Source organism: Pseudomonas reidholzensis (genome assembly GCF_900536025.1).
Taxonomy (GTDB): Bacteria; Pseudomonadota; Gammaproteobacteria; order Pseudomonadales; family Pseudomonadaceae; genus Aquipseudomonas; species Aquipseudomonas reidholzensis.
Window position 1 is genome coordinate 1 of record NZ_UNOZ01000035.1, and the last position, 54,788, is coordinate 54,788.

A 54,788-nucleotide genomic window follows, 5' to 3' on the forward strand; every position below is an offset into this window, starting at 1 on the left:
GAATCGGCTGTGGCGGGGTGAGCACAAAAAAGTTCTTCACTGATTATTGGGATAGTTGCCGGTGGGGGCGGTGTCGATTGTTGAGCTGATCCGGTTGATGTGGTGGCACTTATGGCCCCTTCCGCCCTTACGGCGGGTCACTTTTTTTCTTGGAAAAAAGTAACCAAAAACCGCTGGCTCCCACATCCGGCCCTCCGCTGCGCTGCGGGTTCCCTCACTCCGGCCTTGCTCCCGCGTGGACCGGGCTGTAGGGGCCTTCCTGGCCCCCAGCCCTTGCCGGCCTTCCTGGCCGTCACCCCGCTCCGCAAGACCTCCGTTCGGCCTCCTGAGGTCGCCAAGTTACGGGTGGCGCCTGGGCTGGCGTTATCTTCGATAGTGGCAATGGTGGTGGATAGTTTGGCCTCTTCGCGGGCAAGCCCGCTCCCACAGGTACCGCGTCGCTCTGAAGGTGTGCGGAGATCCTGTGGGAGCGGGCTTGCCCCGCGAAGAGGCCGGAACTGCCAATGCAAGTTCTGGCGCTGACGCGCTATACCGCCCTTATAAACAAGCGAGAGCGAAGCGATTCGCCAGCCGTTGCCCTGGCCCTTGATCTTGCTGTTGATCTGGCTCGTGATCTTGATCTACTGCGACTTCAGGAGGCCGAGCGGAGGTCTTGCGAAGCGAGGTGACGGCCAGGAAGGCCGGCAAGGGCTGCGGGCCAGGAAGGCCCGTACAGCCCGGTCCTCGCGGGAGCAAGACCGGAGTGAGGGAACCCGTAGCGCAGCGAAGGGCCGGATGTAGGAGCAAAGAATTTTTGGTTACTTTTTTTTCGACTGAAAAAAGTGACCCGCCGTAAGGGCGGAAGGGGCCAGTGGCCGCGCCACAACGAATGGATATGCTCGCCAATCCCAACACACCAGCACCAGTCACCCAACACCCAACACCTCATGAAAAACAAAAAACCGGCACAAGGCCGGTTTTTTGTCATACCTGGCAGTTCACCTGCCCACCACTAACCTCAGAACGAGGCGTTAGCCAGGCCGTCCAGGTAGCGCTCGACATCCAGTGCAGCCATGCAACCCGCACCGGCCGAGGTGATCGCCTGGCGATAAACGTGGTCTGCCACGTCACCCGCGGCAAACACGCCCTCGACGTTGGTCGCGGTAGCGTTGCCTTCACGGCCGCCATGAACCACCAGGTAGCCGTCTTTCAACGTCAGCTGGCCTTCGAACAGCGAGGTGTTCGGGGTGTGGCCGATCGCGATGAACACACCATCAACGGTGATCTCGTCGCTGCTGCCGTCGTTGTTTTTCAGGCGCGCACCGGTAACACCCATCTTGTCACCCAGCACTTCGTCCAGGGTGGCGTTGAGCTTGAGCTCGATCTTGCCTTCGGCCACGCGGGCGTTGAGCTTGTCGACCAGGATCTTCTCGGCGCGGAAGGTCTCGCGACGGTGCACCAGGGTCACCTTGCTGGCGATGTTAGCCAGGTACAGCGCCTCTTCGACGGCCGTGTTGCCACCACCGACCACGGCCACCGGCTTGTTGCGATAGAAGAAACCATCGCAGGTCGCGCAGGCGGAAACGCCCTTGCCCATGAATGCCTCTTCCGACGGCAGGCCCAGGTAACGGGCGCTGGCACCGGTGGCGACGATCAGCGCGTCACAGGTGTAAGTGCCGCTGTCGCCCTGCAGGCTGAACGGCTTGTTGGCCAGGTCGACGGCGTTGATGTGGTCGAAGACGATCTCGGTCTCGAAACGCTCGGCGTGTTCCTGCATGCGCTGCATCAGGGCCGGGCCGGTCAGGCCATGCGGGTCGCCCGGCCAGTTGTCGACTTCGGTGGTGGTGGTCAACTGGCCGCCAGCCTGCATGCCGGTGATCAGCAGAGGCTTGAGGTTGGCGCGGGCGGCATACACCGCAGCGCTGTAACCGGCAGGGCCGGAACCGAGAATGATCACCCGCGAATGACGTACTTCAGACATGTCGAACTCCTGTCGAGCGCACCGCACGGGGGTCGGCTGTGGATAGCCGGCGGCGGCGGCAGCTGGAAAAAAGGGACCCACGCAGCACTTGGGGAAGGCTAAAACGCACGGATCCGGAAACCTTTGAATGAGCGAACTGTAACGAGGTCGCAGAGATTAAGGAAATATCCTCCGACAATCCACCTTATAGACAGGCTCTATGCATGTTGAAAACCGATAGAAATTGCCCACAGGCTTTTGTTACAGCCCGTTTCCCAGCGACCGCCCGCCTTTCGTCGAAAGGCCAAACTCGGTAAGGTCAGCGCGTTTTCCTTATTCGGAGCATGTCGATGCAAGCCCCCGTTCTTTCTGGCCCGCAGTACCTGCGTGAAGGGCTGAAGCTGATCCTGAGCCCGAACCTGCGGCTGTTCGTCCTGCTGCCGCTGGCGATCAACCTGCTGCTGTTCGGCGGCCTGGTGTATGTCGCCGGCCATCAGTTCAGCCTGTGGGTCGATGCGTTGATGCCGACCTTGCCCGACTGGCTGAGCTTTCTCACCTACCTGATCTGGCCGCTGTTCGTCGCACTGGTGATCCTGATGGTGTTTTTCACCTTTACCCTGGTGGCGAACATCATCGCGGCGCCGTTCAACGGCTTCCTGGCGGAGAAGGTCGAGGTGGTGCTGCGCGGTGAAGACACCTTCCCGGCGTTCAGCTGGGGCGAGCTGGTGGCGATGGTGCCGCGCACCTTTGGGCGCGAGATGCGCAAGCTGGGCTACTTCCTGCCGCGGGCGATCGGCCTGTTCATCCTGTCGTTCATCCCGGTGGTGAACGTGATCGCCGCACCGCTGTGGCTGATCTTCGGCGTGTGGATGATGGCCATCCAGTACATCGACTACCCGGCGGACAACAACAAGATGAGCTGGCAGGACATGCTCGCCTGGCTGCGCCAGAAGCGCTGGCAGAGCATGGGCTTTGGCGGCATCACCTACCTGGCGTTGCTGATTCCGTTCGTCAACATCGTCATGATGCCGGCGGCGGTGGCGGGTGCGACGCTGTTCTGGGTGCGCGAGCGTAACTGAACGCGACGGGGCCGCTGAGCGGCCCCTGCATGTTCGAATCAGACGCTCAACTGGTTGGAAAACTGCCCGACCACTTCCACCACCCGCTTCGCCCCGTCCTGAATCTCGACGATCACGTTGCCGGTCTCGCCGGCCAGGCTCAGGCCCTGCTCGGCCTGGCGCTTGCTGGTGTCGATGATGTCTACCGCGGCCTGGGCTAATTGCTCGTTCTGCTGCACCACCCGGGCAATCTCCTCGGTCGCGGTACTGGTGCGCGAGGCCAACTGGCGCACCTCGTCGGCCACCACCGCAAAGCCACGCCCCTGCTCACCGGCGCGCGCTGCCTCGATGGCCGCGTTGAGCGCCAGCAGGTTGGTCTGCCCGGCGATGTCACTGATGGTCTTGATGATCGAGCCGATCACCCGCGACTGGGTGTCGAGCGCCTGGATACCGTCGGCCGCCTGCTGCATGGACGCCTCCAGGCCGCGCATCACACTGACCGTCTGGGTGACCACCTCAGTCGCTTTGCGGGCACTGGTGTCGGTGCCCAGCGAGGTGGTGTAAGCGACGTCGGCAGCGTGCGCCACGGCCTGTTCCTGGTTGACCTGGTCAGTGATGACGGTGGCGAACTTGACCACTTTGTACAGCACGTCGTGGGCATCGATGATCGGGTTGTAGGACGCCTCGAGCCAGACCACGCGACCATGGGCGTCGATACGCTTGAAGCGTTCGGCGATGTACTCGCCGCGACGCAGCTTGTCCCAGAACGCCTGATAACCCGCCGAGGCGGCCTCTTCCGGTTCGCAGAACATACGATGGTGCTTGCCGCGGACTTGCTCGAGGCGATAGCCCATGGTGTCGAGGAAGCGCGGGTTGGCCGTCAGCACCGTGCCGTCGAGGCTGAACTCGATGACCGCGGTGGAGCGCATCAGCGCGTTGATCAGGCTTTCGTGCTCGCGCGAAGCTTCGATGGTGCGGGTCAGGTCACTGGAGTGCAGGGTGAAATACTTGATCCGCCCATCACTGCCCTTGACCGGCTGCAGGATCGAACGCAGCCACGCCTCTTCGCCATTGCCGCGCAGCAGGCGGAACGCGCCGTTGAGATGCTCGCCGCGGGTGATGGCGCTTTTCATGCGCTGGTAGAAGTCGAGCTTCTTCACATGCGCCGGGACGATCTCTTCGATGTTGCGGCCGATCAGTTGCTCGGCCCGGTAGGCCATTTCGTTCTCGAAGTTGCGGTTGACCGTTTCGATGCGCCCCTGCGGGTCGAGCTGAAGCACCAGCATCTCGCTGTCGAGGCTGCTGTTGACCTGCTCCATCGACATCAGGTCTTCACGCAACTGCTGGATTTCTTTCTTGAGCTTGCTGTTGAACATTACCGCACTCCTGGAGCGCACCGGCCATCCGAATGCATCTGCATCGGCTGCCCCCTCCCCCTTCTTGAGTGAGCTGCAATGAAATATTCACATCGCCGAACCCCGTTCGGCCGCGTGTCATGCGCCGGTCACCAGGCGGTCACATAACGGCAACCGCCCAGGCGGACACTTTTTCTCATGAATACACCCTGCCTGCGCATCACCCTGGTCAGCGAAACCTTCCCACCCGAGATCAACGGCGTGGCCAATACCCTTGGCCGGCTCAGCGACGGCTTGCGTCAGCGCGGGCATCAGGTGGAGATCGTCCGCCCTCGCCAAGCCGGTGATACCGCCGAGCTCGAAAGCGACCAGCTGATGCTCTGCAAGGGCTGGGCGCTGCCCGGCTACCCTGGCTTGCAGTGGGGTGGGGTGTCAGTGCACAGGTTGTGCCGGCGCTGGCGCCGGCAACGGCCCGATGTGCTGTACATCGCCACCGAAGGGCCGTTGGGGCTGAGCGCGCTACGCGCCGCACGCCGGCTGAAGATCGCCGTGGTCAGCGGTTTTCATACCAACTTTGCCCAATACTCCGGGGAGTACGGCCTGGGCTTGCTGGCGCGCCTGCTGACCCACTACCTGCGCGCGTTCCACCGGCGTACCGCGATCACCCTGGTGCCCAGCGCCAGCCAGCGCCTGGCGCTGGAGCGGCGCGGCTTCGAACGGCTCGCGTTGATGGCGCGCGGGGTCGATGCCTGCCTGTTCAACCCCGCCCGCCGCAGCCAGGCGCTGCGCGAGCAGTGGGGGCTGGCGGCGGACGATATCGCGGTGCTGCACGTCGGCCGGCTGGCCGCAGAAAAGAACCTCGGCCTGCTGCGGCCCTGCCTGCAAGCGCTGCAACAGGCTTATCCACAGCGGCGCCTGCGCCTGATCGTGGTCGGCGACGGCCCGCAGCGGGCCCACCTCGAGCAACAAGTGCCAGACGCAGTGTTCTGCGGGGCGCAGCGCGGCGAGGCACTCGCCGAGCACTACGCCAGTGGCGACCTGTTCCTGTTTCCGAGCCTGACCGAGACCTTCGGCAACGTGGTGCTCGAAGCCATGGCCTCGGGGCTCGCGGTGGTCGCTTATGACGAGGCGGCGGCCGCCCAGCACATCCGCCACGGTCATAACGGTGCCCTGGCCATGCCCGGCGATCAGCCGGCGTTCATCGATGCGGCCTGCTGGCTGCTGGAAGAATGCGAAACCCTGCGCCGGGTGCGCCTGAATGCGCGCCAGCATGCCAGCCGCCAGGGCTGGCCGGCGATCGTCGAGCAGTTCGAAGGCTACCTCTACGCCGCCAGCCGTCAGGCCAGCACGCAGGGCAGCCCAGCCCCTGCTGCGAGCCTGACCATCAAACCAGGGTCGCCAGCGCCTCGCGGCTGAACGGCAGTACATCCTGCTCGCGCCCATCGCGGACCTTTTCAGCCCACTGCGGATCCACCAGCAGGGCTCGGCCCACCGCGACCAGGTCGAACTCCTCGGCTTCGAGCCGGCTCAGCAAGCCTTCCAGGCTGGCCGGCTTGGCCACCTTGTCGGTGTCGACCATGAACTGCAAGAACTCGCCATCCAGGCCGACGCTACCCACGGTAATCGTCGGCTTGCCGGTGAGCTGGCGCGTCCAGCCGGCCAGGTTCAGTTCGGACCCTGGGAACTCGGGCTCCCAGAAGCGCCGGGTCGAGCAATGGAAGATGTCCACACCAGCCTCGGCCAGCGGCTTGAGGAAGGCCGCCAGTGCCTCGGGCGTTTCAACCAGGCGCGCGCTGTAGTCCTGCTGCTTCCATTGCGAGAAGCGCAGGATGATCGGAAAGTCCGGGCCCACGGCCGCGCGCACCGCTTCGATCAGCTCGATGGCGAACCGCGAGCGCGCCGCCAGGTCACCGCCGTATTGGTCCTCACGCTGGTTGCTGGCAGCCCAGAAAAACTGGTCGATCAGGTAGCCGTGGGCAGCGTGGATCTCCACGCCGTCCATGCCGATGGCCTGGGCATCCCGGGCGGCACTGGCGAAAGCGTCTATCACCTCACGGATGTCAGCCTGGCTCATCTCGTGCACCAGCACCTTGCCGTCCTTGCCCTTGCCGCTCGGGCCATAGGCCGGCACCGTGCCATCCGGCTCGGTGCCCAGGCGCCGCACGCTGCCCACGTGCCACAGCTGCGGCACGATGCGCCCGCCCTCGGCGTGCACCGCATCGACTACGCGCTTCCAGCCGGCCAAGGCATCTTCCCCGTGAAACCGGGGCACATTGGCGTAGCCGTTGGCGGCCTTGTGATCGACCGTGGTGCCTTCGGTGATGATCAGGCCGACGCCTGCGGCTGCGCGGCGGCGGTAGTATTCGACCACGCCATCGTTAGGCACGCCGCCCGGGCTGAAGGTGCGGGTCATGGGCGCCATGACCACACGCGTCGGCAAGCTGAGGGTGCCCAAGGTGAAGGGTTGGAACAGCGGATGGGTGGACATGGGGCGCTCCCTGGTGAGTGAGGAATGCGCCTGAGCTTAGGGGCTGATCGACGGAGGGCACAGCATCATTGATTCAAATGATCGGCAGGTATCCAAGGGTTTGAGACTGGGGCAGCTTGGCGGGCGCTGACACGACACAGGCCTCACTGCCCAGGCAATCTAGCCCAGTGCCTTCTCGATCGCTTGCAGCACGGTCGGATCATCCGGCGCCGTACGCGGGGCGAAACGGGCCAGGACGCGGCCATCCTTGCCGACCAGGAACTTCTCGAAGTTCCAGCTGATATCCCCAGGGTACTCGGCGCCCTCACCCGCCAGCAGACGGTACAACGGATGGCGCTGCGGCCCGTTCACTTCGAGCTTGCCGCTCAACGGAAAGCTCACGCCATAGTTGAGGCTGCAGAAATCCTGGATGTCTTTCTCGCTGCCGGGCTCCTGCCCAGCGAACTGGTTGCAGGGCAGGCCAAGCACACTGAAGCCCTTGCCCTTGTACTGCTGGTACAACGATTCAAGCGGTGCATACTGCGGCGTCAGGCCACACTTGGAGGCGACATTGACCACCAGCACCACCTGGCCCTTGAACGGAGCAAGGGGCAGGTCCTTGCCGTCCAACGCCTTCAACGTCAGGTCGTGAAATGCACTCATGATGACTTCCCCTCTCAGGTTCCCGGTTGTCGCTGGGGCGAAAACCGCCCACTAAAAAGGCGCGCGGTCAAACCGTCAACCCTCCCATGGAGGGCAAGTACGGCTTGCCCGAGCGCCTGGCGACTCTCTGAGCTTAGCGCAGAAAATCAGTGCTGATGACCACCTTCGCCATGGACGTGGCGGTGCGCGATTTCTTCTTCGCTGGCATCACGTACGTCGACAACCTTGACCTGGAAGGTCAGGCGCTGGCCGGCCAGCGGGTGGTTGCCGTCGACGGTCACGTCGTCGCCGTCGAGGTCACGGATGGTGACGATCTGCATTTGGCCGTCCGGCGCGGAAGCGTGGAACTGCATGCCCACTTCCAGCTCGTCGACGCCTTCGAACATGCTGCGGTTGAGGGTGCTGACCAGCTCGGCCAGGTACTCGCCGTAGGCGTCTTCAGGTTCGATGGTGACGTTCAGCTCGTCGCCAGCCTGTTTGCCTTCGAGGGCTTTTTCCAGGCCTGGGATGATGTTGCCAGCACCGTGCAGGTAAACCAGCGGCGCGCCGCCGGCGGAGCTGTCAATGACCTCCCCGGCGTCGTTGGTCAGGGTATAGTCGATGGAGACAGCCTTGTTGGCGGCGATCGGCATGGGGGCGAGACCTTTTGCAAAAGAATGTAGAGCGGACAAGTGTAACCAAGGCATCGCCCGATTGCGAACACCCGGCCAATGTTGGCCGGCCCGTCAGTCGGGTCAGCGGCTTTCACCAGGACGCTGACGGCCACTGGGTGGTCGACCTGTCCTGCGGGCACACCCAGCACCTGCGCCACCAGCCGCCCTGGCAGGCGCGGCCGTGGGTGCTCGATGCCGCGCAGCGCGAACAGCGGATCGGGCAGATTTTCGCCTGTGGATGGTGCGCACGCGCGGTCGATTAGCGATACCCTTGGCGATTGTTCCTTGCACCGCTTTATTCCGAGAAGCACGCATGCAGACTTTTTTCATTGCACCGACAGATTTTGGCGTCGGCCTGACGTCGATCAGCCTGGGCCTGGTACGCGCACTCGAGCGCGGTGGGTTGAAGGTCGGCTTCTTCAAGCCGATCGCCCAGCCGCACCCCGGTGACACCGGCCCGGAGCGCTCCACCGAACTGATCGCCCGCACCCACGGCCTCAAGCCACCCACGCCGCTGAGCCTGGCCCAGGTCGAGCGGATGCTCGGCGATGGCCAGCTGGACGAGCTGCTCGAAGCGATCATCCGCCTTTATCAGCAGGCCTGTGTCGGCAACGACGTGGTGGTGGTTGAAGGCATGGTGCCGACCCGGCACGCCAGCTATGCGGCGCGGGTCAACCTGCACCTGGCGAAAAGCCTGGATGCCGAAGTGATCCTGGTGTCGGCGCCGGAAAACGAAGTGCTCAGCGAGCTGTCCGGTCGCGTCGAGTTGCAGGCCCAGCTGTTTGGCGGCCCGCGCGACCCGAAGGTGCTTGGGGTGATCCTCAACAAGGTCCGCACCGACGAAAGCATGGCCGCCTTCGCCACCCGCCTGCGCGAGCATTCGCCGCTGCTGCGCGGCGACGACTTCCGCCTGCTCGGCTGCATCCCCTACCAGCCCGAGCTGAATGCCCCGCGCACCCGCGACGTGGCCGAGCTGCTCGGTGCCCAGGTGCTCAACGCCGGTGACTACGAACAGCGGCGGATGAACGCCATCATCATCTGCGCACGCACCGTGGCCAACACCGTGCCACTGCTCAAGCCGGGCACCCTGGTGGTGACCCCGGGCGACCGCGACGACATCATCCTCGCCGTCAGCCTGGCGGCAATCAACGGCGTGCCGCTGGCCGGGCTGTTGCTGACCAGCGACAGCAAGCCCGACCCGCGCATCCTCGAGCTGTGCCGCGGGGCCTTGCAGGCCGGCTTGCCGATCCTCTCGGTGAGCACCGGCTCGTATGACACCGCCAACCAGCTCAACTCGCTCAACCGCGAGATCCCGGTGGACGACCGCGAGCGTGCCGAGTTCATCACCGACTTCGTCGCCAGCCAGCTCGATGCCGCCTGGCTGCACCAGCGCTGCGGCACGCCGCGGGAGATGCGCCTGTCGCCGGCGGTGTTCCGCTATCAGTTGATCCAGCGTGCCCAGCAGGCCAACAAGCGTATCGTCCTGCCCGAGGGCGCCGAGCCGCTGCTGGTGCAGGCGGCGGCGATCTGCCAGGCCCGCGGCATCGCCCGTTGCGTGCTGCTGGCCAAGCCCGAGGACGTGCAGGCGGTGGCACGCGCCCAGGGCATCACCCTGCCGCCTGACCTGGAAATCCTCGACCCGGAGCTGATCCGTGGGCGCTACGTCGAACCGATGGTCGACCTGCGCAAGAGCAAGAACCTCAACGCGCCGATGGCCGAGCAGCAGCTCGAAGACCCGGTGGTGATCGGCACCATGATGCTCGCCCTGGACGAAGTCGACGGGCTGGTTTCGGGCCTGGTCCACTCCACCGCCAACACCATTCGCCCGGCCTTGCAGCTGATCAAGACCGCGCCGGGCAGCAGCCTGGTGTCGTCGGTGTTCTTCATGCTGTTCCCCGAGCAGGTGCTGGTGTACGGCGACTGCGTGATGAACCCGCACCCGAGCGCCGCCGAGCTGGCCGAGATCGCCCGGCAGAGCGCCGAGTCGGCCGAGGCCTTCGGCATTGCGCCGCGGGTGGCGATGATCAGCTACTCGAGCGATTCGGCGAGTGACGAGGAAGTCGACAAGGTGCGCGAAGCCACGCGCCTGGCGCAACACGCCGCACATGACCTGGTGATCGACGGGCCGCTGCAGTACGACGCCGCCGCCAACCCCGAGATCGCTCGCCAGCTGGCGCCGCAGAGCCCGGTCGCCGGGCGTGCCACGGTGTTCGTGTTCCCCGACCTGAACACTGGCAACACCACCCACAAGGCGGTCCAGCGCAGCACCGACGGGGTCAGCCTGGGGCCGATGCTGCAGGGGCTGCGCAAGCCGGTCAACGACCTGCCGCGCGGGGCGCAGGTGGACGATATCGTGCATACCATCGCACTGACTGCCATCCAGGCCAGCAGAAACCTCTAACGAAAAAGGGCAAGCCATTCAGGCTTGCCCTTTTCTCACAGCATTCAGCGTGACGCTTACGGGTACTGCTGTACCTGACCCTGCTGCTGATACTGCTGGCCAGGGATCGGCTTCAGGTTCACCTCGACGCGGCGGTTCTGCGCCCGGCCATTGGCATCGGCGTTGCTGGCGATCGGCTGATCCGGGCCCAGGCCACGCACCGACACCCGCGACGGGTCGACACCCTGCGAGGTCAGGTAGGTGCTGACCGCCTGCGCACGGCGCTGGGACAGGTCCATGTTGTGCTGGCGGCTGCCGGTGCTGTCGGTAAAGCCGATCACTTCGATGGTGTTCTGGTTGAACTGCTTGAACGAACCGGCGAGGTTGTTCAGCGGCGAGTAGAAGCTTGGCGAAATGTTCGCCGAGTCGGTGGCGAAGGTGATGTTGCCCGGCATGATCAGCTTGATCTGGTCGCCATCGCGCTGCACTTCGACACCGGTGTTGGCCATGCTTTCGCGCAGGGCTTTTTCCTGGCGGTCGGCATAGTAGCCATAACCCGCGGCGGCGGCGCCCACGGCAGCCGCACCGATCAGCGCGCCCTTGCCACGGTTGTTGTGGTCGATGGCGGCACCGGCGACAGCGCCGGCCAGTGCGCCCAGGCCGCCGTACTTGGCGGTCTTGCTCATGCCCGTGGAGCCCTGCGCCTGACCCTGGTTGTCGTAAGGGTTCTGGCTGGCGCAACCCGACATCAGGGCAGCGGCGGTAGCGACAATAATCAGACGACGCATGGTGAACATGGAAAGCTCCTACTGAAATTCAAGTGTGCAGTGATCATGCTTGGATCTATGCCAGCCTTGGATCTCGGCGAAGCGGAAAAATTCCATTGGGCTTAAGGCATGCCCGCCAGAATCATGATCATGTGCCGCGCGCGTTACTCGTCGCTCCCCGCGATACGCCCGGCAGGCTCCAATGCTGCACCTTTATCCTTGGCGGCCTGGAGGAAGCGCAACTGATTGACCGAAATATGCCCGGCCAGAAGACGGGCCTCGGCTTCGAATTTCAACACAGCCAGCGGCTTGACCTGATGCTTCGCGAGTTTCATGTGGCATCCTCCAAGGGTTTACCACACTTCATGCCCCACAGGCACCATCAACTCCCAGTCTTGCAACTCAGGTGGCGCAGGCACATGCAGGTCACATTGGCTGATCAGATCATGCAGATCATATCGACGTTTTGGATTTGCGCAGTTGTCCCGCTGCGCAATGAGTACGGCAGCACAGATTCGGAAGCTCTGCTGGGCTTTGACTCTGTTTGATTGCTTGCGACGGCGGTTCATAGGCTTGATCTTGGTAGTTGGCACAGAGTGAACTACTACCAAGATAAGACGCCCAGTTAAAGGCCTCGACAGACCGCTAGATCGTACTCAGCTGAGCCTTACGACAATCACGGAAAGGCCCGACAATCGCGTCGCCCTTTATGTTTCGTTTCATTAATACCAGTAAGGGGAAGTTTCTGCGGCTTCAAGGCAGATAAAGCCTGAACAACCCTCCGCCCAAGGCTCCACCGTTGGCAATCTCGATCCGCCCACTTACGCCGTCTCGTTCATGCAACGCCGCGATCCGCGCGGCGAAGTACAGGCCAAGGCCGGTGCTGCCGGTGCGCGCGTCGATGCCCTGGACGTAGTCCTGCTGGCGTTCGAGCATGCGCTCGGGGTAACCCGGGCCATCGTCGTTGACGCTGATGACCAACTGCTCGCCCTCTTCCTCGATGCCGATCAGCAAGGCATGGCCGGCATAGCGGATGGCATTGGTGAGCACGTTGGAAATCACCGAGGCGACCAGCTCGCGGTCGAAGAAGCCCAGCGGGTTGTCGATCTCGATGCGCCAGGTGGCGAGGATGTCGCGGTGCTTGAGCACCTCCTGGTGAGCGGCCAGCTGGGCCTCGATGAAGTCTTCCAGTTCGTGGTAGTCCGGACAGATCGGCAGCTGGTTGACGCCCAGCTTGTACAGGCCGAGCATCTGCACCAGCATGCCGTTGAGGTGGCGGAACTCATGCTCCATCACGCCCTGTTCGCTGCCCTCGCACTGCGCTTGCGGCAAGCGCGCCAGCCATTGGCTGTGGGCTTGCATCAGCGCCGCAAGGGAGTTTTTCATGTCGTGCACGGTGGAGGCGATCACCGTGGAAAAATCCAGCCCCTGATTGTCCTGATTCATGCGCCGAAGACTCGGATATGCAGTTTGCGGTAACGGTCATAGCGGCTGTCGCTGGCAGGGATACCGGCAACGCTCTGCAGGCAGGCGCGGCACTCCTGCATGTACTCGGGCGAAGGGCTCTCGCCAGCGATGCGCAACAGCGCCTGGGCGGTATTGAGGGCGATGCTGATGTTCTTCGGCTGCAACGACAGGGCCCGCCGGAACATCTCCAGCGCCTCGTTGAGCTGGCCGGTCTGGTAGCTGCGCACGCCCTGGCGGTTGAGGTCGACCGCTTCGGTGACGGCACCGAGCACCGTCGGGTCGTCGGTCAGCTTGGCCACGCTCTGCATGACCTTCGGGTCGTCGCCGTAGGTTTCCACGCAGCCCTTGAGAATGCCGGTACCGGCCGACTCCTGGCCGAGCTGTTGCAGCTGCTTGGCGACCGTGAGGGCGGCTTCCACCGAGAAGAACTGGTCCATCTTGTCCAGCCGCTCCATGGCCTGTTCGGTCAGCTTGGCGGCGGTGTCCGGGTCACCGGCCTGCTGCAGGCTGGCGGCCTTCATCAGCCGTGCGCGCACCTGCAGCCCTTGGTCTTCGCCGTTTTCCTTGGCCACTTCGCTGAGCACCGTGTTGATCTCGACCCGGGTCCGCGCATCGAGGCCGAAGCCGGCGTTCTTGCTCATCAAGGCCTGGGCCAGGCCCAGGTTGGTCTCGGCGTCCTTGTAACGCGAACTCTGGCCTTGGCTGACCGCATGCCGGTACGCCTTGGAGGCGCTCTCGAAGTCTTCGTTGCCCAGCGCCAGCTTGCCCAGCGCCGCCTGCCGGCGCACGGCCAGCGGCGACAGGCGCACGGCTTCTTCAAGCATGTTCTGCGCGCGCTTGGTCTCGCCCTGGGCGACCAGCACATCGGCCATGCCGTCGTACAAGGCGGGCATGATCGGGAAGGCCTTCAATGCCTGCTCGTAGACGCCCTGGGCCTGGGCATTCTGGCCACGCTTGTGCAGCACCGTGCCAAGCATCGAATACACCCACGGCTGCGGGCGGCTGGCGAGGATCGACGTGAGAAACTTCTCCAGCTCCTCGTGCCGACCGAGATCGCGCAAGGCATCGGCGCGGTAGCGCAGGCACAGCGGCGCAAAGCGCGGGTCCTGCTTGCACAGCTCGGCACAAGCGGCCAGCACCTCGGCCGGACGACCGCGATCAAGGGCCTGCAAGATGGGCTTGAGCAGGGTCTTGCGCTGCACCAGCTTGTCCAGCCGCTGGGCCAGGCCGACGCGGTTGAACGGCTTGGTCAGGTACGAATCCGGCTCGTGCTCGAGGGCGCTGAGGACGATCGCCTGGCTGCTCTCGGCGGTGACCATGATGAACCCGCATTCATGGCTGATCAGTTTGTCGAGGATCAGGTCCTCGAGCACTTGCTGACCGTTCTTCTTGCCGTCCCCCAGGTGAAAGTCCTGCAGCACGAAGTCGTAGCGTTTTTGCCCGCACATGCGCAGGGCCTGTTCGCCGCTGTCGGCGGTGTCAACGTCACGCACGCCCAGCTCACGCAGCATGGAGCGGGTCGAGGTGCGAAAGTCGGTGAAGTCGTCGACGATCAGAAAGCTTTTTTGCGCGTACTGCTGCATCTACACGACCTGTAGTGGGAATGGTTGGAAAATGGCGTGCGGCGATGCATGCCGCCGATGTTGTATCGGCAGTGACGCGGGAAAGATGAGTCCGGCTGGGGCCTTGCACAACAATGGCTATAGGCCACTATTTTAGCATGAGCCCTCGAGGTTTAAACCAGCAGCCCGAGTGATTGAGCCTTGGCTACCGCTTGTGTGCGGCGCTCGACGCCAAGCTTGCTGTTGATATGGCTGGCGTGGGTCTTGACCGTATGCAGGGAGATGAACAGGCGCTCGCTGATCTGCTGGTTCGAGCAGCCCAGTGCGATCAGCTCGAGCACCGCCAGTTCACGGCCACTCAGTGCCTCGCCGCTGCCACTGCTGAGGGGCTGAGGCTGTGGCAGGCGCGCCAGCAGTTCAACCTGGACACTGCAGTTGGCCCGCGACGAAAGTTGCTCACGCAGCCACAGCGGTTGCTCCTCGAGCAGCTTCTGGAACGGCTGCAGCGCGCCGCCCTGGGCGGCATCGAGGGCCTTGGGCAGCAGGCTCGCGGCTTGCTGCTCGCGACCTTCGCCGAGCAGCAGGGCAATCCACTGGCAGGCGGCGCTGACCACCAGCATCTGCCCGCCACTGGCCTGGCCGCGCTCGACCAGCCCACGCAGCCGCTCAGCTGCCTGCGCGGCGCGGCCCAGCACCTGCTCGAGCAATGCCTGCTGCAGTTCGATGTGCAGCGCCAGCAGGGGGTGGAACTCCGGCGCCGCCGCAGGCTGATCGCCGCCGTAGGTCTGGCCCAGACGCAGCAGCCACGACTCGGCAAGGTCGGTGCGCCCCTGGGCCAGCCACAGCTCGCACTTCACCAAGGTGATCATGGCCAGGTAGAAGATCGGCGGCACGTCCCAGATGTGCATCAGCCGCTCGGCTTCGGCAAGCTCGGCGAAGGCTTCGGCGAAGCGGCCCTCGCGGCCGTCGAGGGCAGCGATCACGCAGTGGCCGATCAGCACGCTGATATCGCGGCAGGCGCGGGCCTCACTCAGGCCTGCGCGCAAGCGGGCGCGACCCTGGACAGGCTGCAGTTGCGCCACCAGCAGGTAGCCTTCGTACAGGCTCAGCCGCGCGCGCACGGCATACAGGCGCTGCGCCGAAAGCCCCTGCAGGCGTTGCAGGCCTTGGCGCACTTCGTCCAGCGCCCGCTGGATTTCGCCCCGGGCATGCAGCACGCGGGCGCGGTCGTAGTGGGCCAAGGCTTCGAACAGCGGATTGCCGACCCGTTGGGCCAGCTCCAGGGCCTCGCGGTTCCAGCCGCGGGCGCGCCAGAAGTCACCGTCGGCAATCGCCAGGTTGGACAAGGTCGAGAGGCACACCAGACGCTGGCCATAGCGTTTGCAGGGCAGGCTGTGCAGGGCCTCGGTGCAGTAGGCGAGGGTCTTCTCACGGTCACCGCGACCACGCGCGATCACCCCGCTCAGGGCCAGCCACTGGGCCAGCATGGACTTTTGCGCGGTGGCTGACGGCGCCGGCAGGAAGCGGCTGAGGTGCGCCGCCAGTTCCTCGGCCGCGTCCAGCTGGCAGGCCAGGCCCAGGGCCCAGCTGTACAGCACGATCAGCCGCGGGGTGCTGATCAGCAGGCTGTCGGGCAGGTCCATCTTCCAGCGCAGCAACATGCCGACGTTCTGCTCGGCGAGCAGTTGCTCCTCCGAGAGGCTCTGCACCAGGTCGGCCGCCACGTCCAGATGGCCGGCACGCAGGGCCTGTTCGACCGCTTCGTCGAGCAGGCCCTGGCGCTCGAACCAGCGACAGGCGCGCAAGTGCAGGCCCGCGAGCGGCTCGCTGGCCTGGCGGCTGCGCAGCAGGTCGGAGAACAGATGGTGATAGCGGTACCAGTGGCCGTGTTCGTCCAGCGGCACCAGAAACACCTGATGCGCCTGCAGGTAACGCAGGATCGCGGCGCTGTCGTGGCGCGCGCGCAGGGCGTCGCACAACTCGGCACAGAAGCGCTCCTGGCAGGCGGTCTCGAACAGAAACGCCTGAACGTCCTCCGGCAAGATGTCGATGACCTCCTCGAGCAGGTAGTCGCGGATCAACCCTTCGCCGCCGTGCAGCGCCTGCGGCAGGGCCTGGTCGTCACCCGACTCGCTGGCCGCCAGCTGCCAGAAGCGCAGGCCGGCGACCCAGCCATCGCTGCGCTGGATCAGGTTGTCCAGTGCCTGACCGCGCAGGCCGGTGGGCTGGTGACCGATCACCGCCAGCGCTTCGTCGGCAGTCAGGCGCAGGTCCTGCTCGTTGATCTCGCTGAGCTGGCGCGACAGGCGCAGACGGGCCAGGTGCCAGTCGGGCCGCTGACGGCTGGTGATCATCAGGACGATGCCGGGCGGCAAGTGATTGAGGAAAAACTGCAGGCAACGGTCGAGCACCGCGCCCTGGGCCAGGTGGTAGTCGTCGAGCACCAGCAACAGCGGGCTGTCGGCGTGCAGGTAGAGGGCGAGTTCGTCGAGCAGGCCGTCGAGCCATTCTTCGAAGGCGAACGGCTGATGCCGCTGGCGCATCTTCAACAGCCCCATGGCCTGGCCGCCCAATGCCGGGCAGTACTGCTGAAGGCCTTCGAGCAAACGCTCGAGGAAGCGCCCGGGGTCGGCGTCGCGTTGGCTCAGGCCGAGCCAGAGGCTGCGCCAGTGCTCGGGCAGCGACTCACAGAACTCGATGGCCAGGGAGCTCTTGCCAAAGCCTGCCGGGGCATTGACCAGCAACAGACGACCGCCCAGGCCCGCCTGCAGGCGCTGGCACAGGCGCGCACGCGCGACGTAACCGTCCGGCAGTGGCGGCCGGAAGAAACGCCCGTCCAGCAGGCCGAGGGCCTCACTGGCGAATCCATGCATACGGGACAAATCTGTCATGGCCGGCTCGTTCTGATGGGAAGACTTCGGCGGTACGGATGCTTGCGAGACTAGCGGGTATGGCGGCGCATTTGAAGATGATGGGGGCGTTAATCATGAAAAAGACTACGACAAAAAGAAACAGCAGTGATTGTCAGGGCCACGGCAGGCGTGCCGGCGGCAGGATTTGCGACAACAACGAAAACGCCCCGGTAAACCGGGGCGTCTCGGGAGTCACAAGGTGTTCAGCTCGCTAAGGTCAGCGTACGCCTGACTGGCGCAGGGCTGCAGGCTGGAAGTCGGCCTTGCTGGCACTGAAGCCGAAGTCGTAAGCCTTCTTCTCTTCGTTCTTCATGCCCAGCGCCAGGTACCGACCCGATTGCAGGTCGTAGATGGCCTCCAGGGTGTACCACGGCACCTGCTTGTTGTAGTAGTCCTGGGCATGCGCTTCGGAGACGCGCCACAACTGGTTACGGCCGTCGTACTGGTCGATCACCGATGCCTGCCAGGTGTCCTCGTCGATGTAGAAGTCACGCTTGGCGTAGATGTGCCGCTGGCCTGGCTTGAGGGTCGCGACCACATGCCACACTCGGCGCAGCTCGTAGCGTGCGAGGTCCTGGTTGATGTGCCCCGCCTTGAGGATGTCGGCGTACTTCAGCGAAGGCGAATCGAGCTTGTAGCTGTTGGAGGCAATGTACATTTCCTTCTTGCCTTCCAGCTTCCAGTCGTAGCGGTCTGGCGCGCCGTTGTACATGTCCAGGTTGTCCGAGGTGCGCAGCCCGTCGGCGGCTGTACCCGGGCCATCGTAGGACACCTGTGGCGCCTGGCGCACGCGGCGCTGGCCGGCGTTGTAGATCCACGCCTTGCGCGGTTCCTTGACCTGGTCGAGGGTCTCGTGAACCAGCAGCACGGTACCGGCCAGGCGCGCCGGAGCGGTCACCTCCTGCTTGAAGTAGAACAGCACGTTGCCCGGATTGGCCTTGTCGAAGTCCTTCATCTTGTCGCGGAAGACGAACTGGTCCTGGAAGTACACCAGGCTGTACGAGCCGTTCTGCTGCGGGGTGGCCTGGGTCACCTGGCGTGCCACGCTGCCGCCGCGGTAGCGGGTGATGTGGTTCCAGATCACCTCGACGCCGCTCTTGGGAATCGGGAACGGGATCGCGGTCTCGAAGTTTTCCAGGCCGTTGCCGCCGGCGACCAGCGTGGTCTTGGTGGCGTTGTTCTTGATGGCGGCGAGCACATCGTCAGGCACCGTCGAGCCACGGTGGGTCGGGTACACCGGGATCTTGTAGGTCTCGGGGTAGCGTTTGAACATCGCCAGCTGGCCAGGCGAGAGCTTGTCCTTGTACTGCTCGACGTTTTGCGCGGTGATGGTGAACTTGGGCTTCTCGCTGCCATACGGATCGGACAGGAAACCCTTGGCATCGGCAGTGCCGGCCGTGGCCGACAGCGGCTGCCAGGCGGTGATCGAGCCATCGGCGTTACCGGCTTTTTCGGCGCCCATCGGCGTCAGGGTACTGCCCAGCTTGGCCGCCTCGTCAGCGGAAACCGCAGCCATGACGCTGGTCGCCAGCAGGGACATGCCCAGTACACCGGCCTTCAGCAGACTTCTGGTCTTGTTCATTGGTTGTCGTCCTGGATCAATGTTCTTAGAAGTTCACACCGAAGCTGAGCGCTACGAAGTCGCGGTCATCCACGGTGGTGTACTTGCCGTCGAAGAAGTTGGTGTACGACAGGCTCGCCGTGTAGGTGTTCTGGTACTCGGCGTCGAGGCCCAGGCTGACCGCCTTGCGACCTTCCTCGAAGTTGGCACCCGGGCCTGGCGAGTAGCCGGACACGTCGTGCGACCAGGCTACGCTCGGCTTGAGGTTGACCCCGGCGAAGACGTCGGGATAGTCCCAGATGGCGCGTGCGCGGTAGCCCCAGGAGGTGCTGGTGGTGAAGCCGTCGTTTTCACAATTGCGGCTCAGGTTGGCGCTCGAGGTGGGTTGGCCAGTGCCGCCCAAGGTGAGGCCGTTGAGGATCTCGCAGGTGCCGCCTGGCAGCGGGCCCGGCCCGTACACAGGGTCACGACCGTAGCGGGCCTTGTCGGTGCTTTCGAGGCCACCGACGTGCGTGACACCGACCTCACCGACCAGGGTGAGCCGGCTGGCGCCCATGACCTGGTCGAAGAAGTGGGTCAGCGTGGTCTGGAACTGGGTGACCTCTTTACGCCGGTAGCCATGCAGATCCTCGCCCGGCGAGCCGCGCAGGACAGAGGCGTTGCTGAACGGCGGCACGCCGATCGGACCAACCCCGGCGAACAGGATATCGGTGGAGTTGAGCTGCACCGGGGCGTTCGGACGGTAGCTCAGTTCGCCGCTCCAGGCGGTGCCGGTAGGCAGGACGGTGGAGAAGCTCACGCCGTACAGGCGGATGTCTTCTGGGTACTCGGCGAAATATGACGAGTTGCCGGCGACGATGATCGGCGCCAAGGCGCGCGTGGCCGGGTTGGCCAGCAGCGCTTGCGCAGTATTGAAGGCCGATTGCGGCGCGCCGGTGGCACTGAAGATCGGCGCACGGCTGTGGTAGTTCATGAAGTAGAAGCCGAACTCGGTCGCCAGCGGGTCGAACATGTAGCGCAGGGCCAGGCCGAACTGGCCGCTGTCACGCGCATCACGGTCGGCGGTACGGCGCACCAGGACCCCTTCCTCGTTGATGTTCACGCCCTGGGAGGCAAGCAATGGCCCGGCAGCGGCGGGGATCGCGCGGCTGCTGGCGAGTACCCGCAGGTTGTCGCTGCAGCCGTCGGCAATGATGTCCGGCTGGGAGAAGAACGTGCCGCAGTTGTCGACGACAGTCTGGTCCCATTCGATCTGGTAGAAGGCCTCAGCCGAGAGGTTGTCGGTCAGGCTCTGTGACACGTAGAACATGTTGACCGGGATCAGGCCTTCCTTGACCTCGGCGCCAGGCCTGCGGAAGGCGGACACGTCGATCGGGTTGACCGAGTTGATGCCGCCACCGATGAAGGTACTTTCGCCCCAGCTGACAACCTGCTTGCCGAGGCGCACCGAGCCTGGCTGATCGGCAATCGCGTAGTTGTGGTAGACAAAGGCGTCGAGCAGCTCGGCACCCGAAGACTTCGCGCCTTCCTTGCGGTTGGAGTCGCTGATGTCCTTGAACTGGCGATGTTCATCCTTGAGCTCGAAGTCGTACCAGTACTTGCCACGGACAAAGATCCCGGTGTCGCCGTACTTGAGCTCGAGGTCGTGAATACCCTTGAAGATCTTCGAGAAGGTTTCGCCCTTCTTGAAGTTCAAGTGACCGTCATCGGAGGTTTGCGACAACCCCTTGCCGCCGTTGTTGGCGCCGATCAGGTTCTGGTTGGGGTTGGCCGTCGACCAGCTGGCGCCGACGGAAAGCGACGAATCGAACTGGCCTTCGATTTCCCCGATATTGAAGCTGACGGCAAACGCGGGACTTGCGAGCGTGGAAGCGAGGCTGACGGCAAGGGGCAGTTTTGCCCGACGCCAGAACGGGTTTGCAGATTTCATCGACGCTACTCCATGTACTTTTTTGTTATGGCAGTGAGTCCTTTCAAGAACGGCCCGAGCGACCGGTATGCAGGCCTGCGCCCGCGACGATGCGAGTTGCACGCATCGCCCTCCCCCATTCCTGAAAATCCCCTGGCCCCGACTATAGCCAGCAGGCGCAGGCGCATGATCCCTCTAAAGTGTGATTTGCGTTCCGTGCCTGCCGCCCGCCCCGATCCTGTCCGGTGTGCGAGCTGACAGTGCTCAAGCATGGCGCAATTTTGCCGTTTGACAAGGCGCCGTCCTCTCTGCAATGCGGGTCACGCCCCTAAAGACGTCACCCGCCGCGGCTTTACAGGGTGGACAGGAAGGCGCTGTTGCTCGCCTGCCATTCGACGATGTCGACGCGGATGCGCTTCTTGTCGAGCTTGCCGACGCTGGTCTTGGGAATTTCAGTAACAACGGCGATCTGGCTCGGAATCGCCCACTTGTTGATGTGACCCTGCTCGACAAAAGGCTTGAGGTGATCCTTGAGTGCGCGCGCATCGAGGCTCTGCCCGTCGCGGATCACCAGCAGCGCAAACGGCCGCTCGCCCCACTGCGGATCGGCCACGCCGACCACCGCCACCTCGCGCACCGCCGGATGACGGCTGATCAGGTCTTCGAGGTCGAGCGAGGAGATCCACTCGCCGCCGGTCTTGATCACATCCTTGATGCGGTCGCGGATATCGATGTAACCCATGCCGTCGAGGGTGGCGACATCGCCGGTGTGCAGCCAGCCGCCCGCCCACAGCTCTTCGCTCTTTTCCGGCTCCTTGAAGTAGCCCATCGACAACCAGGGCGCGCGCAGCACCAGTTCGCCCTGGGTCTCGCCATCGGCCGGCAGGAAGTTGCCCTCGCCATCGACGATCGCCGCCTCCACCAGTGGCACCGGCACACCGGCCTTGATCCGGTAGGTGACACGCTCATCGTCACCGCCAGCCTGCAGCTCGTCGTTGATGTGCGCCGCCGAGATCAGCGGGCAGGTCTCGGACATGCCATACGCGGCGGTGAGCTGGATGCCGCGGGCCAACGCCGCCTCGTAGAGACCGCGGTTGAGCGCACTGCCACCGATGATCACCTTCCAGCCGCCGAAGTCCTGGCCTTGCGCGGACGGGCAGTTGAGCAGCATCTGCAGGATGGTCGGGACACAGTGCGAGAACGTCACCTTTTCTTCGCGCCACAGTTTGACCAGCATGTCCGGCTCGTAGCGCCCCGGGTACACCTGCTTCATGCCCAACAGCGTGGCGGCATAGGGAATGCCCCAGGCGTGCACGTGGAACATCGGCGTGATCGGCATGTACACGTCGTTGCTGCCGAGCAGCCGGACGCTGTCGATACTGCCCAGCACCGCCGACTCGGCCAGGGTGTGCAGGACCAGCTGACGGTGGGTGAAGTACACACCCTTGGGGTTGCCGGTGGTGCCGGTGGTGTAGAAGGTGGTCGCTACCGAGTGCTCGTCGAAATCCGGGAAGTCGTAGTGCGGGCTGGCGGCGGCGAGCAGCTGCTCGTACTCGCCGACCAGGTTGGGCAGCTCGGCGGTCTTCTCCGGGCTGTCGGTCAGCAACAGGGTCTTGTCGACCGTGGTCAACTGCCCGGCGATCCCCTGGTAGAGGCCGACGAAGTCACTGTTGACCAGCACCACGCGGTCTTCGGCGTGGTTCATGGTGTATAGGATCTGCTCGGGCGACAGGCGCACGTTGATGGTGTGGATCACCGCACCGATCATCGGGATGGCGAACATGCACTCCAGGTAACGATGGCTGTCCCAGTCCATCACCGCGACCGTGTCACCGGCCTTGACCCCGGCCTCGGTGAGCACGTTGGCCAGCCGCGCGACGCGCTCGACCAGCTGTGGATACGTCAGGCGCAACTGGTCGCGGTAGACGATCTCGCGGGTTTTTTCGTAGCGGCTGCCAGACATCAGCAGGCGCTTGATCAACAGGGGAAACTGGTAGGCACCTTCGGCGGGCTTGATGATGCGGGTCTGCAGCATGGGTAGGCCTTTTCTCGAGTACGGGTAGGTCAGGCGCCTACTCTAGAACGCCGATGTGACAGTCAAATCAGCCAAAGGAATGATTTGCCTCGCGCAGGTATGAGTGGCGCCGGCCCCGTTGACGCCCGGCACCCCGCGCCGCGACACTCTCGAGGACCCTACCGCGGGGCAAGCCCGCCTCATCCGCCACCGGAGCCCTTCATGCCCAGCTCGCGCCGCGCCGTATTTCTTGATCACCACTCGCTCGACCTCGGTGATCTCGACCTTTCTCCCCTGCACAGCCAGTTCGACCACCTGCAGCTGTACGCCGCCACCCGCCCCGAGGAGCTTGCCGAACGCTTGCAAGGCGCCACCGCGGTGATCAGCAACAAAGTCCAGCTGGATGCCGCGACCCTGGCCGCCAACCCGCAGCTCAAGCTGATCCTGGTCGCGGCCACCGGCACCAACAATGTCGACCTACAGGCCGCCCGTGCCCAGGGCATCACCGTGTGCAACTGCCAGGGTTACGGCACACCGTCGGTGGCCCAACACACCCTGGCCCTGCTGCTGGCCCTGGCCACGCGCCTGTGCGACTACAACCAGGCGGTCGCCGCCGGCCAGTGGGCCAAGGCCAGCCAGTTCTGCCTGCTGGACTTTCCCATCGTCGAGCTGGAGGGCAAGACCCTCGGCCTGCTCGGCCACGGTGAACTGGGCGGCGCCGTAGCGCGCCTGGCCGAGGCATTCGGCATGCGCGTGCTGAGCGGGCAGATCCCTGGCCGTCCGGAGCGTCCCGAGCGCGTGGCGCTGGACGAACTGCTGCCCCAGGTCGATGCACTGACCCTGCATTGCCCCTTGACCGAACACACCCGGCACATGCTCGGCGCCCGCGAACTGGCACTGCTCAAGCCCGGCGCACTGGTGGTCAATACCGCCCGCGGCGGCCTGATCGACGAGCAGGCGCTGGCCGATGCCTTGCGCAGTGGCCATCTGGGCGGTGCGGCCACCGACGTGTTGACGGTCGAGCCGCCGGTCAACGGCAACCCCTTGCTGGCTGACGACATCCCGCGCCTGATCATTACCCCGCACAGCGCCTGGGGCGCTGTCGAGTCACGGCAACGCATCGTCGGCCAGCTCAGCGAGAACGCCCAGGCGTTCTTCGCCGGCCAGCCGCGCCGCGTGGTCAGCTGAGTACCGCCGGCCTCTGCTACACTGCGCGACTTTTTTCAGGAGGCGTCGTCCATGGACCCGCGCAGTGAAGTACTACTCCGTCAGGCAGAGCTGTTCCAAGGCTCGGTGATGCTCGCCGGCCTGCCCGCCGACGACCTGCTCGGGCAACTGCCCCAGGCCCATGGCTGGACCTGGCACGCGGGCGACCAGGCGATGCTCGAGAGCCGTTTTGCCGGTCGCACCCAGCATGGCGTAGAGGTGCCCGAGGTGGCCTTCGACGCGGCGGTGCTGTTCCTGCCCAAGTCGCGTGAACTGGCGGCCTACCTGCTCAATGCGCTGGCCTCGCGCCTGGCCGGGCGCGAGTTGTACCTGGTCGGTGAGAAACGCGGTGGCATCGAGGGCGCGGCCAAGCAGCTGCAGGCCTTTGGCAAACCGCGCAAGCTCGACAGCGCGCGGCACTGCCAGTTGTGGCAGGTGACCATCGACAACGCCCCTGCCGCCCTCCCGCTGGAAAGCCTCGCCGAGCGCTTCGAACTGCCGCTGGCCGACGGCCCGCTACAGATCGTCAGCCTGCCGGGGGTGTTCAGCCATGGCCGCCTCGACCGTGGCACCGCCCTGCTGCTGGAATACCTCGACGGCCTGCAGGTCGGCCATGTACTGGACTTCGGCTGCGGTGCCGGGGTGATCGGCTCGATCATCAAGCGCCGCTACCCCGACAGCCAGGTGACCCTGCTCGATGTCGATGCCTTTGCGGTCGCCAGCAGCCGTCTGACCCTGGCCGCCAATGGCCTGCAGGGCGAGGTCATCAGCGGAGACGGGATCGATGCCGCACCGCGCGACCTGCACGTGATCCTGAGCAATCCGCCGTTCCACAGCGGGGTTCACACCAACTATCAGGCATCGGAAAACCTGCTGAAAAAATCAGCCGAACACCTGCGATCAGGTGGCGAACTTCGGCTTGTGGCGAATACCTTCCTGCGCTATCAGCCGTACATCCAGGCGGCCTTGGGCAACTGCCGGACGCTGGTCGAAGAGCAAGGCTTCCGGATCTATCAGGCAAAACGCGGATAACGATTTAGGGCTTGCCGAAACGGATTCGGCTAGGCAGAATCCGCTCCGTCCTAGGGGAGTAGTCTCCCGCAAGCACCCTCGCTTGCCCGGTACGCGTCAACATACTTGGTCCACAGACCATGGCGCGTACGACCTACGGTCCGCATCAGACGGATCCAGGGTTTGACAAGACCTATGACACGCACACCTTACCCGGGGCGGGAAGGCTGTACGTGTCATAGCCGTGTCGACCCGCCCCCGTAGGTAACCTGATGCTGGAATCCCTGTTGGTCCCCACCGCAATCGTCGCCCTCGCCGAAATTGGCGACAAGACGCAATTGCTCGCGCTCATTCTCGCCGCCCGCTTCCGCAAGCCTTGGCCCATCATCGCCGGCATCGTCGTCGCCACCCTGGCCAACCATGCCGCAGCCGGTGCAGTCGGTGCCTGGGTCAGTGGATTCTTCAGCGAGACAGTCCTGCACTGGATTCTCGCCGCGAGTTTCACCGCCACCGCCTTGTGGACGCTGGTCCCGGACAAGATGGACGATGACGAGAGCAGCGCCGCACGCCGCTTCGGGCCGTTCCTGACGACGCTGGTGGCGTTCTTCCTGGCGGAGATCGGCGACAAGACCCAGGTCGCCACGGTGATGCTGGCCGCGCAGTACCCTGACCTGATCATGGTCATCATCGGCACCACCCTGGGCATGCTGATTGCCAACGTACCGGTGGTGCTGGCGGGTAACTTTGCCGCAGACAAACTGCCGCTGACGCTGATCCGTCGACTGGCCGCAGCCGCCTTTGTGGTGCTGGCGATCGTCGCGGTGTATTCGGCGATGAAGGCCAGTGGCTGGATAGGCTGACAGCCGCTGCAAGCGGCAACAAAAAAAGCAGCCCCGGTGAACGCGGGCTGCTCTTCTTGTAGCTCTAAGCTTGAAGCTTGCAGCTTATTTTTTGGCAGCCTGGTACAGCGGCATCACCTTGGGAATGGCCGCCTGCAGCGACGCAATACGGCTGCTGGACGCCGGGTGAGTGCTCATGAACTCAGGCGGTGCGCCCTCGGAAGCCTTGGTCATCTTGTTCCACAAGGTGATCGCGGCATTCGGGTCGTAGCCGGCACGCGCCGACAGCTCCAGACCAATCAGGTCGGCCTCGTTTTCGTTGGCGCGGCTGTTGGGCAGGGTCATCGCATAGTTCACGACGGTATCGGCCATGGCCATGCTGCTTTCGCCCAGGCCCAGCAAGGCGCCAGCCCCCGAGCGTGCCATCTGTACACCGTAAGCCTTGGACATCGCTTCGCGGCCATGCTCGCGCAGGGCGTGGGCGATCTCGTGGCCCATCACCGCAGCGATCTCGGCGTCGGTCAGCTTGAGCTGATCGATCAGGCCGGTGTAGACGATGATCTTGCCGCCAGGGCCGCAGTTGGCATTGAGCTCGTCGCTCTTGATGACGTTGACTTCCCACTTCCACTGCGCCGAATCCGGGCGGAACTGGGGCGCCTGGACGATCAGGCGGTCGGCAATGGCCTGGACCCGCTTGGCCTCGGCGCTGCTCTTGTCCAGCACACCTTTGCTCGACGCTTCGCTGAGGGTCTGCTGGTACGACTGGGCGTACATCTGGTTGACCTCATCGGTCGAGAGCATGCTGAACATGTACTGCTTGCGCTCAACGCCCACGGCACCACCACTGGTGGTATTCACCGCCTGGCAGCCTCCCAGCAGGACGCTGGCACTCAACATGCTGACAACAAATGACTTACGCATACAACACTCCCTATTTACGTGCCGCGTATCCTAGGCGCAGACGCCCTGGGCCGCCAGAGCCACGGGGAAGTTTTCTGCCACCTGCCGGGTGATCAGGCCGGGGTCAGGCACTCCGGCGCATTCAGCTTGGGATCATTGACAAAGTTTGCCAGGGCCCGTTCCCGAAGGGCCGCCGCCGGGCTGGCGAGCAGTTCATGCAGGCGCGGCTCCGGCGTATCCGGGTCCAGCCACGCCGCCTGCCCCGCTTCGTCGAGGATCAACGGCCGACGCTGGTTGACGGCCGCCTGGGTCACCACCGCACAACTCAACCAGACCTGCTCCTGCACCGGGTAAGCCTCCCAGATGCCGGCGAAGAACAGCGATGCGCCCTCCCCCGGCGTCAGCCAGTAGGGGCGCTTGCGCACACTGCCGCGCCATTCATAAAAGCCGTTGGCCGGGATCAGGCAGCGCCGCTTGCGCAACGCTTCGCGAAACATCGGCTGCTCGGCCAGGGTTTCCGCGCGCGCTTGCGCCGGGGTGCGGGAGAGGTCGGTCAGCCACGCCGGGGTCAGGCCCCAACGTGCCCGTGCCAGCTGCGGCTGGCCGTCGACCTGGCGCTGGATGATCACCGAGGCGCCAGGCGAGATGTTCCATTGCGCCTGCTGGTCAGCGGGATATCCCGGCAATGCGGCAAAGGCCGGGGACCAGCGAAACAGGGCGTAGCGTCCACACATGGCGATAAACAACCTAGCAGATCAGGGTGCCGGGATAACTCTCCGGTTCGTCGCCAGCAAGTGGCTGGGCAACATTGTACGCGTCGATCAGCTGCCGTGCGTACCCAGCCTGCTCATCGGCCACTGCCAGGCCGAGCAGGCCGTGCATCGGCAGCTCGCCGGCAGCACCGACCAGGTCACGCCCGACCAGGTGCACCTGGACCCCTTCGCTGGCAAGCATGGCGACCAGCAGTTCGGCCTCCAGCAGGTTTTCTGGCTCGTAGATTCGTCGCATCAGGCGTCATCCTCGCGTTTTACGTCGAGCATCCACTCGTCACCATGCACCTGCAGGGTGAAGACGATCGGGCGGCAACAGACCTGACAGTCCTCGGTGTAGGTCTGATCGCCGCCCGACAGGTCGAGAGCGGTCTCGACCTCTTCGCCACAATAAGGACAGTCGTAGATTGCAGATTCCAGCATCGCGGCCTCCGCGCTGACTTGTGCGTATAATTGCCGGTCTATTTACAGGGCCTGCGCGTGTCCGAGCGTTTTTCGGACCCGATCCCCACCTATTACCCTAGCCGTTTCCAACAAGAGAGCATGATGGGCGAATTCGATGCCATCCGACCGTACGACGACGCTGAGGTCCCTGCCGTGCTGGCACGCCTGCTCAGCGACCCGGCATTCCTCGATATCCTCACCCACTTCCGCTTCCCGCGTGCCGCCGGCAGCTTCGGCTGGCTGCTCAAGCCGCTGATCGCCCGCCGCCTGCGCAAGGAATTCGCCGGCGTGAGCTGCGTGTCGACCCTGCAGGACAAAGTCGAGTACTACGTCGACCAGACCATCGAACGTGCGACCGATGGCGTCACCTATTCGGGCGTCGCTCAGCTCAAGGCGGGCACGGCGTACCTGTTCCTGGCCAACCACCGCGACATTGTCATGGACCCGGCCTTCGTCAACTACGCGGTGTACCACGCTGGCCTGCCGACACCGCGCATCGCCATCGGCGACAACCTGCTGCAAAAGCCGTTCGTCAGCGACATGATGCGCCTGAACAAGAGCTTCATCGTGCACCGCTCGCTGAGTGGTCGTCGGGAAAAGCTGGCGGCATTCCAGCTGCTGTCGGCCTACATCAACCACTCGATCCGCAACGATGGCGCGTCGATCTGGATCGCCCAGGCCGAAGGCCGAGCCAAGGACGGCGATGACCGCACCGATTCGGCGATCCTCAAGATGTTCCACATGAGCCGCAAGGACGAGCCGTTCGGCGCGGTGATCCAGGGCTTGAACCTGACCCCGGTGTCGATCAGCTACGAGTACGACCCGTGCGACCAAGCCAAGGCCCGCGAGCTGTATATCCGCGCCACCACCGGCACCTACAAAAAGGTCCCGGGCGAGGACGACAACAGCATCGCCAAGGGCATCACCGGCTATAAAGGCCGGGTACACATCAACTTCGCAGCGCCGGTCAGCGAGTTCTTCGAGGACACCAAGCAACTGGCGCAGGAAATCGACCGGCAGATCCTCGGTGGCTACCGGCTGTTCCCGGTGCATTACCTGGCGTATGCGATGTGGAACGAGGCCGACCCTGCCCTGCAGGTGCCTGCGGCAGAGAAGCTGTTCCCGGCCGAAGAGCTGGCACGGGCCAAGGAAGAATGGCAGCGACGCCTGGACGCCTGCCCGGTGGAGCATCAGCCGTACCTGGTGCTGCAGTACGCGACGCCGGTGCGCAATCAGTATCAGGTCAAGGCGCAAAGCCCGGTAGCCTGATGATCATCGGGGCCGCGACGCGGCCCCGAGCATGGTTCAGACCCAGGTGCTGAACCAGGACAGCAGCAGCGCCATGGCCAGGCAGGCGAAGCCAAGGATGTAGTAGTAGCGCGGCACGCGCCGGTCGAACGCATCCACCAGGCCTTCATCGACGGCCAGGCTGTCACGGGTCATCGCCGCACGCCGCCGGGCACTGTGCACCAGCAGGCCGCCGGGGCAGGTAATGATCAGGGCCAGCAGGTTGACCAGCTTGGCCGGGTGGGCGGCCAGCAGCCCCCAGAGCACTTGCAACGACATCTCACGACCTCGGAATGACGACGACAAAGGCCGGCATTCTACCCAAGCCCACCGCCCCCGCCCGCCTTTTACGACCAACTGTCGGTTAATTTCATCTGTCACAAGCTCGTCATCAGGACAGGCCACGCTGTCGGCCTTTCTCTCAGGGAGCTTGTCATGCTGCATGCCGAAAACCAGGACCGTCTGTATCTCGTTGCCCAGAGCGATGAACAAGAGGCGCTGATCGACGGTTTTTCGATCAACGTCCACGACCGTCAGTGGCTGGTCTACTGCGCGCTGGGCGGGCATGCGCACGAGCATCTGCCGGAGATCGACCTGCAGACCGGCTTCAGTGTGCTGGACTTTCACATAGAGGCGGCCTGAGCCCGCCACAAAAAAGCCCGCTGGCCGTTCAACCGGGCAGCGGGCTTTTTAGTGACTGCAGAACCTTACTCGCCGAGCACCTGACCGATGGTCGGGTCCTTGAACAGGCGGGTCAACGCATCGCTCAGCACGTCGCTGACCAGCTTGGTGTTGGTTTCCTGGTTCGGCGCCATGCCGAAGCGCTGGTCCAGCGAAGCCCCGTAACGGCCGCTGTAACGGCGGTTGGCGTTGGCCACGTCGGCACGGAAGGTGGCGCCGATGGTCGCTTCGGTCACGTACATCTTGTCCTTGGGCGACTGATACTTCAGCTCGGCCAGGGTCACGGTCAGCTGCGGCGCGTTGTAGGCGTTCGGCGTCGGGGTGAAGCCGAGCAGGCGTACCGCGGCTTCGGCCTGGGCCTGCAGCTTGGGCAGCACGTCGTTGCCGGTGACGCTGATGGTGCTGGTCTCGGGGTACATGCCACCGCGAGTACCGAGCGATTGCGAAGCACGCCCGTCGACCACCTTGACCACCACCGGCTGACCACGGCCGACCGGGTTGAGCTGGGCAGTGAGCTTGGGTTGCGGGCTGAGTTGTTGCGGGCTGTGGGCACAACCGACCAGGCTCAGGCTGGCCACCGCGATCAAACCGAACAGCAGACGTTGCAACATGCGCGTTTCTCCAGAAAATGCGGCAAAGGCCACAGTATAACGAGCGCCAAGCCATAAGCGGCAAGCAAAACCAGCACGCGTTTCATCTGCCGTGGCGCACGGGACACTGGCGGGGCTGTCACACAGGCTTCATGAGGTGGCGGTTATGCTTGCGCCAGCCCCTAAACACAGGACGTCACGACCATGGCCTCGCTCTGGACCCTACTCTTCCAACGCCCGCGCCAACGCACCTATGCCCGCCTCGATGGCGACGGTAAATGCCTGGCATTCAAGCAGTGTGCGCAGCCTCCCGGCGGCAGCGGCTGGGTCCAGGTCAGTGAAGCCTACCTCGGCTGGCTGGGCCGAACGCTGCCCGCCAATGCCCGCGTTTGCACCCGCGCAAAGCGCCGTTGGCAGCAGCGCAGCCTGCCAGCCTGACAAACGCTGCAATAAAAACGCCGAATAACGACCTTTCTGCCCGCGACATCGCTATAATCTCCCCCCGATTATAAGGACGTCTCCTGATCGGGCCCCGCACCTGCCGTTTGACCCCGGCACCTTCACCGCCTCGCCCACAGAGAGCCTTCCACTTCAGGTCTTGCATCGGCTGTCGTGCCTGCTTTTTCTGGCCTTCTGCTCTGCATGAACCTGTGGGTTGCCATCGCGCAGTCCCTTTTTGAGGTTCACGTCTCCAAAAGAGCGTGAAAAACACGGGTTTTCACAACTTCACAAGAGTGTGGCGAGCAAAATGAACAGTCTGGCATGTGTAAAAGCAACAGATGTGTCCCGAACGGCCCCTAATGGCCGGCAATTGCGCTCATCGTCGATGAGTTACTGAGGCCGGTACATAACGCACGTCGGACACCTTGACCATAAGTCGAATTGCCGCACCCCGGCAAACAGCGTTCAATAGACGAACCCTGAGACTGATTGGCGGTGTTCGCGGAAGTTGCAAGAACTGCGAAGAGTCGGACATGGCGATCCTGGCAACCCCCCCAGGGATCCTATGCTGTCAATTAGGTGCTGTAGATTGTGGAGACGCGTTAATGGCGCAGAACGAATCGGTTGACGTAGTACTGGTAGGCGCGGGCATCATGAGTGCCACCCTGGCCGTACTGCTCAAAGAGCTCGACCCGACCCTCAAGCTGGAGGTCGTCGAAGCGATGGACTCCGGGGCCGCGGAAAGCTCCAACCCCTGGAACAACGCCGGGACCGGCCACGCCGGCCTGTGCGAGCTGAACTACACGCCCCAGGCCGCCGATGGCAGTATCGACATCAAGAAGGCCGTGCACATCAACACCCAGTTCGAGGTGTCGCGCCAGTTCTGGGCGTACCTGACCAAGAAGGGTGGCCTCGGCTCGCCGCGTGCCTACATCAACCCCGTGCCGCACCTGAGCTACGTCGAGGGTGACAAGGGCGTTTCCTTCCTCAAGAAGCGTTTCGAGCTGCTCAAGCAGCACCACGCCTTCAGCGAGATGGAATACACCGAAGACAAGGCCGTGATGAACGCGTGGATGCCGCTGATGATGCCCGGCCGTCCGGCCGACCAGCAGATTGCCGCCACCCGCGTCATGAAAGGCACCGACGTCAACTTCGGCGCGCTGACCAACAAGCTGTTGAAGCTGTTGGGCAACACCCCGGACAGCCAGGTCAAGTACAGCAAGAAAGTCGTCGGCCTGCGCCGTAACGGCAGTGGCTGGACGGTCAGCATCAAGGACGTCAACAGCGGCGGCAGCCGTGAAGTCGACGCCCGCTTCGTCTTCCTCGGCGCTGGCGGTGCGGCACTGCCACTCCTGCAGGCCTCCGGCATCCCCGAGAGCAAAGGCTTCGGCGGCTTCCCGGTGAGCGGCCAGTGGCTGCGTTGCGACAACCCGGAAATCGTCAAGCAGCACCAGGCCAAGGTCTACAGCCAGGCCGCGGTGGGTGCCCCGCCGATGTCCGTGCCGCACCTGGACACCCGCGTGGTCGACGGCAAGAAATCGCTGCTGTTCGGGCCGTACGCCGGCTTCACCACCAAGTTCCTCAAGCACGGCTCGTTCTTCGACCTGCCGCTGTCGGTGCGCATGGGCAACATCGGCCCGATGCTGGCGGTCGCCCGCGACAACATGGACCTGACCAAGTACCTGGTCAGCGAAGTGATGCAGTCGATGGAGCAGCGCCTGGACTCCCTGCGTCGCTTCTACCCCGAGGCCAAGGCCGAGGACTGGCGCCTGGAAGTGGCCGGTCAGCGCGTGCAGATCATCAAGAAGGACCCGAAGAAAGGCGGCATCCTGCAGTTCGGTACCGAGCTGGTCTCGGCCGAGGATGGCAGCCTCGCCGCCCTGCTGGGCGCGTCTCCGGGCGCTTCGGTGACCGTCTCGATCATGCTCGAGCTGATCGAACGCTGCTTCCCCGAGCAGGCCAAGGGCGCGTGGGCTGCCAAGCTCAAGGAAATCTTCCCGGCGCGCGAGAAGGTCCTGGCCAGCGACGCGGCGTTGTACCGCAAGATCAGCGACTACAACGACGAAGCGCTGGAAATGGTCGAAAGCAGCCCGGCTCAGCACTACGCCTGACCTGCCTGAAACGAAAAAACGCCCCTCGGGGCGTTTTTTTGTGGCTGCTCGGTATTAGCCGATCAACCGCGAGCCTTGTCGATGATCTCGATGTACTCAGGCGCCTGGCGCTGGTCGGCGATCTGCTCGACGAAGGTCTGGCCGTGCTCGTCCTTGCCATCCAGCTCGTACCCGGCCTCGACGAAGAAGCCCACGAAGCGCTCGAAGTCGTCGATGCGCAGGCCGCGGTAGGCCTTGACCAGCTTGTGCAGCGACGGCGAGGTCACGCCATCGGCCGGGTCGTACTGAAGGAACGACTTGATGTAGTCGTCGCTGATCTCGTCACCAATCACTTGCTTCTTGTCTTTACGCATTGCCGACTCCAACTGGGCCATCACGGAATTTCGCAGGGCGGCAGTTTACCCCCCGCAACCCACAGCCCTCAACGCGTACGTACGGTGCCGGTGTGCAAGTCGGCCCAGATGTGGCCGTTGGCGTAGGTGAGAAACTGCACATACAGCGTCTCGTTGCGCAGCAGGTCCATGATCACCCGGTAGTCGGCCAGCGGATAGTTGAGCGCCAGGGTGCGCGTCTTCTCGTCGTAGACCGGCTTCTTCAGGCTCTTGCCGCCTTCGCCATCAAAGGTCAGCAGCACCTGGCTGATGGTCGCACCCTTGCTCAGCGGTTTGCCCTTGAGGCGCATCTGCAACGAGGCGGTGATCGGGATCGGCTGCTGGTCGGACTGGCGCTGGGTGCCGACCACCACCGAGTAGTCGGTGACCTGCAGCAACTGCTGGCCGGTCGGCGCTTCCTGGCGCAGGGACTGGTCATCAGGCGGGAGAAACTGGCTGTGCAACGGCGCCGCGGCCAGCGGCAGGCTTACCGCCAGCAAGAGGGGGATAAACGCACGCATGTGAGGCTCCTTGGCATGGAGGAGCACTCTAGCATGGCTTGCGGCCGTGAACAGGGACGCGCGCGGCGCCCGGGCATTCAGGCGAAGTGCGCGCGCATCCAGGCCTGATAGGCCGCCACGCCTGCCTCACCTTCGCGAGGCGCCCAATGCGCATGCTCACCCTCGCCCACCGGCCGATAGGGGCCCGCCTTGCATTCGAACAGAATACTGTCGGCCTCCAGCACCACCAGGCCGTGGTAGGTCCCCGGCGCCAGGTCGACGCCCAGGCAGTCGCCACCGGCCTGCAGCACGCGCTGATCGGTGACCGCGCCCTGCTCATCGAACAGCAGCAGGCCAATCCGCCCTTTGAGCACGATCAAGGCCTCGGCCTTGTCGTCGCTCAGGTGACGGTGCGGCGGGATGTAGGTGTCTGGCTGCAGGCCGACGGCCATGCGGTGACAGGGCTCTTCCATCGCATGGAAATTGTGGTGCTGGCGACCCCGTGGATTGGCCGCGGCCTGCTCGGCCAACCCGGCAAACAACGACTGGTCGATGAACGCGGGCTGGCGCATGGCTTACATCCCCTTGACCGCAAAGATGCCGTTGGCGTTGCGCCAGTAGCCCTTGTAGTCCATGCCGTAGCCAAAGATGTAGCGGTCGACGCACGGCAGGCCGACAAAGTTGGCCTTGAGGTCCGGGCTGGCCTTGCGGTCGTGGTCCTTGTCGATCAGCACCGCGGTGTACACCGAGCGGGCGCCGGCGTGCTTGCAGAACTCGATGATGGCGCTGAGGGTGTGGCCTTCGTCGAGGATGTCATCGACGATCAGCACGTCGCGATCGATGAACGACACTTCCGGCTTGGCCTTCCAGAACAGCTCACCGCCGCTGGTCTGGTTGCGGTAGCGGGTGGCGTGCAGGTACGAGGCTTCCAGTGGGAACTGCAAGTGCGTGAGCAGCTTGCCGGCAAAGATCAGGCCGCCGTTCATGACGCAGAACACCACGGGGTTCTTGTCGTGCAGCTGTTCGCTGATGTGCGCGCCAACCTTGGCGATGGCCGCTTCGACCTCGGCTTCGTTGTACAGGCAGTCAGCCTCGCGCATGACTTGACGGATGTGCTCGAGATCGGCGGACATGGCGCTCTCCAAAGGGGTCGGAACAGGAAAAGCGGGCAAAGGTACGCATCCGCTCGTCCTAGATCAAGCGTTTATGGACTAACGTACTGAATGACGAAGCGACAGCTCAGGCTGAATAGATTAATCTAGCGCGGTTTTTTTGCCCGCCTTCCGGAGCCCTCCCCCTATGCCCACTCGTGAGATCCGCCATCCGCTGATCCGCCACAAGCTCGGCCTGATGCGCCGTGCCGATATCAGCACCAAGAATTTTCGCGAACTCGCCCAGGAAGTCGGCGCGCTCCTGACCTACGAAGCGACCCAGGACCTGCCGCTGGAGTCCTACGAGATCGACGGCTGGAGCGGTAAGGTCCAGGTCGAGAAAATCGCCGGCAAGAAGATCACTGTAGTACCGATCCTGCGGGCCGGCATCGGCATGCTCGACGGCGTGCTCAGCCTGATCCCGGGTGCCAAGGTCAGCGCCGTGGGCGTCGCCCGCAACGAGGAAACCCTCGAAGCGCACACCTACCTGGAAAAACTCGCGCCGGACATCAACCAGCGCCTGGCGCTGATCATCGACCCGATGCTGGCCACCGGCGCCTCGATGGTCGCCACCATCGACCTGCTGAAAAAAGCCGGCTGCAAGGAAATCCGCGCGATGGTCCTGGTCGCCGCGCCAGAAGGCATCGCCACGGTCGAGAAGGCCCACCCTGACGTGCAGATCTACACCGCCTCGATCGACGAGCGCCTGAACGAGCATGGCTACATCATCCCGGGCCTGGGCGATGCCGGCGACAAGATCTTCGGCACCAAGCAGAAGGACGCGTGAGCATGCAGGACGGCTTCAACGACCCGCTCTGGCGCCAGGTCGTCTCGGGCGCGCAGATGCTCTTCGTGGCATTCGGCGCGCTGGTACTGATGCCGCTGATCACCGGCCTCGACCCTAACGTGGCACTGTTCACCGCTGGCATCGGCACCCTTCTGTTCCAGCTGGTGACCGGCCGCCAGGTCCCGGTGTTCCTCGCTTCGAGCTTCGCCTTCATCACCCCGATCATTCTTGCCAAGGGCCAGTTCGGCCTGGCCGAGACCATGGGCGGGGTGATGGCGGCGGGCTTCGTCTACACCTTCATGGGCCTGATGGTGAAGATCAAGGGCACCGGTTTCATCGACCGCATGCTGCCGCCGGTGGTGATTGGCCCGGTGATCATTTCCATCGGCCTGGCCATGGCGCCGATCGCCGCCAACATGGCCATGGGCAAGGGCGGTGATGGCGCGACGCTGATCCCGTACCAGACCGCCATGCTGATCTCCATGCCGGCACTGCTGACCACCCTGATCGTCGCGGTGTTCGGCAAGGGTATCTTCCGCCTGGTGCCGATCATCTCCGGGGTGCTGGTGGGCTTTGCCCTGTCGTTCGCCTTTGGCGTGGTCGATACCGCCAAGATCGCCGCGGCACCTTGGCTGGCGCTGCCACACTTCACCGCGCCGGCGTTCAACTGGCAGGCGATCCTGTTCATCGTCCCGGTCGCCCTGGCGCCGGCGATCGAACACATCGGCGGGGTGATCGCGGTGGGTAGCGTGACCGGTCGCGACTACCTGAAAAAGCCCGGCCTGCACCGCACCCTGCTCGGTGATGGCCTGGCCACCACAGCTGCCGGCCTGTTTGGCGGCCCGCCCAACACCACCTACGCCGAAGTGACCGGCGCGGTGATGCTGACCAAGAACTACAACCCGAAGATCATGACCTGGGCGGCGGTATTCGCCATCACCCTGGCGTTCATCGGCAAGTTCGGCGCACTGCTGCAGAGCATTCCGGTGCCGGTGATGGGGGGCATTCTGTGCCTGCTGTTCGGCTCGATCGCGGCGGTGGGCATGAACACCATGATCCGCCACAAGATCGACCTGAGCGAAGCGCGCAACCTGGTGATCGTTTCGGTGACCCTGGTGTTCGGTATCGGCGGTGTGCTGATCGGTAGCGGCGACGGCCCGGATGACTGGGGCCTCAAAGGCATCTCGCTGTGCGCCGTGGTGGCGATTGCGCTGAACCTGCTGCTGCCGGGCAATGACAGCTGGAAGAACAAGAAGCTGGATGATCAGTTGCCCTGATTGATGTGGCCCGTGCTGGCCGCATCGCGGGTAAACCCGCGCCTACAAAGATTGCATCTAACCCTGTAGGAGCGGGTTTACCCGCGATGAGGCCGGAACGGGCAACATTCAGGTCAGGCCTTTTCGCACATCCCCGCCAACACCTTCACCCACTCCGGGTGATCATTCAGGCACGGCACCAGCAGCAGCTCTTCGCCGCCCGCCTCGATAAACTGCTCGCGCCCGCGGTCGCCGATCTCTTCCAGCGTCTCGATGCAGTCGGCAACGAATGCCGGGCACATCACCAGCAGCTTCTTCACCCCCGCCTTGGCCAGCTCGTCCAGGCGCGTCTCGGTATAAGGTTCGATCCACTTGGCCCGCCCCAGGCGTGACTGGAACGACACCGACCACTTGCCCTCGGCAATGCCCATCTGCTCGGCAAAGGCCTTGGCCGTCGCCAGGCACTGGCCGCGATAGCACACCGCGCGCATCTCGGGGCTGGCGTCCTTGCAGCAATCCGCCGCCTGGAAATCGTGCGTGCCGGTCGGGTCGAGCTTTTTCAGATGACGCTCAGGCAAGCCATGGAAGCTCAACAGCAGGTGGTCATACTCCTGCTCCAGGTGAGGCCGGGCGCTGGCGACCAGGGCATCGATATAGCTCGGCTGGTCGTAGAACGGCTGCAGCACGCGCATCTCCAGGGGCAAGCCGCGCTCGGCGATGGTCTGCCGGGCCTGCTCGATCACGGTGGTCACGGTGCTGTCGGCGAACTGTGGATAAAGCGGCGCCAAGGTCACCTTGCGCACCCCCTGCGCGGCCAGCCGCGCGAGCACCTCGGGCAGCGCCGGCTGGCCATAGCGCATGGCCATTTCGACCGGGCCATGGGGCCAGTGCTCGACCATCGCCGCCTGCAGGCGACGGGTCAGCACGACCAGCGGCGAGCCTTCGTCCCACCAGATCGAGACATAGGCGTGGGCCGACTGCTCCGGCCGCTTGACCAGGATCAGCGACACCAGCAGGCGCCGCACCGGCCAGGGCAGGTCGATCACGTAGGGGTCCATGAGGAACTGATTGAGGTAGCGGCGCACGTCGGCCACCGAAGTGGAGGCCGGCGAACCCAGGTTGACCAGCAGCAGGGCATGATCGGTCATGCAGCGTCCTATGTCAGAGGCGGCTGGACAGGTTGTCCAGGGCCGATTGCAGATCGTTGAAGCGGAACGTGAAGCCTGCCGCCAGCAGGCGTACCGGGCGCGCGCGCTGGCCACCCAGGAGGAGGATCGACAACTCGCCGAGCCCGGCCTTGAGCAGCAGTGCCGGCACCGGCAACACGGCCGGGCGGTGCAAGGTCTTGCCAAGGCGCTTGGCGAACTCGCGGTTGCGCACGGGCTCCGGCGCGCAGGCATTATAAGGACCGCTGGCGTCGTTGTGGCGCACGAGAAAATCTATCAGGGCGACCTGGTCGTCTATATGGACCCAGGGCATCCATTGCCGGCCATCGCCCAAAGGGCCGCCCAGGCCAAGCTTGAACGGCAGGCGCAGGCGCGACAGGAAGCCGCCATCGCTGGCCAGGACCAGGCCGGTGCGCACCAGCACCACACGGATGCCGAGGGCCTGCGCGCGCTGCGCAGTTTCTTCCCAGGCGATGCACAGCTGGCTGGCGAAATCGGCCTTGACCGGCTGCGAGGCTTCGTTCAGCTCACGCTCGCCACCGTCGCCATACCAGCCCACCGCCGACCCCGACACCAGCACCTCGGGACGCTGCTCTCGGCTCTCCAGCCACGCCAGCAACTGCTCGGTCAGGGCAATCCGGCTGGCCCACAGCAGGTTGCGCCGGCCGGCGGTCCAGGGCCGGTCGGCAATCGGCGCGCCGGCCAGGTTGATCACCGCATCGACCTGATCGTCCGGCGCCAGGTCTTCCAGCCGGGGGATGCCGCGCACCCCGGCCCCGCACAGTCGCGGCACTTGCTCAGGCCGCCGGCTCCACACCGTCAGGCGATGCCCCTGGCTGATCCACCACTGGCAGAGGTGTTGGCCGATCAAGCCGGTACCGCCGGTCAGCAATATATGCATGGCTGTGTCCTCGCAGATGGCGGCCGTGGTCTATTTTTAAGATCAAGGCACTTTTTTGACCGAACGCTCTCGGATAAACATAGGCCAACCTGACCTATCGAGCGGAATAACCTTATACAAACTTTGTGCATTGTACAGGTTTACCAGACCGCGTAATCTGCTTATAGCTAGGTTAGAAGAGGCCATCATGACAGTACCTATTGCAATCATCGGTGCCGGTATTGCCGGCCTTTCCGCCGCCCAGGCCTTGCAGAAGGCCGGGCAGACCGTCCACTTGTTCGACAAGGGCCATGGCAGCGGTGGCCGCATGGCCAGCAAGCGCAGCGAGGCCGGGGCGCTCGACCTGGGCGCGCAGTATTTCACTGCGCGCGACCGACGCTTCGTCGAGCAGGTCCAGCACTGGGTCGCGTCCGGCTGGGCCGAGCAGTGGAAACCGCAACTGTACAACTACCGCGAGGGCGTCCTGACGCCGTCCCCCGACGAGCAGACGCGCTGGGTCGGGACCCCGCGCATGAGCGCCATCACCCGCGGCCTGCTGAAGGATGTCACGGTCAATTTCGGCTGCCGCATCGCCGAAGTGTTTCGCGGCAAGCAGTACTGGCACCTGCAGGACACTGAAGGCTGCAGCCATGGCCCGTTCAGCCGCGTAGTGATCGCCGTGCCGGCCCCTCAAGCCACGCCACTGCTGGCCGCCACGCCAAAATTGGCCGCGGTGGCCGCCGGCGTGCAGATGGAACCGACCTGGGCCATTGCCCTCGGTTTCGACACCCCGCTCGACACACCGATGCAAGGCTGCTTCGTCCAGGGTAATTCACTCGACTGGCTGGCGCGCAACAAGAGCAAGCCGGGCCGCGACGAGCAACTCGATACCTGGGTGTTGCATGCCACCTCGGACTGGAGCAAGCAGCACATCGACCTCAGCAAGGAGGCGGTGATCGAACAGCTGTGTGGCGAGTTCGCCGAACTGGTGGGCTGCGTGGTCCCCGAACCGAACTTTACCCTGGCCCATCGCTGGCTGTACGCGCGGCCGGCCGGCAACCATGAGTGGGGTGCACTGGCCGATGCCGACCTGGGCCTGTACGCCTGTGGCGACTGGTGCTTGTCGGGCCGCGTCGAGGGTGCCTGGCTCAGTGGCCAGGAAGCGGCCCGACGCCTGCTGGAGCATCTGGACTGATCCCGGCTAAAGCTATACAGAAATAAATGTTTGCATAAGTTTATGGCTGTGCTGGAATAGACTTGTACATAAGAGGTATCCCTGTACAAGTTTTCTGGAGACAGCGATGAACGCCTCGTCGAAACCCCGCCTCGGCATCAGCGCCTGCCTGCTCGGCCAGAACGTGCGCTACAACGCCGGCCACAAGGCGTCCGATCTTTGCCTGTCGACGTTCGAAGCGCATTTCGACTGGGTGCCCCTGTGCCCGGAAGTGGCCATCGGCCTCGGCGTCCCCCGCGACCCGATCCGCCTGGTGGGCGACCCGCAGCGGCCCGAAGTGGTCGCCTCGCGCAACCCTGGCGCGGACCTCTCCGGCGCATTGCGTGCCTACGGCGAGCAGATGGCCCAGGACATCGGCGATGTCTGCGGCTACATCTTCATGCAGAAGTCGCCGTCCTGTGGCCTGGAGCGGGTCAAGGTCTACCAGGACAACGGCCACCCGGCCCTCAAAGGCGGTCGCGGTGCCTACGCCGACGCCTTCTGCAGTGCCCGCCCCGACTTGCCCGTGGAAGAAGAAGGCCGCCTGCATGACCCGGTGCTGCGCGAGAACTTCATCAGCCGCGTGTATGCCTATGCCGACTGGCAGCAACAGCTGGCCGCCGGCCTCAGCCGCGGCGCCCTGGTGCGCTTTCATTCGCGCTACAAATACCTGCTGATGGCCAACAACCCTCAGGCCTATCGCGAGCTCGGCCGCCTGCTCGGCACCCTGCGCCGCGAGGACAACGCCGACGAGGTCGGGCCGCGCTACTTCAGCCTGCTGATGCAGGCCCTGCGCCGCTGCGCCAATCGCGGCACGCACAGCAATGTCCTGCAGCACCTCAGCGGCTACCTGCGCGGCGCGCTGGACCAAGGCGACCGCGCCGAATTGCAGCAACTGATCGGCCAGTACCAGCAAGGCATCGTGCCGTTGGTGGTGCCGCTGACCCTGCTCAAGCACCACCTGCGCAACCACCCCGACCCGTACCTTGACCAGCAGGCCTACCTGCACCCCCACCCCGAGAGCCTAGGTTTACGCAATGCAGTCTGAAACCCTCCTGCCCATCGGCGAACTGGCCCGGCGTACCGGCGTCAATCCGGTCACGCTGCGCGCCTGGGAACGTCGCTATGGGCTGCTCAAGCCCCAACGCACCGCCAAAGGCCATCGCCTGTACCCACTCGAACAGGTCGAGCGGGTCCAGGCCATTCTCAGTTGGCTCGAACGCGGCGCCTCGGTGGGCCAGGTCCGTGAGCTGCTCGAGCGCGCCCCGAGCAGCGCCCCGCAAGGCGACTGGCAAACCCGTGAACAGGCGCTGATCGAGGCGATCGGCAACCTCTCGCAGCGCGCCCTCGACCAACAGCTCAACCAGGCCATGGCGCTCTACCCCGCCATCACCCTCTGCGAACAACTGCTGCTGCCGTTGCTGCACAGCCTGGCGCGGCGCTGGCAGAGCCATTTCAACGCCCGCCTGGAACAGGCCTTCTTCCACACCTGGCTGCGCAGCAAACTGGGCGCCCGGGTGTACCACGACAACCAGCAACTGCAGGGTGCCCCCGTGCTGCTGGCGGTCGACAGCGAACGCCCCTTCGATGCGCAACTGTGGCTCTGCGCCTGGTTGTTCACCAGCAGCGGTTACCCGGTGGAGATCCTCGAACAACCGGTCAGCGCCAGCCAGCTGATCCGTGCGGTCAACCAGTTGCAACCGCGGGCGCTGGTGCTGCAACTGGGAGCGCGCATCGAAGCCGCCCTGCTGGAGCGCAGCCTGCAAGGCATCCCCGGCTGCAAGCTGCTGGGCGGCGAGACGGTCTCGCTGCATGAAGCCCAGCTGCAGGCATTCGGATTGCCCGAGCTGCTGTTGTTCGACACACCGCAGGCGGCCTTGCGCCTTCTGCAGAAAGCACAGTGAACCCTGTAGAGATGACCCACTCATGCAATTGATCTGGCTGCGCAGCGACCTGCGCGTGGATGACAACACCGCCCTGAGCGCCGCTTGCGAGCGCGGCCCGACCCTGGCGGTCTGGATCGCCAGCCCCGGGCAATGGCTGGCCCATGACGACGCGCCGTGCAAGGTCGACTTCTGGCTGCGCAACCTGCGCGACCTGCGCCAGTCGCTGGAAAAACTGAACATCCCGTTGCTGATCCGCGAGACCGACGATTGGCAGCAAGTGCCGCAAGTGCTGCTGGATGTCTGCCGTCAGCACAAGGTCGAAGCCGTGCACTGGAACGCGGAGTACGGCGTCAATGAGCAGCGCCGCGACGACGCAGCCGCGGCACTGCTCGAAGACGCCTCGATCACCGCCAACAGCTATCTCGATCAGCTGTTGTTGCCACCCGGTAGCGTACTGACGCGCAGTGGCCAGTACTTCCAGGTGTTCGGTCAGTTCAAGCGGGCCTGCCTGGATCGCCTGCACCATGGTTTGCCGGCACTGGCGCAAAAGCTCAGCCCGCAAGCCCCCGTCGCGGTGACCAGCGACCCGATCCCACAGGGCTTCGATGGCTTCGAAAAGCCCCCACGCAGCCTGCGCGAACACTGGCCCGCCGGCGAGGCTGAAGCGCAGCGCCGGCTGGCGCTGTTCGTCGACGACAGCGTCGATGACTACGTGCAGATGCGTGACCTGCCGGCCGAGCCCGGCACCAGCCAACTGTCGCCGTACCTGGCCGCCGGGGTGATCTCGCCGCGCCAGTGCCTGCATGCGGCGCTGTCGGCCAACCGCGGCGAATTCGACAGCGGCAGCGCCGGGGTCCAGACCTGGATCACCGAACTGCTCTGGCGCGAATTCTACAAGCACATCCTGGTGGGTTATCCACAGGTGTCGCGCCATCGCCCGTTCCGCGCCCATACCGAAGCCCTGCCCTGGCGCAATGCCCCGCAGGACCTCAAGGCCTGGCAAGAAGGCCGCACCGGTTTTCCGATCATCGACGCGGCCATGCGCCAGTTGCTGGCAACCGGGTGGATGCACAACCGCTTGCGGATGATCGTCGCCATGTTCCTCAGCAAGAACCTGCTGATCGACTGGCGCGAAGGTGAGCGGTACTTCATGCAGCACCTGATCGATGGCGACCTGGCGGCCAACAACGGTGGCTGGCAGTGGAGTTCGTCCACCGGCACCGACTCGGTGCCGTATTTCCGGATCTTCAATCCGGTCACCCAGTCGCAGCGTTTCGACCCCAAGGGGCGCTTCATTCGCCACTGGCTGCCAGAACTGAAGGCACTGGATGACAAATCCATTCATCTGCCGGTGAAGTCTGCCGACCTTTTTGCTACAAACTCATACCTGAGTCCGATCGTCGATCTCGCAAGTAGTCGCCAACGCGCATTGGAGGCCTTCAAAGGCTTGTCCGGCTGGCAGGAGCAGAGGGAAGTATCTTGAACAACACACGCAGTTTCTGGGTAACCGGAGCGACCCATGGACTCGGGTTGGCGCTGGTGACCGGGTTGCTCGAACAGGGCCACAGGGTCGCGGCCAGCGCTGGGGATAGCGCCGAGCTCGAGCAGTTGGCGCAGCAGTATGGCCAGCGCATGCTGCGCCTGCCCTGGCAGTTGCAGAACAGCGCGCAGGCTGCCGCGGCCGCCGCCCAGCTGCAGGCGGAATGGGGCGCGCTGGACGGCTTGATCATCAATGCCGGCACCTGTGACTACATTGCCGCTGACGTGCCCGACACCGACCTGTTCGAAGCGATCGTCACCAGCAACCTCAAGGCCAGCGCGCAGTGCATGGCTGAAGGGTTATCGTTGCTGGCCAAGGGTGCAGCGCCCCAGGTCATGGCCATCCTCAGCCGGCATTCGGCGATGCAGCTGTTCGAGCCCAACCAGCCCCTGAGTGGCAGCAACAGCCCTGCCCACTGGTTCCGTGAGCAGCGCCCGGCGCTGGAGGGGCTGGGGATCGATCTGACCTTGGTGGCCCCGCAGTCGTTGAAGGCACCGGTGACCTTGGCGCAGGCGATACCCGAACAGTGGACCGCGCAGAGTGCGGCGCACGCGCTGCTCAGCAGCCTGGCCCAGCGCGAACCTGAGCTGGTGCTGGAGGCATTGAGCCTGAACAGCCTGTGGCCGTTGTCGCGGTAAGCGGAGGGCGGCATCGCGGGGCCAGCCCGCGATGCAGTCACCTGAATGCAGGCGTCAGAGCGCCATGCGGTAATGCAGCGCGTAACTTTCAACCCCATCGTTGGGCTGTTTGATGCCGGCATTGGAGTAGTGGATGGCGCGCACGCCAATCTCATGCCCACCCGCAAAGCGCAGGCCGAAACCAATACGGTCTTCGAACTGGAACGACGACCCCAACTCGTTGCTCTCGAGTTCGGTATGGGCAAACGCCGCCACGCCGATCCCGGCTTCGATATAGGGTTTGACCGACTCCCCGGCAAACTCATAGACGAACACCGGTGCAAACGACAGGCTGTGATTGCTTGCCGTCTGGTCGCCATCCCAGTAGGTGTAGCCCGCATCCCAGTAGCCGGTCAGGCGACCGACGCTGGTCTGCCACCAGCTGGCGTCCCAGTTCGATTGCAGCCCCAGCCGGTAGACCATGGTGGAATCACCCGTCTGCCCCACCGATAACGAAACGTCTGCGGCCTGCGCCGCGTTGATCTGCCCCACGGATAAGGCGGCAGCCGCCACCAAGCCAAACAGTTTCTTCATGAGAAACGTCCTTTTTCCTAATGCTGTTGTTAGTTGTTGTCGTTGCCCTCACAGGCAAACAATAGAAATCGGCAGTTGTACGATAGTTCAGCTTCACGCGTAGGATTTCACGCTTTTTTTACACTGCGAAGCTTTGCACACTGTCGGACTTCTTCCACAGCAAAGGTAGGATTATTCTCAGATTTTCGGGATCGGCACTGGTCCAGAACGCACTCTCCCGCGCAGGGCCCTGCGCCAGCAACCCGCGCTCGGCCAGCAACCGTTGCAGTTGCCGCGCCACCGCAGCACCGGTGTCGATGATTGCGACGTCGGCCGGGACCATTTCAGCCAGCAGCGGGCGCAAAAATGGATAGTGCGTGCAGCCGAGGATCACGGTATCGCAACCGGCCGCCAGCAGCGGCTGGACATAGCCGGCCAGCAACTGGCGCAGGTGCGCGCTGGCAAGGTCGCCCGCCTCGATGCGCTCGACCAGCCCCGGGCACGGCTGGGTGATCACCCGCACGTCACTGGCAAAGCGGTCGAGCAAGGCGGCGAACTTGGCGCTCTGCAGGGTACCGGTGGTGGCCAGCACGCCGACCACCCCCGAGCGGGTCGCCGCCGCAGCCGGCTTGACCGCAGGCTCCATGCCCACCAGCGGCCACTGTGGGTAGCGCTCGCGCAGGTCGGCCACGGCCGCCACGGTGGCGGTGTTGCAGGCCAGCACCATGGCCTTGGCGCCCTGCTGCTGGAAGAATTCGGCGATATGCCGCAGCCGCTGGCGAATGTAGTCGGGGGATTTTTCGCCATACGGCACATGACCGCTGTCGGCCACGTAGAGCAACGACTCGTTGGGCAGCAGGCGCTGGATTTCGGCGAGCACCGACAAACCGCCGACCCCCGAATCCATCACGCCAACGGGCGCCGAACGATCAGCCATGGCGGTTACCGCACACGGCGCAGCCGGGGTCACGCTTGACCCGCAGCTCACGCATGCGCGTGGTCAGGGCATCGATCAACAGCAGGCGCCCTACCAGCGGCTCGCCGAAGCCAGCCAGCAGCTTCAATGCTTCGAGTGCTTGCAGGCTACCCACCAGCCCCACCAGAGGGCCGATCACCCCCGCCTCGCTGCAGGTCAGTTCGGCTTCGCTGCCGTGGCCATACAGGCAGTGGTAGCAGGGGCTGTCGTCGCGGCGTGGGTCGAACACCGACAGCTGGCCTTCGAGGCGGATCGCCGCGCCACTGACCAGCGGCGTGCGGGCCGCCACGCAGGCGGCGTTGACCGCCTCGCGGGTGGTGAAATTGTCGGAGCAGTCGAGCACCAGGTCGACGGCCGCCACGGCAGCGGCCAGCGAGTCCTCGTCCAGCGCCTGGCGATGGGCGACCAGGGTGATCTCGGGGTTGATCGCCTGCAGGCGCTTGATCGCCGAGTCGACCTTGGCCAGGCCAACACTGTCGCTGTCGTGGATGATCTGGCGCTGCAGGTTGGTCAGGTCGACGGTATCGAAGTCGGCCAGGTGCAGTTCGCCGACGCCGGCCGCCGCCAGGTACAGCGCCACCGGCGAACCAAGCCCACCGACACCCACCACCAGCGCCTTGCTCTGCTTGAGCCGCAACTGGCCGTCGATGTCCACCTGGGCCAACAGGATCTGCCGGCTGTAGCGCAACAGTTCCTGATCACTCAGCATGCCAGGCGCCCCAGCGAAATGCGCTCGTGGCCGCCCAGGTCGATACGGCTGGATACCTCGACGAAGGCGTGCTGGCTGAGCAGCTCGCGCACCTGCGCCGCCTGATCGTAGCCATGCTCGAGCAGCAGCCAGCCGCCCGCCAACAAGTGCGCTGGGGCCTGGGCGATGATCACCCGCAGGTCGTCGAGGCCATCCGCCCCGGCCACCAGCGCACTGCTCGGTTCGAAGCGCACGTCACCGGCGACCAGGTGCGGATCCTCGGCGCGAATATACGGCGGGTTGCTCAGGATCATGTCGAAGCGCTCGCCGGCCAGGCTGTCATACCAGTGGCTGGCGCGCACCTGGACGTTGCCCAGTTGCAGGCGCAGGCGGTTACGTTCGGCCAGCGCCACGGCTTCGTCGATCCGGTCCACCGCCACCACCTGCCAGGCCGGACGCTCACTGGCCAGGGCCAGGGCGATCGCGCCGCTGCCGGTGCCCAGGTCGAGCAGGCGTGCCGGGGTCGCCGGTTGCAGCTCGAGCGCGGTTTCCACCAGCAGCTCGGTGTCGGGCCGTGGGATCAGGGTGTGCGGCGCCACTTCCAGGTCGAGCTTCCAGAAGCCCTGCTGACCGAGGATGTAGGCCACCGGCTCACCCGCGCGGCGGCGCGCCAGGTAGCCGGCAAAGACCTCGGCGGCCTCGCTGCTGACGATCCGCTCGGGCCAGGTGTGCAGGTAGCTGCGCGACTTGCCCAGGGCGGCCGCCAGCAGGAGCTCGGCGTCCAGCCGTTCAGTCGGCGAATCTGGCAGCTGCGCAGTGCGCAGCAGGCTGGCGATGATGGTCATTGATCCCCCAGGGCGGCCAGTTGGTCGGCCTGATATTCGGCGAGCAAAGGTTCGATCACGGCATCGACGCCACCGGCGAGGATGTCGTCGAGGGAGTACAGGGTCAGGTTGACGCGGTGATCGGTGACCCGCCCCTGTGGATAGTTGTAGGTGCGGATGCGTTCGGAGCGATCGCCCGAGCCGACCAGCAGCTTGCGCTCGCTGGCGATGGCGTTTTGCGCCGCGCTGGTCTGGATGTCGTTGAGCTTGGCCGACAGCCAGGACATGGCCCGGGCGCGGTTCTTGTGCTGGGAGCGTTCTTCCTGGCACTCGACGACGATGCCGGTCGGCAAGTGGGTGATGCGGATCGCCGAGTCGGTCTTGTTGATGTGCTGACCGCCGGCGCCCGAGGCCCGGTAGGTGTCGACCCGCAGGTCGGCCGGGTTGATCTCGATGGCCACCTGCTCGTCGGGTTCGGGGAGTACCGCCACGGTGCATGCGGAGGTGTGCACGCGGCCCTGCGACTCGGTCTCCGGGACCCGCTGGACGCGGTGTACACCCGACTCGAACTTGAGTTTGGCGTAGACGTTGTCGCCCTCGATCCGCGCGATGATCTCTTTGTAGCCGCCGTGCTCGCCTTCGTTCTCGGAGAGGATCTCCAGACGCCAGCCGCGCTTCTCCGCATAGCGCGAGTACATGCGGAACAGGTCGCCGGAAAAGATCGCCGCTTCGTCGCCGCCGGTGCCGGCGCGGATCTCGAGGAACACGTTGCGGCCGTCGTTGGGGTCCTTGGGCAGCAGCATGCGCTGCAGGTCCGACTCCAGTACGCGCAGCTGCTCCTTGGCTTCGCGGACCTCTTCCACGGCCATTTCGCGCATGTCCGGATCACTGTCCTTGAGCAGCGCCTGGGCCCCCTCGAGGTCGCCCTGAACCTTGAGCCACTCTTTATAGGCAGCCATCACCGGCTCGACTTCGGCGTATTCGCGCGAATAGGCGCGAAAACGCGTCTGGTCGGAAATGACCTCGGCATCGCCCAGCAGGGCGGTGAGTTCCTCGAAGCGATCCTGGAGCGTGTCCAGTTTGTTCAGCAGCGACGCTTTCATTGCGGGGGTTTGTCCGTGGAGCCCTCGTTGAGGGCAAAGAGTTCCTGGGCCATGGCCAGCGCATCGACGCGGCCCTCGGCCGAGAGCTTTTTCAGCTGCACGCTGGGTGCATGCAGGAGTTTGTTGGTCAGCCCGCGGGCCAGCTGGGCCAGGACTTCCTCAGGGTTGCCACCGTTGGCCAGCAGACGCTGGGCCTTTTGCAGCTCTTCGTCGCGCAGGCGCTCGCTTTGCTGGCGGTAAGCCTTGAGCACATCCACCGCGGCCAGCTCGCGCAGGCGCACCATGAAATCCTCGGCGCCCACCGCAACCAGCTCTTCGGCGGCCTGGGCCGCGCCCTGGCGGCTCTTGAGGTTTTCTGCGACCACATCGTGCAGGTCGTCGACGGTGTACAGGTAGACGTCGTCCAGTTCGCCGACTTCGGGCTCGATGTCGCGCGGCACGGCGATGTCGACCATGAAGATCGGCTTGTGCCGACGTTGCTTCAGGGCACTTTCCACCGCGCCCTTGCCAAGGATCGGCAACTGGCTGGCGGTCGAGCTGATGACGATGTCGCTGTTGGCCAGCTCCTGGGGGATATCGGCGAGCAGTACCGCATGTGCACCGAACTGTGCGGCGAGGGTGCTGGCCCGCTCCAGGGTGCGGTTGGCCACGACGATGCGCCGTACACCTTGCTCATGCAAGTGCCGGGCGACCAGGGTGATGGTCTCGCCGGCGCCGATCAGCAAGGCCTGGCTACGGCCCAGGTCGCTGAAGATCTGCTTGGCCAGGCTGACCGCGGCAAACGCCACCGAAACCGGGTTTTCGCCGATCGCGGTGTCGGTGCGCACCTGCTTGGCCGCGCTGAACGTGGCCTGGAACAAGCGCCCGAGCAGCGGGCCGATGGTCCCGGCCTCGCGGGCCACGGCGTAGGCCGACTTCATCTGGCCGAGGATCTGCGGCTCGCCGAGCACCAGCGAGTCGAGCCCGGAGGCGACGCGCATCATGTGCCGCACGGCGTCGTGCTCTTCGTGCACATAGGCACTGGCGCGCAGTTCGTCGATGCTCAACCGATGGTAGTGGGCCAACCATTGCAGCACGGCGTCGGCGCCGAGCTCGTCCTGTTCGATGTAAAGCTCGCTGCGGTTGCAGGTCGAGAGGATCGCCGCCTCGCGGCTGGCGGTCAGTCGGCAAAGCTGCTGCAGGGCATCGACCAGCTGCTCGGGCGTAAACGCCACGCGCTCGCGTACGTCTACCGAGGCAGTCTTATGGTTGATACCAAGTGCAAGAAAGGCCATGCAAGGTCGCTGGTTGTGACGTGAAGCCGATAATTGTCCTACTTCGCAGGATTCAGAACAACCACCGTTCGCTATTGTCGTAATAGATCAGCGCAATCCACACGGCCCGTTGTCACGGGCCTCGATAAACAGCACGGTGGCGCAGGTGGGTTTGCCACTGCGCTTGTGTCATCATGCTCCGACCGCCGGTTAGCACTTCCATACCTCATCTATGAATAGATCCTACGCACTGCTGCTTACCCTCGCCCTGCTCCAGGGCTGCCAGAGCCTGGTCCCGCAAAACGAGGCCCAGACGCCTGTTGCCGATGCTGCCAAGGCTGAGCAGGACAAGCCCGTGGTGTATGGATCGTTCAAGCAGGACACCTTCTATAGCCTGCTGGTGGCGGAGCTGGCGGGTCAGCGCAACCGCTTCGACATCGCCCTGGCCAACTATGTCGACCAGGCCGAGAAGACCCAGGATCCCGCCGTCTCCGAGCGCGCCTACCGCATCGCCGAGTACCTCGGTGCCGACGAGCCGGCCCTCGACACCGCACTGATCTGGGCCCGCAACGACCCTGACAACCTCGACGCCCAGCGTGCCGCCGCCATCCAGCTGGCCCGCAGCGGACGCTACGACGACTCCATGGTGTACATGGAAAAGGTCCTCCAGGGCCAGGGCGACACCCATTTCGACTTCCTCGCGTTGTCTGCCGCCGAGACCGACCAGAGCACCCGCGACGGCCTCATGCAGAGCTTCGAGCGCTTGCTGGTGAAGTACCCGGACAACGGCCAGCTGGTGTTCGGCAAGGCCCTGCTGCTGAACCAGGACGGCAAGGCCGAAGAGGCCTTGAGCCTGCTCGAGGCGCATCCGCCACAAAACGGCGAAATCGCCCCGATCCTGCTCCGCGCGCGCTTGCTGCAAGCCCTGGAGCGCGGTCCGGAGGCCCTGCCACTGCTGCGCGGGGCGATCCGCGACAACCCTGAAGACAAGCGCCTGCGCCTGACCTACGCGCGCACCCTGGTCGAGCAGGACCGCATCGCCGAGGCCAAGGCCGAATTCGAAAGCATGCTCCAGCAGTACCCCGAGGACGACGAGCTGCGTTACTCGCTGGCGTTGGTGTGCCTGGAGAGCAAGGCCTGGGACGAAGCCGAGGGTTACCTGCAGGAGCTGGTCGAGCGCGACAGCAATGTCGACGCGGCGCACCTCAACCTCGGCCGCCTGCGCGAAGAACGCAACGACCCTGAAGCCGCCCTGCGCGAATACGCGCTGGTCGGCAGCGGCCCTGACTACCTGCCGGCGCAGCTGCGCCAGGCCGACATCCTGATCGCCAACGGGCGTGGCCAGGAAGCCTCGCGGCTGCTCGCCGAAGCCCGCGAAGCGCAACCGGACTACGCCATCCAGCTGTACCTGATCGAAGCCGAGAGCTACGGCAACAACGGCAAGGAGGCGCAGGCCGACCAGGTCCTGCAGCAGGCCATCAAGCGCTACCCGGACGACCTCAACCTGCTCTACACCCGGGCCATGCTGGCGGAAAAACGCAACGACCTCACCCAGATGGAAAAGGACCTGCGCGCGATCATCGCCCGCGAGCCGGACAACGCCATGGCCATCAACGCCCTCGGCTATACCCTGGCCGACCGCACCAGCCGCTATGCCGAAGCCAAGTCGCTGATCGACAAGGCCCACCAGCTGACCCCGGATGACCCCGCCGTGCTCGACAGCCTCGGCTGGGTGAATTACCGCCTGGGCAACCTGGACGAAGCCGAGCGCCTGTTGCGCCAGGCCCTGGAGCGTTTCCCCGACCACGAAGTGGCCGCCCACCTGGGCGAAGTGCTGTGGGCCAACGGCAAGCGCCGCGAAGCGCGCCAGGTGTGGGCCAAGGCCTTCGAAGCCCAGCCCGACAGCCCAATCCTGCGCAAGACGGTGTTGCGCCTGACCGGATCAGAGACCCTTTAAGCCATGTTCTTGCGTCATTGCATCACCTTCAGCCTGATCGCCCTGCTCGCCGGCTGTGCCGGTTTCGGCCAACGCGAGGCCTTGCAAGGCAAGGGCGACCCGCAGCTGTGGCGTCAGCACAAGGCCCAGCTGAGTACCCTCGACGGCTGGCAGATCAACGGCAAGGTCGGCATCCGCGCGCCCAAGGACTCGGGCAGCGGCACGCTGTTCTGGCTGCAGCGCCAGGATTACTACGACATTCGCCTGGCCGGCCCGCTCGGCCGCGGTGCCGCACGCCTGACCGGCCGCCCCGGCGGCGTGGTGCTCGAGGTGGCCAACCAGGGCCGCTACGAAGCGCCGAGCCCCGAGGCCCTGCTCGAAGAGCAGCTTGGCTGGGAATTGCCCGTCTCCCACCTGGTCTGGTGGGTACGCGGCCTGCCTGCGCCCGACAGCAAGAGCCAGCTGACCCTCGGTGATGACAGCCGCCTGGCCAGCCTGACCCAGGATGGCTGGCAGGTGCAGTACCTGAGCTACACCGAGCAGAACGGCTACTGGCTGCCCGAACGCCTCAAGCTGCATGGCAAGAACCTCGATGTGACCCTCGTGGTCAAGGACTGGCAGCCACGCCAGCTGGGGCATTGATCGATGACCACGCTGACCCTGCCCGCCCCGGCCAAGCTCAACCTGTGGCTGCATATCCTTGGTCGCCGCGCCGACGGCTACCACCAGCTGGAAACCGTGTTCCAGTTTCTCGATCACGCCGATGAGCTGCGCTTTGCCCTGCGCGACGACGGCCAGGTGCGCCTGCAGACCGAGATCGCCGGGGTCGACCACGACAGCAACCTGATCGTGCGCGCCGCCCGCCAGTTGCAACAGCAAGCGGGCTGCACGCTCGGCGTCGACATCTGGCTGGACAAGGTCCTGCCGATGGGCGGAGGCATTGGCGGTGGCAGCTCGGATGCCGCGACCACCCTGCTTGGCCTCAACCATTTATGGCAACTGGGCTGGGATGCCGATCGCCTGGCTACCCTGGGCCTCACCCTCGGCGCCGACGTGCCGGTATTCGTCCGCGGCCACGCGGCGTTTGCCCAGGGTGTCGGCGAACAGCTGACCCCGGTCGACCCTGAAGAACCCTGGTATGTCGTGCTGGTGCCGCAAGTGTCTGTCAGCACAGCGGAAATTTTTTCACATCCGCAGTTGACACGTGATTCCCTCCCCCTTAAGATGCGCCCCGTTCCCGAGGGAAACAGTCGAAATGACTGCCAACCGGTGGTAGAGCAACGTTACCCTGAAGTTCGCAATGCGTTGAATCTTCTGGGTAAATATACTGAAGCTCGATTAACCGGTACTGGAAGTTGCGTGTTTGGGGCCTTCCCAAGCAAAGCCGAAGCTGGTAGAGTTCTGGCCCTTCTTTCAGAGACTCAAACAGGGTTTGTGGCAAAGGGAAGCAACGTTTCGATGTTGCATCGCACGTTACAAAGTCTGCTCTAGAAGTCGAGTGCATCGCACTCGCAGCAACAGATACAGGGGCGTCGCCAAGCGGTAAGGCAGCAGGTTTTGATCCTGCCATGCGTTGGTTCGAATCCAGCCGCCCCTGCCATTTTCCTATACTCATCCAGGTATACCCTCAGCCTTCAGGTACTGCGCGTGTCCAAGATGATGGTCTTTACGGGGAACGCTAACCCCGATCTGGCTCGGCGTGTCGTACGTCAGCTGCATATCCCTCTCGGTGACGTCTCTGTCGGTAAATTCTCCGACGGCGAGATCAGCACTGAGATCAATGAAAATGTCCGCGGTAAAGACGTCTTCATTATTCAGCCGACCTGTGCCCCGACCAACGATAACCTGATGGAACTGGTAGTGATGGCCGACGCCTTCCGCCGCTCCTCAGCCTCCCGAATCACTGCCGTGATTCCTTACTTCGGATACGCCCGCCAGGACCGCCGTCCGCGTTCGGCACGTGTAGCCATCAGCGCCAAAGTCGTCGCTGACATGCTCACTGTCGTGGGTATCGACCGTGTTCTCACCGTCGACCTGCACGCTGACCAGATCCAGGGTTTCTTCGATATTCCTGTCGACAACATCTACGGTTCGCCCGTACTGGTCGACGATATCGAAGACCAGCGTTTCGAGAACCTGATGATTGTCTCCCCGGACATCGGCGGCGTCGTGCGTGCACGTGCTGTTGCCAAGTCGCTGGGCGTCGATCTGGGTATCATCGACAAACGCCGTGAAAAGGCCAATCACTCCGAAGTGATGCATATCATCGGCGACGTCGAAGGGCGCACTTGCATCCTGGTAGACGACATGGTCGACACCGCCGGCACTCTGTGCCACGCGGCCAAGGCCCTGAAAGAGCACGGCGCTGCCAAGGTTTACGCCTACTGCACGCACCCTGTTCTCTCTGGCCGGGCGATCGAGAACATCGAGAAGTCGGTACTCGACGAGCTGGTGGTGACCAACACCATCCCGCTGTCGGCCGCTGCTCAAGCCTGTGACCGTATCCGCCAGTTGGATATCGCACCGGTTGTCGCTGAAGCGGTCCGCCGCATCAGCAACGAAGAATCGATCAGCGCGATGTTCCGCTAAGCGGAACCCCGTTGACGAAAAGCGCCCCGCCCCGACCCTATTGTCGGGGCGGGGCTTTTTTGCCCACCCCGTTTGGCGCTGGTCGCAATCGCCTGCGGGTGCTGGCTATTTTGGAGAAGTAAAATGACTGATTTCATCCTGAACGCCCAAAAGCGTACCGACCTGGGGAAAGGTGCGAGCCGCCGCCTGCGTCACACGCTGAGCATCCCTGCCGTTATCTACGGTGGCGATAAAGAAGCTGAGTCCGTGACCTTCGTACTGAAGGAAATCGCCAAGCTGTTCGAAAACGAAGCTGCTTTCAGCCACGTAATCGAGCTGAACGTTGACGGCGCCAAGCAAAACGTCATCGTCAAGGCGCTGCAGCGTCACCCGGTCAAGCAGTTCATCATGCACGCTGACTTCATCCGCGTCGTTGCTGGCCAGAAGCTGACCGCTATCGTTCCTGTGCACTTCGTCAACGAAGAAGCTCCGGTCAAGAAAGGCGGCGAGATC

Annotated in this window: 54 protein-coding genes, 1 tRNA gene, 2 pseudogenes and 1 riboswitch (1 of these 58 running past the window's edge); of the genes and pseudogenes, 24 read left to right on the forward strand and 33 right to left on the reverse strand. The window is 64.3% G+C overall.

Annotated features, from left to right (window positions below):
* Positions 1-997 precede the first annotated feature (997 nt).
* Positions 998-1,960, reverse strand: coding sequence for a thioredoxin-disulfide reductase (gene trxB, locus CCOS865_RS24380; RefSeq protein ID WP_119145682.1), 963 nt, complete (start codon positions 1,958-1,960; stop codon positions 998-1,000).
* Positions 1,961-2,289: 329 nt separating this feature from the next.
* On the opposite strand from trxB, the gene cysZ reads away from it, so the two are divergent.
* Complete coding sequence (cysZ, locus tag CCOS865_RS24385; RefSeq protein WP_119145684.1) at positions 2,290-3,018, forward strand: sulfate transporter CysZ; 729 nt, start codon at positions 2,290-2,292, stop codon at positions 3,016-3,018.
* A 38-nt stretch (positions 3,019-3,056) separates the two neighbouring features.
* On the opposite strand, the gene CCOS865_RS28840 is transcribed toward cysZ, so the two are convergent.
* Both CCOS865_RS28840 and CCOS865_RS28845 read right to left on the reverse strand, forming a co-directional pair.
* On the reverse strand, positions 3,057-3,488 hold the full coding sequence (locus CCOS865_RS28840; RefSeq protein WP_425272985.1) for a methyl-accepting chemotaxis protein: 432 nt from the start codon (positions 3,486-3,488) through the stop codon (positions 3,057-3,059).
* A gap of 156 nt (positions 3,489-3,644) precedes the next feature.
* A pseudogene (locus CCOS865_RS28845) lies at positions 3,645-4,373 on the reverse strand (PAS domain-containing protein); the annotation flags it as partial.
* 177 nt (positions 4,374-4,550) lie between these two features.
* Between CCOS865_RS28845 and CCOS865_RS24395 the strand changes: the two are divergent.
* On the forward strand, positions 4,551-5,768 hold the full coding sequence (locus CCOS865_RS24395; RefSeq protein WP_119145688.1) for a glycosyltransferase family 4 protein: 1,218 nt from the start codon (positions 4,551-4,553) through the stop codon (positions 5,766-5,768).
* Here CCOS865_RS24395 and CCOS865_RS24400 read toward each other — a convergent pair.
* From CCOS865_RS24400 to CCOS865_RS24410, 3 genes are all read right to left on the reverse strand, one after another.
* On the reverse strand, positions 5,737-6,840 hold the full coding sequence (locus CCOS865_RS24400; protein ID WP_119145690.1) for an NADH:flavin oxidoreductase: 1,104 nt from the start codon (positions 6,838-6,840) through the stop codon (positions 5,737-5,739). The two genes, CCOS865_RS24395 and CCOS865_RS24400, sit on opposite strands and share 32 nt — an antisense overlap.
* A gap of 159 nt (positions 6,841-6,999) precedes the next feature.
* Positions 7,000-7,482, reverse strand: coding sequence for a glutathione peroxidase (locus tag CCOS865_RS24405; RefSeq protein WP_119145692.1), 483 nt, complete (start codon positions 7,480-7,482; stop codon positions 7,000-7,002).
* A 146-nt stretch (positions 7,483-7,628) separates the two neighbouring features.
* Positions 7,629-8,114 (reverse strand): FKBP-type peptidyl-prolyl cis-trans isomerase, encoded by a 486-nt coding sequence (locus tag CCOS865_RS24410; RefSeq protein WP_119145693.1) that lies wholly within the window; start codon positions 8,112-8,114, stop codon positions 7,629-7,631.
* Between the two features lie 14 nt (positions 8,115-8,128).
* On the opposite strand from CCOS865_RS24410, the gene CCOS865_RS24415 reads away from it, so the two are divergent.
* Together CCOS865_RS24415 and pta are read left to right on the forward strand one after the other, a co-directional pair.
* Positions 8,129-8,398, forward strand: coding sequence for a DUF3565 domain-containing protein (locus tag CCOS865_RS24415; protein WP_119145695.1), 270 nt, complete (start codon positions 8,129-8,131; stop codon positions 8,396-8,398).
* Positions 8,399-8,448: 50 nt separating this feature from the next.
* Positions 8,449-10,536: a phosphate acetyltransferase gene (pta, locus tag CCOS865_RS24420; RefSeq protein ID WP_119145697.1), complete on the forward strand. Its 2,088-nt coding sequence runs from the start codon at positions 8,449-8,451 to the stop codon at positions 10,534-10,536.
* Between the two features lie 56 nt (positions 10,537-10,592).
* Here pta and CCOS865_RS24425 read toward each other — a convergent pair whose 3' ends face one another.
* The 9 genes from CCOS865_RS24425 to CCOS865_RS24460 all read right to left on the reverse strand — a co-directional run bounded on the left by CCOS865_RS24425 (position 10,593) and on the right by CCOS865_RS24460 (position 22,728).
* The gene (locus tag CCOS865_RS24425) at positions 10,593-11,312 is read right to left on the reverse strand and encodes a YiaD family glycine zipper/OmpA-like lipoprotein (RefSeq protein ID WP_119145699.1); all 720 of its coding nucleotides are present in this window, start codon (positions 11,310-11,312) and stop codon (positions 10,593-10,595) included.
* A gap of 134 nt (positions 11,313-11,446) precedes the next feature.
* Positions 11,447-11,617 (reverse strand): hypothetical protein, encoded by a 171-nt coding sequence (locus CCOS865_RS28250; protein WP_167469105.1) that lies wholly within the window; start codon positions 11,615-11,617, stop codon positions 11,447-11,449.
* 18 nt (positions 11,618-11,635) lie between these two features.
* Positions 11,636-11,851, reverse strand: a complete 216-nt coding sequence (locus CCOS865_RS28100) for an AbrB/MazE/SpoVT family DNA-binding domain-containing protein (protein WP_147406539.1) — start codon at positions 11,849-11,851, stop codon at positions 11,636-11,638.
* A 184-nt stretch (positions 11,852-12,035) separates the two neighbouring features.
* On the reverse strand, positions 12,036-12,728 hold the full coding sequence (locus CCOS865_RS24430) for a sensor histidine kinase (protein WP_119145701.1): 693 nt from the start codon (positions 12,726-12,728) through the stop codon (positions 12,036-12,038).
* Positions 12,725-14,332, reverse strand: coding sequence for a tetratricopeptide repeat-containing response regulator (locus CCOS865_RS24435; protein ID WP_119145703.1), 1,608 nt, complete (start codon positions 14,330-14,332; stop codon positions 12,725-12,727). Before CCOS865_RS24435 ends, CCOS865_RS24430 begins: the two co-directional genes overlap by 4 nt.
* Before the next feature lie 152 nt (positions 14,333-14,484).
* Positions 14,485-17,202, reverse strand: a complete 2,718-nt coding sequence (locus CCOS865_RS24440) for a winged helix-turn-helix domain-containing protein (protein ID WP_119145705.1) — start codon at positions 17,200-17,202, stop codon at positions 14,485-14,487.
* 238 nt (positions 17,203-17,440) lie between these two features.
* Positions 17,441-18,805, reverse strand: a complete 1,365-nt coding sequence (locus tag CCOS865_RS24445; protein ID WP_119145707.1) for a DUF1329 domain-containing protein — start codon at positions 18,803-18,805, stop codon at positions 17,441-17,443.
* 25 nt (positions 18,806-18,830) lie between these two features.
* Positions 18,831-20,714: a DUF1302 domain-containing protein gene (locus CCOS865_RS24450; protein WP_119145709.1), complete on the reverse strand. Its 1,884-nt coding sequence runs from the start codon at positions 20,712-20,714 to the stop codon at positions 18,831-18,833.
* A gap of 331 nt (positions 20,715-21,045) precedes the next feature.
* On the reverse strand, positions 21,046-22,728 hold the full coding sequence (locus CCOS865_RS24460; RefSeq protein WP_119145713.1) for a fatty acid--CoA ligase: 1,683 nt from the start codon (positions 22,726-22,728) through the stop codon (positions 21,046-21,048).
* A gap of 201 nt (positions 22,729-22,929) precedes the next feature.
* Between CCOS865_RS24460 and CCOS865_RS24465 the strand changes: the two genes are divergently transcribed.
* The 3 genes from CCOS865_RS24465 to CCOS865_RS24475 all read left to right on the forward strand — a co-directional run bounded on the left by CCOS865_RS24465 (position 22,930) and on the right by CCOS865_RS24475 (position 25,784).
* Positions 22,930-23,895 carry a 2-hydroxyacid dehydrogenase gene (locus CCOS865_RS24465; protein WP_119145715.1) on the forward strand — a complete coding sequence of 322 codons (966 nt, stop codon included), beginning with the start codon at positions 22,930-22,932 and terminating at the stop codon, positions 23,893-23,895.
* 51 nt (positions 23,896-23,946) lie between these two features.
* Positions 23,947-24,945 carry a class I SAM-dependent methyltransferase gene (locus tag CCOS865_RS24470; protein ID WP_119145717.1) on the forward strand — a complete coding sequence of 333 codons (999 nt, stop codon included), beginning with the start codon at positions 23,947-23,949 and terminating at the stop codon, positions 24,943-24,945.
* 40 nt (positions 24,946-24,985) lie between these two features.
* A riboswitch (yybP-ykoY riboswitch) is annotated at positions 24,986-25,101 on the forward strand.
* Positions 25,102-25,199: 98 nt separating this feature from the next.
* Positions 25,200-25,784: a TMEM165/GDT1 family protein gene (locus CCOS865_RS24475; protein WP_208644566.1), complete on the forward strand. Its 585-nt coding sequence runs from the start codon at positions 25,200-25,202 to the stop codon at positions 25,782-25,784.
* A gap of 84 nt (positions 25,785-25,868) precedes the next feature.
* Here the strand turns inward: CCOS865_RS24475 and CCOS865_RS24480 are convergent, their stop codons facing one another.
* From CCOS865_RS24480 to CCOS865_RS24495, 4 genes are all read right to left on the reverse strand, one after another.
* Complete coding sequence (locus CCOS865_RS24480) at positions 25,869-26,684, reverse strand: M48 family metallopeptidase (RefSeq protein WP_119145721.1); 816 nt, start codon at positions 26,682-26,684, stop codon at positions 25,869-25,871.
* A 92-nt stretch (positions 26,685-26,776) separates the two neighbouring features.
* On the reverse strand, positions 26,777-27,397 hold the full coding sequence (locus tag CCOS865_RS24485; protein ID WP_119145971.1) for an SOS response-associated peptidase: 621 nt from the start codon (positions 27,395-27,397) through the stop codon (positions 26,777-26,779).
* A gap of 13 nt (positions 27,398-27,410) precedes the next feature.
* A complete protein-coding gene (locus tag CCOS865_RS24490) occupies positions 27,411-27,671 on the reverse strand; it encodes a putative signal transducing protein (RefSeq protein WP_119145723.1) in 261 nt (86 codons plus the stop codon).
* Positions 27,671-27,856, reverse strand: a complete 186-nt coding sequence (locus CCOS865_RS24495; RefSeq protein WP_119145725.1) for a CPXCG motif-containing cysteine-rich protein — start codon at positions 27,854-27,856, stop codon at positions 27,671-27,673. Before CCOS865_RS24495 ends, CCOS865_RS24490 begins: the two co-directional genes overlap by 1 nt.
* Before the next feature lie 120 nt (positions 27,857-27,976).
* Here CCOS865_RS24495 and CCOS865_RS24500 point away from each other — a divergent pair, with 120 nt between their 5' ends.
* A complete protein-coding gene (locus CCOS865_RS24500) occupies positions 27,977-29,146 on the forward strand; it encodes a 1-acyl-sn-glycerol-3-phosphate acyltransferase (protein WP_119145727.1) in 1,170 nt (389 codons plus the stop codon).
* 36 nt (positions 29,147-29,182) lie between these two features.
* Here CCOS865_RS24500 and CCOS865_RS24505 read toward each other — a convergent pair whose 3' ends face one another.
* Complete coding sequence (locus CCOS865_RS24505; protein ID WP_119145729.1) at positions 29,183-29,443, reverse strand: hypothetical protein; 261 nt, start codon at positions 29,441-29,443, stop codon at positions 29,183-29,185.
* A 156-nt stretch (positions 29,444-29,599) separates the two neighbouring features.
* Here CCOS865_RS24505 and CCOS865_RS24510 point away from each other — a divergent pair, with 156 nt between their 5' ends.
* Positions 29,600-29,806 carry a hypothetical protein gene (locus CCOS865_RS24510; RefSeq protein ID WP_119145731.1) on the forward strand — a complete coding sequence of 69 codons (207 nt, stop codon included), beginning with the start codon at positions 29,600-29,602 and terminating at the stop codon, positions 29,804-29,806.
* 65 nt (positions 29,807-29,871) lie between these two features.
* On the opposite strand, the gene CCOS865_RS24515 is transcribed toward CCOS865_RS24510, so the two are convergent.
* Positions 29,872-30,456 carry a YajG family lipoprotein gene (locus CCOS865_RS24515; RefSeq protein ID WP_119145733.1) on the reverse strand — a complete coding sequence of 195 codons (585 nt, stop codon included), beginning with the start codon at positions 30,454-30,456 and terminating at the stop codon, positions 29,872-29,874.
* A gap of 183 nt (positions 30,457-30,639) precedes the next feature.
* Between CCOS865_RS24515 and CCOS865_RS24520 the strand changes: the two genes are divergently transcribed.
* Both CCOS865_RS24520 and mqo read left to right on the forward strand, forming a co-directional pair.
* A complete protein-coding gene (locus CCOS865_RS24520; RefSeq protein ID WP_119145735.1) occupies positions 30,640-30,873 on the forward strand; it encodes a hypothetical protein in 234 nt (77 codons plus the stop codon).
* 608 nt (positions 30,874-31,481) lie between these two features.
* On the forward strand, positions 31,482-32,987 hold the full coding sequence (mqo, locus tag CCOS865_RS24525) for a malate dehydrogenase (quinone) (protein WP_119145737.1): 1,506 nt from the start codon (positions 31,482-31,484) through the stop codon (positions 32,985-32,987).
* 62 nt (positions 32,988-33,049) lie between these two features.
* On the opposite strand, the gene CCOS865_RS24530 is transcribed toward mqo, so the two are convergent.
* The 4 genes from CCOS865_RS24530 to CCOS865_RS24545 all read right to left on the reverse strand — a co-directional run bounded on the left by CCOS865_RS24530 (position 33,050) and on the right by CCOS865_RS24545 (position 34,991).
* Positions 33,050-33,340, reverse strand: a complete 291-nt coding sequence (locus CCOS865_RS24530; protein WP_119145739.1) for a PA4642 family protein — start codon at positions 33,338-33,340, stop codon at positions 33,050-33,052.
* A gap of 68 nt (positions 33,341-33,408) precedes the next feature.
* Positions 33,409-33,879, reverse strand: a complete 471-nt coding sequence (locus tag CCOS865_RS24535; RefSeq protein ID WP_119145740.1) for a hypothetical protein — start codon at positions 33,877-33,879, stop codon at positions 33,409-33,411.
* Positions 33,880-33,956: 77 nt separating this feature from the next.
* A complete protein-coding gene (locus CCOS865_RS24540) occupies positions 33,957-34,430 on the reverse strand; it encodes a WbuC family cupin fold metalloprotein (RefSeq protein ID WP_119145742.1) in 474 nt (157 codons plus the stop codon).
* A gap of 3 nt (positions 34,431-34,433) precedes the next feature.
* Positions 34,434-34,991: a hypoxanthine-guanine phosphoribosyltransferase gene (locus CCOS865_RS24545; RefSeq protein ID WP_119145744.1), complete on the reverse strand. Its 558-nt coding sequence runs from the start codon at positions 34,989-34,991 to the stop codon at positions 34,434-34,436.
* Positions 34,992-35,157: 166 nt separating this feature from the next.
* Here CCOS865_RS24545 and upp point away from each other — a divergent pair, with 166 nt between their 5' ends.
* Positions 35,158-35,796 (forward strand): uracil phosphoribosyltransferase, encoded by a 639-nt coding sequence (gene upp, locus CCOS865_RS24550; protein ID WP_119145746.1) that lies wholly within the window; start codon positions 35,158-35,160, stop codon positions 35,794-35,796.
* Positions 35,797-35,798: 2 nt separating this feature from the next.
* Positions 35,799-37,073 (forward strand): uracil-xanthine permease family protein, encoded by a 1,275-nt coding sequence (locus CCOS865_RS24555; RefSeq protein ID WP_119145749.1) that lies wholly within the window; start codon positions 35,799-35,801, stop codon positions 37,071-37,073.
* 113 nt (positions 37,074-37,186) lie between these two features.
* Here CCOS865_RS24555 and hemH read toward each other — a convergent pair whose 3' ends face one another.
* Together hemH and CCOS865_RS24570 are read right to left on the reverse strand one after the other, a co-directional pair.
* Entirely contained in the window at positions 37,187-38,200 is a 1,014-nt protein-coding gene (hemH, locus tag CCOS865_RS24565) for a ferrochelatase (RefSeq protein ID WP_119145750.1), read from the reverse strand.
* 13 nt (positions 38,201-38,213) lie between these two features.
* On the reverse strand, positions 38,214-39,119 hold the full coding sequence (locus CCOS865_RS24570; protein ID WP_119145752.1) for a TIGR01777 family oxidoreductase: 906 nt from the start codon (positions 39,117-39,119) through the stop codon (positions 38,214-38,216).
* Positions 39,120-39,306: 187 nt separating this feature from the next.
* On the opposite strand from CCOS865_RS24570, the gene CCOS865_RS24575 reads away from it, so the two are divergent.
* From CCOS865_RS24575 to CCOS865_RS24595, 5 genes and pseudogenes are all read left to right on the forward strand, one after another.
* The gene (locus tag CCOS865_RS24575; protein WP_119145754.1) at positions 39,307-40,293 is read left to right on the forward strand and encodes an NAD(P)/FAD-dependent oxidoreductase; all 987 of its coding nucleotides are present in this window, start codon (positions 39,307-39,309) and stop codon (positions 40,291-40,293) included.
* A 106-nt stretch (positions 40,294-40,399) separates the two neighbouring features.
* Positions 40,400-41,359 carry a YbgA family protein gene (locus tag CCOS865_RS24580; protein WP_119145756.1) on the forward strand — a complete coding sequence of 320 codons (960 nt, stop codon included), beginning with the start codon at positions 40,400-40,402 and terminating at the stop codon, positions 41,357-41,359.
* Positions 41,349-42,247 (forward strand): annotated as a pseudogene (locus CCOS865_RS24585) (MerR family transcriptional regulator). The gene CCOS865_RS24580 and the pseudogene CCOS865_RS24585 overlap by 11 nt, the downstream one beginning before the upstream one ends.
* A complete protein-coding gene (gene phrB, locus CCOS865_RS24590; protein WP_119145760.1) occupies positions 42,238-43,680 on the forward strand; it encodes a deoxyribodipyrimidine photo-lyase in 1,443 nt (480 codons plus the stop codon). The pseudogene CCOS865_RS24585 and the gene phrB overlap by 10 nt, the downstream one beginning before the upstream one ends.
* Positions 43,677-44,375, forward strand: a complete 699-nt coding sequence (locus CCOS865_RS24595; protein WP_119145762.1) for an SDR family NAD(P)-dependent oxidoreductase — start codon at positions 43,677-43,679, stop codon at positions 44,373-44,375. Before phrB ends, CCOS865_RS24595 begins: the two co-directional genes overlap by 4 nt.
* Positions 44,376-44,429: 54 nt before the next feature.
* Here the strand turns inward: CCOS865_RS24595 and CCOS865_RS24600 are convergent, their stop codons facing one another.
* The 6 genes from CCOS865_RS24600 to hemA form a co-directional block, all read right to left on the reverse strand.
* On the reverse strand, positions 44,430-44,948 hold the full coding sequence (locus CCOS865_RS24600; protein ID WP_119145764.1) for an acyloxyacyl hydrolase: 519 nt from the start codon (positions 44,946-44,948) through the stop codon (positions 44,430-44,432).
* Between the two features lie 118 nt (positions 44,949-45,066).
* A complete protein-coding gene (gene murI / locus CCOS865_RS24605; RefSeq protein ID WP_119145766.1) occupies positions 45,067-45,864 on the reverse strand; it encodes a glutamate racemase in 798 nt (265 codons plus the stop codon).
* Positions 45,857-46,612 carry a molybdopterin-synthase adenylyltransferase MoeB gene (locus tag CCOS865_RS24610; protein ID WP_119145768.1) on the reverse strand — a complete coding sequence of 252 codons (756 nt, stop codon included), beginning with the start codon at positions 46,610-46,612 and terminating at the stop codon, positions 45,857-45,859. The genes murI and CCOS865_RS24610 overlap by 8 nt, the downstream gene beginning before the upstream one ends.
* Positions 46,606-47,436 (reverse strand): peptide chain release factor N(5)-glutamine methyltransferase, encoded by an 831-nt coding sequence (gene prmC / locus CCOS865_RS24615; protein WP_119145770.1) that lies wholly within the window; start codon positions 47,434-47,436, stop codon positions 46,606-46,608. Before prmC ends, CCOS865_RS24610 begins: the two co-directional genes overlap by 7 nt.
* Positions 47,433-48,518 (reverse strand): peptide chain release factor 1, encoded by a 1,086-nt coding sequence (prfA, locus tag CCOS865_RS24620; RefSeq protein ID WP_119145779.1) that lies wholly within the window; start codon positions 48,516-48,518, stop codon positions 47,433-47,435. The genes prmC and prfA overlap by 4 nt, the downstream gene beginning before the upstream one ends.
* A complete protein-coding gene (gene hemA, locus CCOS865_RS24625) occupies positions 48,515-49,792 on the reverse strand; it encodes a glutamyl-tRNA reductase (RefSeq protein WP_119145781.1) in 1,278 nt (425 codons plus the stop codon). The genes prfA and hemA overlap by 4 nt, the downstream gene beginning before the upstream one ends.
* A 211-nt stretch (positions 49,793-50,003) precedes the next feature.
* Here hemA and CCOS865_RS24630 point away from each other — a divergent pair, with 211 nt between their 5' ends.
* The 6 genes from CCOS865_RS24630 to CCOS865_RS24655 form a co-directional block, all read left to right on the forward strand.
* A complete protein-coding gene (locus CCOS865_RS24630) occupies positions 50,004-51,728 on the forward strand; it encodes a tetratricopeptide repeat protein (RefSeq protein ID WP_119145783.1) in 1,725 nt (574 codons plus the stop codon).
* 3 nt (positions 51,729-51,731) lie between these two features.
* The gene (lolB, locus tag CCOS865_RS24635) at positions 51,732-52,349 is read left to right on the forward strand and encodes a lipoprotein insertase outer membrane protein LolB (RefSeq protein ID WP_119145785.1); all 618 of its coding nucleotides are present in this window, start codon (positions 51,732-51,734) and stop codon (positions 52,347-52,349) included.
* A 3-nt stretch (positions 52,350-52,352) separates the two neighbouring features.
* Positions 52,353-53,198 (forward strand): 4-(cytidine 5'-diphospho)-2-C-methyl-D-erythritol kinase, encoded by an 846-nt coding sequence (gene ispE, locus CCOS865_RS24640; RefSeq protein ID WP_119145787.1) that lies wholly within the window; start codon positions 52,353-52,355, stop codon positions 53,196-53,198.
* Between the two features lie 34 nt (positions 53,199-53,232).
* Positions 53,233-53,307: transfer RNA gene (locus CCOS865_RS24645), tRNA-Gln, on the forward strand.
* Between the two features lie 47 nt (positions 53,308-53,354).
* Entirely contained in the window at positions 53,355-54,296 is a 942-nt protein-coding gene (locus tag CCOS865_RS24650) for a ribose-phosphate pyrophosphokinase (protein WP_099773531.1), read from the forward strand.
* 123 nt (positions 54,297-54,419) lie between these two features.
* Positions 54,420-54,788, forward strand: the 5' portion of a protein-coding gene (locus CCOS865_RS24655; protein WP_119145789.1) for a 50S ribosomal protein L25/general stress protein Ctc. Its footprint extends 225 nt past the window's final position; only the first 369 of its 594 coding nucleotides appear in the window; its start codon is at positions 54,420-54,422; its stop codon lies beyond the right edge, outside the window.

Coding starts and splice junctions, on each gene's coding strand:
- trxB (WP_119145682.1), bottom strand. CDS start 1,960: ATGTCTGAAGTACGTCATTCGCGGGTGATCATTCTCGGTTCCGGCCCT.
- cysZ (WP_119145684.1), top strand. CDS start 2,290: ATGCAAGCCCCCGTTCTTTCTGGCCCGCAGTACCTGCGTGAAGGGCTG.
- CCOS865_RS28840 (WP_425272985.1), bottom strand. CDS start 3,488: ATGCGCGGCCTGGAGGCGTCCATGCAGCAGGCGGCCGACGGTATCCAG.
- CCOS865_RS24395 (WP_119145688.1), top strand. CDS start 4,551: ATGAATACACCCTGCCTGCGCATCACCCTGGTCAGCGAAACCTTCCCA.
- CCOS865_RS24400 (WP_119145690.1), bottom strand. CDS start 6,840: ATGTCCACCCATCCGCTGTTCCAACCCTTCACCTTGGGCACCCTCAGC.
- CCOS865_RS24405 (WP_119145692.1), bottom strand. CDS start 7,482: ATGAGTGCATTTCACGACCTGACGTTGAAGGCGTTGGACGGCAAGGAC.
- CCOS865_RS24410 (WP_119145693.1), bottom strand. CDS start 8,114: ATGCCGATCGCCGCCAACAAGGCTGTCTCCATCGACTATACCCTGACC.
- pta (WP_119145697.1), top strand. CDS start 8,449: ATGCAGACTTTTTTCATTGCACCGACAGATTTTGGCGTCGGCCTGACG.
- CCOS865_RS24425 (WP_119145699.1), bottom strand. CDS start 11,312: ATGTTCACCATGCGTCGTCTGATTATTGTCGCTACCGCCGCTGCCCTG.
- CCOS865_RS28250 (WP_167469105.1), bottom strand. CDS start 11,617: ATGAAACTCGCGAAGCATCAGGTCAAGCCGCTGGCTGTGTTGAAATTC.
- CCOS865_RS28100 (WP_147406539.1), bottom strand. CDS start 11,851: ATGAACCGCCGTCGCAAGCAATCAAACAGAGTCAAAGCCCAGCAGAGC.
- CCOS865_RS24430 (WP_119145701.1), bottom strand. CDS start 12,728: ATGAATCAGGACAATCAGGGGCTGGATTTTTCCACGGTGATCGCCTCC.
- CCOS865_RS24435 (WP_119145703.1), bottom strand. CDS start 14,332: ATGCAGCAGTACGCGCAAAAAAGCTTTCTGATCGTCGACGACTTCACC.
- CCOS865_RS24440 (WP_119145705.1), bottom strand. CDS start 17,202: ATGACAGATTTGTCCCGTATGCATGGATTCGCCAGTGAGGCCCTCGGC.
- CCOS865_RS24445 (WP_119145707.1), bottom strand. CDS start 18,805: ATGAACAAGACCAGAAGTCTGCTGAAGGCCGGTGTACTGGGCATGTCC.
- CCOS865_RS24450 (WP_119145709.1), bottom strand. CDS start 20,714: ATGAAATCTGCAAACCCGTTCTGGCGTCGGGCAAAACTGCCCCTTGCC.
- CCOS865_RS24460 (WP_119145713.1), bottom strand. CDS start 22,728: ATGCTGCAGACCCGCATCATCAAGCCCGCCGAAGGTGCCTACCAGTTT.
- CCOS865_RS24465 (WP_119145715.1), top strand. CDS start 22,930: ATGCCCAGCTCGCGCCGCGCCGTATTTCTTGATCACCACTCGCTCGAC.
- CCOS865_RS24470 (WP_119145717.1), top strand. CDS start 23,947: ATGGACCCGCGCAGTGAAGTACTACTCCGTCAGGCAGAGCTGTTCCAA.
- CCOS865_RS24480 (WP_119145721.1), bottom strand. CDS start 26,684: ATGCGTAAGTCATTTGTTGTCAGCATGTTGAGTGCCAGCGTCCTGCTG.
- CCOS865_RS24485 (WP_119145971.1), bottom strand. CDS start 27,397: ATGTGTGGACGCTACGCCCTGTTTCGCTGGTCCCCGGCCTTTGCCGCA.
- CCOS865_RS24490 (WP_119145723.1), bottom strand. CDS start 27,671: ATGCGACGAATCTACGAGCCAGAAAACCTGCTGGAGGCCGAACTGCTG.
- CCOS865_RS24495 (WP_119145725.1), bottom strand. CDS start 27,856: ATGCTGGAATCTGCAATCTACGACTGTCCTTATTGTGGCGAAGAGGTC.
- CCOS865_RS24500 (WP_119145727.1), top strand. CDS start 27,977: ATGATGGGCGAATTCGATGCCATCCGACCGTACGACGACGCTGAGGTC.
- CCOS865_RS24505 (WP_119145729.1), bottom strand. CDS start 29,443: ATGTCGTTGCAAGTGCTCTGGGGGCTGCTGGCCGCCCACCCGGCCAAG.
- CCOS865_RS24510 (WP_119145731.1), top strand. CDS start 29,600: ATGCTGCATGCCGAAAACCAGGACCGTCTGTATCTCGTTGCCCAGAGC.
- CCOS865_RS24515 (WP_119145733.1), bottom strand. CDS start 30,456: ATGTTGCAACGTCTGCTGTTCGGTTTGATCGCGGTGGCCAGCCTGAGC.
- CCOS865_RS24520 (WP_119145735.1), top strand. CDS start 30,640: ATGGCCTCGCTCTGGACCCTACTCTTCCAACGCCCGCGCCAACGCACC.
- mqo (WP_119145737.1), top strand. CDS start 31,482: ATGGCGCAGAACGAATCGGTTGACGTAGTACTGGTAGGCGCGGGCATC.
- CCOS865_RS24530 (WP_119145739.1), bottom strand. CDS start 33,340: ATGCGTAAAGACAAGAAGCAAGTGATTGGTGACGAGATCAGCGACGAC.
- CCOS865_RS24535 (WP_119145740.1), bottom strand. CDS start 33,879: ATGCGTGCGTTTATCCCCCTCTTGCTGGCGGTAAGCCTGCCGCTGGCC.
- CCOS865_RS24540 (WP_119145742.1), bottom strand. CDS start 34,430: ATGCGCCAGCCCGCGTTCATCGACCAGTCGTTGTTTGCCGGGTTGGCC.
- CCOS865_RS24545 (WP_119145744.1), bottom strand. CDS start 34,991: ATGTCCGCCGATCTCGAGCACATCCGTCAAGTCATGCGCGAGGCTGAC.
- upp (WP_119145746.1), top strand. CDS start 35,158: ATGCCCACTCGTGAGATCCGCCATCCGCTGATCCGCCACAAGCTCGGC.
- CCOS865_RS24555 (WP_119145749.1), top strand. CDS start 35,799: ATGCAGGACGGCTTCAACGACCCGCTCTGGCGCCAGGTCGTCTCGGGC.
- hemH (WP_119145750.1), bottom strand. CDS start 38,200: ATGACCGATCATGCCCTGCTGCTGGTCAACCTGGGTTCGCCGGCCTCC.
- CCOS865_RS24570 (WP_119145752.1), bottom strand. CDS start 39,119: ATGCATATATTGCTGACCGGCGGTACCGGCTTGATCGGCCAACACCTC.
- CCOS865_RS24575 (WP_119145754.1), top strand. CDS start 39,307: ATGACAGTACCTATTGCAATCATCGGTGCCGGTATTGCCGGCCTTTCC.
- CCOS865_RS24580 (WP_119145756.1), top strand. CDS start 40,400: ATGAACGCCTCGTCGAAACCCCGCCTCGGCATCAGCGCCTGCCTGCTC.
- phrB (WP_119145760.1), top strand. CDS start 42,238: ATGCAATTGATCTGGCTGCGCAGCGACCTGCGCGTGGATGACAACACC.
- CCOS865_RS24600 (WP_119145764.1), bottom strand. CDS start 44,948: ATGAAGAAACTGTTTGGCTTGGTGGCGGCTGCCGCCTTATCCGTGGGG.
- murI (WP_119145766.1), bottom strand. CDS start 45,864: ATGGCTGATCGTTCGGCGCCCGTTGGCGTGATGGATTCGGGGGTCGGC.
- CCOS865_RS24610 (WP_119145768.1), bottom strand. CDS start 46,612: ATGCTGAGTGATCAGGAACTGTTGCGCTACAGCCGGCAGATCCTGTTG.
- prmC (WP_119145770.1), bottom strand. CDS start 47,436: ATGACCATCATCGCCAGCCTGCTGCGCACTGCGCAGCTGCCAGATTCG.
- prfA (WP_119145779.1), bottom strand. CDS start 48,518: ATGAAAGCGTCGCTGCTGAACAAACTGGACACGCTCCAGGATCGCTTC.
- hemA (WP_119145781.1), bottom strand. CDS start 49,792: ATGGCCTTTCTTGCACTTGGTATCAACCATAAGACTGCCTCGGTAGAC.
- CCOS865_RS24630 (WP_119145783.1), top strand. CDS start 50,004: ATGAATAGATCCTACGCACTGCTGCTTACCCTCGCCCTGCTCCAGGGC.
- lolB (WP_119145785.1), top strand. CDS start 51,732: ATGTTCTTGCGTCATTGCATCACCTTCAGCCTGATCGCCCTGCTCGCC.
- ispE (WP_119145787.1), top strand. CDS start 52,353: ATGACCACGCTGACCCTGCCCGCCCCGGCCAAGCTCAACCTGTGGCTG.